The 54,932-nt window shown below is 58.6% G+C and carries 57 protein-coding genes and 4 tRNA genes (2 of these 61 running past the window's edge); 31 read left to right on the forward strand and 30 right to left on the reverse strand.

Annotated features, from left to right (window positions below; all coding sequences use genetic code 11):
* The 5 genes from V7650_RS03675 to V7650_RS03695 all read right to left on the reverse strand — a co-directional run.
* Positions 1-157, reverse strand: the 5' portion of a protein-coding gene (locus tag V7650_RS03675) for an AAA family ATPase (RefSeq protein ID WP_335654877.1). Its footprint begins 689 nt before the window's first position; only the first 157 of its 846 coding nucleotides appear in the window; it begins with the start codon at positions 155-157; its stop codon lies beyond the left edge, outside the window.
* 107 nt (positions 158-264) lie between these two features.
* Positions 265-936, reverse strand: coding sequence for a DUF6975 family protein (locus tag V7650_RS03680; RefSeq protein WP_442955251.1), 672 nt, complete (start codon positions 934-936; stop codon positions 265-267).
* 132 nt (positions 937-1,068) lie between these two features.
* Positions 1,069-3,078 carry an RNA polymerase sigma factor RpoD gene (rpoD, locus tag V7650_RS03685; RefSeq protein WP_335654879.1) on the reverse strand — a complete coding sequence of 670 codons (2,010 nt, stop codon included), beginning with the start codon at positions 3,076-3,078 and terminating at the stop codon, positions 1,069-1,071.
* A 29-nt stretch (positions 3,079-3,107) separates the two neighbouring features.
* A complete protein-coding gene (gene dnaG, locus V7650_RS03690; protein ID WP_335654880.1) occupies positions 3,108-4,970 on the reverse strand; it encodes a DNA primase in 1,863 nt (620 codons plus the stop codon).
* 4 nt (positions 4,971-4,974) lie between these two features.
* Positions 4,975-5,427, reverse strand: a complete 453-nt coding sequence (locus V7650_RS03695) for a GatB/YqeY domain-containing protein (RefSeq protein ID WP_335654881.1) — start codon at positions 5,425-5,427, stop codon at positions 4,975-4,977.
* A gap of 133 nt (positions 5,428-5,560) precedes the next feature.
* On the opposite strand from V7650_RS03695, the gene carA reads away from it, so the two are divergent.
* The 3 genes from carA to V7650_RS03710 are packed head-to-tail and all read left to right on the forward strand — an operon-like array spanning position 5,561 to position 7,484.
* Positions 5,561-6,754, forward strand: coding sequence for a glutamine-hydrolyzing carbamoyl-phosphate synthase small subunit (carA, locus tag V7650_RS03700; RefSeq protein WP_335654882.1), 1,194 nt, complete (start codon positions 5,561-5,563; stop codon positions 6,752-6,754).
* Entirely contained in the window at positions 6,751-7,110 is a 360-nt protein-coding gene (locus V7650_RS03705) for a hypothetical protein (protein WP_335654883.1), read from the forward strand. The genes carA and V7650_RS03705 overlap by 4 nt, the downstream gene beginning before the upstream one ends.
* Complete coding sequence (locus tag V7650_RS03710; protein WP_335654884.1) at positions 7,107-7,484, forward strand: ribonuclease E inhibitor RraB; 378 nt, start codon at positions 7,107-7,109, stop codon at positions 7,482-7,484. The genes V7650_RS03705 and V7650_RS03710 overlap by 4 nt, the downstream gene beginning before the upstream one ends.
* A gap of 105 nt (positions 7,485-7,589) precedes the next feature.
* On the opposite strand, the gene V7650_RS03715 is transcribed toward V7650_RS03710, so the two are convergent.
* Together V7650_RS03715 and V7650_RS03720 are read right to left on the reverse strand one after the other, a co-directional pair.
* A complete protein-coding gene (locus tag V7650_RS03715; protein ID WP_335654885.1) occupies positions 7,590-8,012 on the reverse strand; it encodes a PIN domain-containing protein in 423 nt (140 codons plus the stop codon).
* A complete protein-coding gene (locus V7650_RS03720; protein WP_335654886.1) occupies positions 7,996-8,181 on the reverse strand; it encodes a hypothetical protein in 186 nt (61 codons plus the stop codon). Before V7650_RS03720 ends, V7650_RS03715 begins: the two co-directional genes overlap by 17 nt.
* A 54-nt stretch (positions 8,182-8,235) precedes the next feature.
* Between V7650_RS03720 and carB the strand changes: the two genes are divergently transcribed.
* The 3 genes from carB to V7650_RS03735 all read left to right on the forward strand — a co-directional run bounded on the left by carB (position 8,236) and on the right by V7650_RS03735 (position 12,807).
* Positions 8,236-11,571 carry a carbamoyl-phosphate synthase large subunit gene (carB, locus tag V7650_RS03725; protein ID WP_335654887.1) on the forward strand — a complete coding sequence of 1,112 codons (3,336 nt, stop codon included), beginning with the start codon at positions 8,236-8,238 and terminating at the stop codon, positions 11,569-11,571.
* A 115-nt stretch (positions 11,572-11,686) separates the two neighbouring features.
* A complete protein-coding gene (greA, locus tag V7650_RS03730; RefSeq protein ID WP_335654888.1) occupies positions 11,687-12,160 on the forward strand; it encodes a transcription elongation factor GreA in 474 nt (157 codons plus the stop codon).
* A 5-nt stretch (positions 12,161-12,165) separates the two neighbouring features.
* Positions 12,166-12,807, forward strand: a complete 642-nt coding sequence (locus V7650_RS03735) for a rhomboid family intramembrane serine protease (RefSeq protein ID WP_335654889.1) — start codon at positions 12,166-12,168, stop codon at positions 12,805-12,807.
* 6 nt (positions 12,808-12,813) lie between these two features.
* Here the strand turns inward: V7650_RS03735 and V7650_RS03740 are convergent, their stop codons facing one another.
* From V7650_RS03740 to V7650_RS03760, 5 genes are read right to left on the reverse strand one after another with little or no spacing between them, the layout of a single operon-like run.
* Positions 12,814-13,050 carry a DUF4170 domain-containing protein gene (locus tag V7650_RS03740; RefSeq protein ID WP_335654890.1) on the reverse strand — a complete coding sequence of 79 codons (237 nt, stop codon included), beginning with the start codon at positions 13,048-13,050 and terminating at the stop codon, positions 12,814-12,816.
* Positions 13,047-13,586, reverse strand: coding sequence for a DUF883 family protein (locus tag V7650_RS03745; RefSeq protein WP_335654891.1), 540 nt, complete (start codon positions 13,584-13,586; stop codon positions 13,047-13,049). Before V7650_RS03745 ends, V7650_RS03740 begins: the two co-directional genes overlap by 4 nt.
* A gap of 3 nt (positions 13,587-13,589) precedes the next feature.
* Positions 13,590-13,910 carry a hypothetical protein gene (locus V7650_RS03750; protein WP_335654892.1) on the reverse strand — a complete coding sequence of 107 codons (321 nt, stop codon included), beginning with the start codon at positions 13,908-13,910 and terminating at the stop codon, positions 13,590-13,592.
* 2 nt (positions 13,911-13,912) lie between these two features.
* Positions 13,913-14,323, reverse strand: coding sequence for a phage holin family protein (locus tag V7650_RS03755; protein ID WP_335654893.1), 411 nt, complete (start codon positions 14,321-14,323; stop codon positions 13,913-13,915).
* Positions 14,324-14,358: 35 nt separating this feature from the next.
* Positions 14,359-14,895: a hypothetical protein gene (locus V7650_RS03760; protein ID WP_335654894.1), complete on the reverse strand. Its 537-nt coding sequence runs from the start codon at positions 14,893-14,895 to the stop codon at positions 14,359-14,361.
* Between the two features lie 204 nt (positions 14,896-15,099).
* Between V7650_RS03760 and eno the strand changes: the two genes are divergently transcribed.
* From eno to V7650_RS03780, 4 genes are all read left to right on the forward strand, one after another.
* Positions 15,100-16,374, forward strand: coding sequence for a phosphopyruvate hydratase (eno, locus tag V7650_RS03765; protein WP_335654895.1), 1,275 nt, complete (start codon positions 15,100-15,102; stop codon positions 16,372-16,374).
* Between the two features lie 99 nt (positions 16,375-16,473).
* Positions 16,474-16,785 (forward strand): FtsB family cell division protein, encoded by a 312-nt coding sequence (locus V7650_RS03770; RefSeq protein WP_335654896.1) that lies wholly within the window; start codon positions 16,474-16,476, stop codon positions 16,783-16,785.
* 79 nt (positions 16,786-16,864) lie between these two features.
* Positions 16,865-17,986, forward strand: coding sequence for a pyruvate dehydrogenase (acetyl-transferring) E1 component subunit alpha (gene pdhA / locus V7650_RS03775; RefSeq protein WP_442955252.1), 1,122 nt, complete (start codon positions 16,865-16,867; stop codon positions 17,984-17,986).
* Positions 17,986-19,404: a pyruvate dehydrogenase complex E1 component subunit beta gene (locus V7650_RS03780; RefSeq protein ID WP_335654898.1), complete on the forward strand. Its 1,419-nt coding sequence runs from the start codon at positions 17,986-17,988 to the stop codon at positions 19,402-19,404. Before pdhA ends, V7650_RS03780 begins: the two co-directional genes overlap by 1 nt.
* Positions 19,405-19,410: 6 nt before the next feature.
* On the opposite strand, the gene V7650_RS03785 is transcribed toward V7650_RS03780, so the two are convergent.
* Genes V7650_RS03785 through V7650_RS03795 form a run of 3 tightly spaced genes read right to left on the reverse strand, consistent with a single transcriptional unit; the run spans position 19,411 to position 22,774 of the window.
* Complete coding sequence (locus V7650_RS03785) at positions 19,411-20,115, reverse strand: TadE/TadG family type IV pilus assembly protein (protein ID WP_335654899.1); 705 nt, start codon at positions 20,113-20,115, stop codon at positions 19,411-19,413.
* A complete protein-coding gene (locus V7650_RS03790) occupies positions 20,106-20,714 on the reverse strand; it encodes a TadE/TadG family type IV pilus assembly protein (protein WP_335654900.1) in 609 nt (202 codons plus the stop codon). Before V7650_RS03790 ends, V7650_RS03785 begins: the two co-directional genes overlap by 10 nt.
* On the reverse strand, positions 20,714-22,774 hold the full coding sequence (locus tag V7650_RS03795; RefSeq protein WP_335654901.1) for a TadE/TadG family type IV pilus assembly protein: 2,061 nt from the start codon (positions 22,772-22,774) through the stop codon (positions 20,714-20,716). Before V7650_RS03795 ends, V7650_RS03790 begins: the two co-directional genes overlap by 1 nt.
* Before the next feature lie 130 nt (positions 22,775-22,904).
* Between V7650_RS03795 and V7650_RS03800 the strand changes: the two genes are divergently transcribed.
* Together V7650_RS03800 and V7650_RS03805 are read left to right on the forward strand one after the other, a co-directional pair.
* Complete coding sequence (locus tag V7650_RS03800) at positions 22,905-23,576, forward strand: squalene/phytoene synthase family protein (protein WP_335654902.1); 672 nt, start codon at positions 22,905-22,907, stop codon at positions 23,574-23,576.
* A 27-nt stretch (positions 23,577-23,603) separates the two neighbouring features.
* A complete protein-coding gene (locus tag V7650_RS03805; RefSeq protein ID WP_335654903.1) occupies positions 23,604-24,071 on the forward strand; it encodes a hypothetical protein in 468 nt (155 codons plus the stop codon).
* Between the two features lie 3 nt (positions 24,072-24,074).
* Here V7650_RS03805 and trmFO read toward each other — a convergent pair whose 3' ends face one another.
* Positions 24,075-25,427, reverse strand: a complete 1,353-nt coding sequence (gene trmFO / locus V7650_RS03810; protein ID WP_335654904.1) for a methylenetetrahydrofolate--tRNA-(uracil(54)-C(5))-methyltransferase (FADH(2)-oxidizing) TrmFO — start codon at positions 25,425-25,427, stop codon at positions 24,075-24,077.
* A 97-nt stretch (positions 25,428-25,524) separates the two neighbouring features.
* Here trmFO and V7650_RS03815 point away from each other — a divergent pair, with 97 nt between their 5' ends.
* Positions 25,525-26,205: a lysoplasmalogenase gene (locus V7650_RS03815; RefSeq protein WP_335654905.1), complete on the forward strand. Its 681-nt coding sequence runs from the start codon at positions 25,525-25,527 to the stop codon at positions 26,203-26,205.
* Here V7650_RS03815 and V7650_RS03820 read toward each other — a convergent pair.
* The 4 genes from V7650_RS03820 to yaaA form a co-directional block, all read right to left on the reverse strand.
* Positions 26,196-27,032 carry a TauD/TfdA dioxygenase family protein gene (locus V7650_RS03820; RefSeq protein WP_335654906.1) on the reverse strand — a complete coding sequence of 279 codons (837 nt, stop codon included), beginning with the start codon at positions 27,030-27,032 and terminating at the stop codon, positions 26,196-26,198. The genes V7650_RS03815 and V7650_RS03820 overlap by 10 nt on opposite strands.
* A gap of 116 nt (positions 27,033-27,148) precedes the next feature.
* Positions 27,149-29,845, reverse strand: a complete 2,697-nt coding sequence (gyrA, locus tag V7650_RS03825) for a DNA gyrase subunit A (RefSeq protein ID WP_442955257.1) — start codon at positions 29,843-29,845, stop codon at positions 27,149-27,151.
* A gap of 169 nt (positions 29,846-30,014) precedes the next feature.
* A complete protein-coding gene (locus V7650_RS03830; protein ID WP_335654908.1) occupies positions 30,015-30,710 on the reverse strand; it encodes an SDR family NAD(P)-dependent oxidoreductase in 696 nt (231 codons plus the stop codon).
* Between the two features lie 5 nt (positions 30,711-30,715).
* Complete coding sequence (yaaA, locus tag V7650_RS03835) at positions 30,716-31,474, reverse strand: peroxide stress protein YaaA (RefSeq protein WP_335654909.1); 759 nt, start codon at positions 31,472-31,474, stop codon at positions 30,716-30,718.
* Between the two features lie 188 nt (positions 31,475-31,662).
* Between yaaA and V7650_RS03840 the strand changes: the two genes are divergently transcribed.
* A complete protein-coding gene (locus tag V7650_RS03840; protein ID WP_335654910.1) occupies positions 31,663-32,964 on the forward strand; it encodes a hypothetical protein in 1,302 nt (433 codons plus the stop codon).
* 54 nt (positions 32,965-33,018) lie between these two features.
* On the opposite strand, the gene V7650_RS03845 is transcribed toward V7650_RS03840, so the two are convergent.
* Positions 33,019-33,492: an Lrp/AsnC family transcriptional regulator gene (locus V7650_RS03845; RefSeq protein WP_335654911.1), complete on the reverse strand. Its 474-nt coding sequence runs from the start codon at positions 33,490-33,492 to the stop codon at positions 33,019-33,021.
* A gap of 179 nt (positions 33,493-33,671) precedes the next feature.
* Here V7650_RS03845 and V7650_RS03850 point away from each other — a divergent pair, with 179 nt between their 5' ends.
* The 5 genes from V7650_RS03850 (at position 33,672) to V7650_RS03870 (ending at position 37,986) form a co-directional block, all read left to right on the forward strand.
* Positions 33,672-35,339: a sensor histidine kinase gene (locus V7650_RS03850; protein WP_335654912.1), complete on the forward strand. Its 1,668-nt coding sequence runs from the start codon at positions 33,672-33,674 to the stop codon at positions 35,337-35,339.
* Positions 35,340-35,490: 151 nt separating this feature from the next.
* A complete protein-coding gene (locus tag V7650_RS03855; protein ID WP_335654913.1) occupies positions 35,491-36,408 on the forward strand; it encodes a polysaccharide deacetylase family protein in 918 nt (305 codons plus the stop codon).
* A gap of 109 nt (positions 36,409-36,517) precedes the next feature.
* A tRNA-Ile gene (locus V7650_RS03860) sits at positions 36,518-36,594 on the forward strand.
* A gap of 103 nt (positions 36,595-36,697) precedes the next feature.
* Positions 36,698-36,774, forward strand: a tRNA-Pro gene (locus tag V7650_RS03865).
* 369 nt (positions 36,775-37,143) lie between these two features.
* Positions 37,144-37,986, forward strand: coding sequence for a Crp/Fnr family transcriptional regulator (locus V7650_RS03870; RefSeq protein WP_335654914.1), 843 nt, complete (start codon positions 37,144-37,146; stop codon positions 37,984-37,986).
* A gap of 21 nt (positions 37,987-38,007) precedes the next feature.
* On the opposite strand, the gene V7650_RS03875 is transcribed toward V7650_RS03870, so the two are convergent.
* Positions 38,008-39,090 (reverse strand): DNA topoisomerase IB, encoded by a 1,083-nt coding sequence (locus V7650_RS03875; RefSeq protein WP_335654915.1) that lies wholly within the window; start codon positions 39,088-39,090, stop codon positions 38,008-38,010.
* Complete coding sequence (locus V7650_RS03880) at positions 39,047-39,670, reverse strand: hypothetical protein (protein WP_335654916.1); 624 nt, start codon at positions 39,668-39,670, stop codon at positions 39,047-39,049. The genes V7650_RS03875 and V7650_RS03880 overlap by 44 nt, the downstream gene beginning before the upstream one ends.
* Before the next feature lie 208 nt (positions 39,671-39,878).
* On the opposite strand from V7650_RS03880, the gene V7650_RS03885 reads away from it, so the two are divergent.
* From V7650_RS03885 to ligD, 4 genes are read left to right on the forward strand one after another with little or no spacing between them, the layout of a single operon-like run.
* A complete protein-coding gene (locus V7650_RS03885; protein WP_335654917.1) occupies positions 39,879-40,154 on the forward strand; it encodes a hypothetical protein in 276 nt (91 codons plus the stop codon).
* A 33-nt stretch (positions 40,155-40,187) separates the two neighbouring features.
* A complete protein-coding gene (locus V7650_RS18185; RefSeq protein ID WP_442955253.1) occupies positions 40,188-40,478 on the forward strand; it encodes a DUF1328 domain-containing protein in 291 nt (96 codons plus the stop codon).
* 25 nt (positions 40,479-40,503) lie between these two features.
* Positions 40,504-41,319 (forward strand): non-homologous end joining protein Ku, encoded by an 816-nt coding sequence (gene ku, locus V7650_RS03895; RefSeq protein ID WP_335654918.1) that lies wholly within the window; start codon positions 40,504-40,506, stop codon positions 41,317-41,319.
* Between the two features lie 3 nt (positions 41,320-41,322).
* Positions 41,323-43,836 carry a DNA ligase D gene (gene ligD, locus V7650_RS03900; RefSeq protein ID WP_335654919.1) on the forward strand — a complete coding sequence of 838 codons (2,514 nt, stop codon included), beginning with the start codon at positions 41,323-41,325 and terminating at the stop codon, positions 43,834-43,836.
* A 50-nt stretch (positions 43,837-43,886) separates the two neighbouring features.
* Here the strand turns inward: ligD and V7650_RS03905 are convergent, their stop codons facing one another.
* Positions 43,887-44,474 (reverse strand): DUF4126 domain-containing protein, encoded by a 588-nt coding sequence (locus V7650_RS03905; RefSeq protein WP_335654920.1) that lies wholly within the window; start codon positions 44,472-44,474, stop codon positions 43,887-43,889.
* Positions 44,475-44,579: 105 nt separating this feature from the next.
* Between V7650_RS03905 and V7650_RS03910 the strand changes: the two genes are divergently transcribed.
* Positions 44,580-45,404 carry an NUDIX hydrolase gene (locus V7650_RS03910; RefSeq protein WP_335654921.1) on the forward strand — a complete coding sequence of 275 codons (825 nt, stop codon included), beginning with the start codon at positions 44,580-44,582 and terminating at the stop codon, positions 45,402-45,404.
* Between the two features lie 316 nt (positions 45,405-45,720).
* Here V7650_RS03910 and V7650_RS03915 read toward each other — a convergent pair.
* A tRNA-Arg gene (locus V7650_RS03915) sits at positions 45,721-45,797 on the reverse strand.
* A gap of 103 nt (positions 45,798-45,900) precedes the next feature.
* Between V7650_RS03915 and V7650_RS03920 the strand changes: the two genes are divergently transcribed.
* Positions 45,901-46,632, forward strand: coding sequence for a queuosine precursor transporter (locus V7650_RS03920; RefSeq protein ID WP_335654922.1), 732 nt, complete (start codon positions 45,901-45,903; stop codon positions 46,630-46,632).
* A gap of 1 nt (position 46,633) precedes the next feature.
* Here the strand turns inward: V7650_RS03920 and V7650_RS03925 are convergent, their stop codons facing one another.
* Entirely contained in the window at positions 46,634-47,071 is a 438-nt protein-coding gene (locus tag V7650_RS03925) for a hypothetical protein (RefSeq protein ID WP_335654923.1), read from the reverse strand.
* Between the two features lie 162 nt (positions 47,072-47,233).
* Here V7650_RS03925 and V7650_RS03930 point away from each other — a divergent pair, with 162 nt between their 5' ends.
* Both V7650_RS03930 and V7650_RS03935 read left to right on the forward strand, forming a co-directional pair.
* The gene (locus tag V7650_RS03930) at positions 47,234-47,785 is read left to right on the forward strand and encodes a peroxiredoxin (protein ID WP_335654924.1); all 552 of its coding nucleotides are present in this window, start codon (positions 47,234-47,236) and stop codon (positions 47,783-47,785) included.
* 77 nt (positions 47,786-47,862) lie between these two features.
* A complete protein-coding gene (locus V7650_RS03935) occupies positions 47,863-48,381 on the forward strand; it encodes a 2'-5' RNA ligase family protein (RefSeq protein WP_335654925.1) in 519 nt (172 codons plus the stop codon).
* Positions 48,382-48,677: 296 nt separating this feature from the next.
* On the opposite strand, the gene V7650_RS03940 is transcribed toward V7650_RS03935, so the two are convergent.
* Positions 48,678-49,913 carry an NAD(P)/FAD-dependent oxidoreductase gene (locus tag V7650_RS03940; protein ID WP_335654926.1) on the reverse strand — a complete coding sequence of 412 codons (1,236 nt, stop codon included), beginning with the start codon at positions 49,911-49,913 and terminating at the stop codon, positions 48,678-48,680.
* A gap of 177 nt (positions 49,914-50,090) precedes the next feature.
* On the opposite strand from V7650_RS03940, the gene V7650_RS03945 reads away from it, so the two are divergent.
* Positions 50,091-50,167, forward strand: a tRNA-Met gene (locus V7650_RS03945).
* A gap of 428 nt (positions 50,168-50,595) precedes the next feature.
* Here the strand turns inward: V7650_RS03945 and V7650_RS03950 are convergent.
* A complete protein-coding gene (locus V7650_RS03950) occupies positions 50,596-51,093 on the reverse strand; it encodes a hypothetical protein (protein ID WP_335654927.1) in 498 nt (165 codons plus the stop codon).
* A gap of 109 nt (positions 51,094-51,202) precedes the next feature.
* Here V7650_RS03950 and V7650_RS03955 point away from each other — a divergent pair, with 109 nt between their 5' ends.
* Both V7650_RS03955 and V7650_RS03960 read left to right on the forward strand, forming a co-directional pair.
* A complete protein-coding gene (locus tag V7650_RS03955; RefSeq protein ID WP_335654928.1) occupies positions 51,203-52,027 on the forward strand; it encodes a c-type cytochrome in 825 nt (274 codons plus the stop codon).
* Between the two features lie 199 nt (positions 52,028-52,226).
* Positions 52,227-52,808: a hypothetical protein gene (locus V7650_RS03960; RefSeq protein WP_335654929.1), complete on the forward strand. Its 582-nt coding sequence runs from the start codon at positions 52,227-52,229 to the stop codon at positions 52,806-52,808.
* Positions 52,809-53,086: 278 nt separating this feature from the next.
* On the opposite strand, the gene V7650_RS03965 is transcribed toward V7650_RS03960, so the two are convergent.
* Positions 53,087-53,572: a DUF2165 family protein gene (locus V7650_RS03965; protein ID WP_335654930.1), complete on the reverse strand. Its 486-nt coding sequence runs from the start codon at positions 53,570-53,572 to the stop codon at positions 53,087-53,089.
* Positions 53,573-53,879: 307 nt separating this feature from the next.
* Between V7650_RS03965 and V7650_RS03970 the strand changes: the two genes are divergently transcribed.
* Positions 53,880-54,353 (forward strand): hypothetical protein, encoded by a 474-nt coding sequence (locus tag V7650_RS03970; protein WP_335654931.1) that lies wholly within the window; start codon positions 53,880-53,882, stop codon positions 54,351-54,353.
* Between the two features lie 303 nt (positions 54,354-54,656).
* Here V7650_RS03970 and V7650_RS03975 read toward each other — a convergent pair whose 3' ends face one another.
* A protein-coding gene (locus V7650_RS03975) for a DinB family protein (RefSeq protein ID WP_335654932.1) crosses the window boundary here: on the reverse strand, positions 54,657-54,932 show its 3' portion. 270 nt of this gene lie beyond the right edge of the window; the window shows 276 of its 546 coding nt (coding positions 271-546); its start codon lies off the right edge, out of view; the stop codon is at positions 54,657-54,659.

Genomic DNA, 54,932 nt, shown 5'->3' on the forward strand with positions numbered 1-54,932 from the left:
GGGTTCCCATTGCCTTGGCGATTTCATAAGCGAGGACGGTCTTGCCGGTGCCTGGTTCGCCCTTGACCAAGAGGGGCCGCCTCAGGGTCATCGCGGCATTGACTGCAACCTTCAGATCATCGGTTGCAACATAGTCCTGGGTACCGTCAAAACGCATGATTTTCTATTCCTTGCCGTGAACGTCAAAGCAGAAGCGATAGGGAAAACTCCCATTCCAGGCAAGTTAATCATTTAGTTAAGTTCTGCGAACGTCGCAGCGACGGCTCAGCGCAACAGGCGGGTGCTGCGCCGGGATTCCAGAAGCTGCCAGAGACCGCGATGCTGATTCAGAAGCTGTTCGGCACCAAAATTGAGGGCCCGTTCGAGCGCTGGTGTAGTCGCCAGTTGGGCGTTGAGTTCGGCGGTCTTCCGGATATCCGGCAAGGTGGATGCGCGCGCTTCGACACCGACGCGTAGCGCGATGGGTTCGAGAATTTGCCGGATGCAATGCCAGTCGGCGACGAGCGCGATAGCGGCCCCGATGGCGCATCCGCTGCGATCGGATTGGGACAGCATTTCCAAGGCCTTGCGCTGCCCCAAAACGGCTGCGTTGCTCTGGTCGTCGGCGCTGACTCCGGAGATCGGGCCTGCTGCCACGGTCAGTTTGGTTAGAAAAGCGCGCTCGGCGGCGAAGCCGTTGGTGGCCTCCACCAGCCACTCGCGGGCCGCATTGTCTGTGGTTTTTGTCGCGGCGTGATCGATCAACCCCGGATGCCGTCCGTGCAATATGCACATGAAATGCGCAATATCGGCGATATCCGCGCCCGAGAGCACTGAGAAATCCTCGGCGATAAGCCGCACATAGGGCGCCATGTCGCTACCTTGGGTACGGCCATGTCCGGCGTACTCCCGTGCGGTCTCCAACTGTGCGTTCTGTCCTGGCATCGCGTATCCCATATCCCGAGCGTGGCCACAAAAATGCCTTAAGCATCTTTGTCCGCTCCCAATATAGGGGCCATACCTAAAGAGTCGGTTTACCGCCCGTTAGGGTTTTGCAAACCATAGCAGCGACGAGTCCCTGCCTGCCGGCTATTGGTCCAGAAAACTGCGCATCTTGCGGCTGCGGCTAGGGTGTTTCAGCTTTCGCAGCGCCTTGGCTTCGATCTGGCGAATACGCTCGCGCGTGACGCTGAACTGCTGTCCAACCTCTTCCAGTGTATGGTCGGTGTTCATGCCGATGCCGAAGCGCATGCGCAGAACGCGTTCCTCGCGCGGTGTCAGGCTGGCCAAAACGCGGGTGACCGTTTCCTTCAGATTGGCCTGGATCGCGGCGTCGACGGGAATGATCGCATTCTTGTCCTCGATGAAGTCGCCGAGATGCGAATCTTCCTCGTCGCCGATCGGCGTTTCGAGGCTGATCGGCTCCTTGGCGATCTTCATCACCTTGCGGACCTTTTCGAGCGGCATCGATAGGCGCTCGGCCATTTCCTCGGGCGTCGGTTCGCGGCCCTGTTCGTGCAGGAACTGTCTGCTGGTGCGGACCAGCTTGTTGATCGTCTCGATCATGTGCACCGGGATGCGGATCGTTCTTGCCTGATCCGCGATGCTGCGCGTGATTGCCTGACGGATCCACCAGGTGGCATAGGTGCTGAACTTGTAGCCGCGGCGATATTCGAACTTATCGACCGCTTTCATCAGGCCGATATTGCCTTCCTGGATCAGATCGAGGAATTGCAGGCCGCGATTGGTATATTTTTTGGCAATGGAAATGACGAGGCGCAGATTGGCTTCGACCATTTCCTTCTTGGCAATGCGGGCTTCGCGCTCGCCCTTTTGCACCATGTTCACGATCCGGCGGAATTCGACAAGCGAGGTACCGGTGGCATTTGCGATGTCGGAAATTTCCGCGCGGATGCGATCGACCGCGTCGGCTTCCTTCTCGACAAAGGCGGCCCATTTCTTGTCCGTCTTGGCCATGCTGGCCAGCCAGTTGTCGTCGAGTTCGTTGCCGACATAGCTTTCCAGGAAGGCCCGGCGAGGGACCTTGTGGCGTTCTGCCAAGCGCAGCATCTGTCCGCCCAGCGTGGTCAACCGGCGGTTGAACGAATAGAGCTGGTCGACCAGAAATTCGATCTTGTTGGCGTGAAATTGCACGCTTTCGACCAAGGCCGTCAGCTCTTCGCGCAAATCGTGATATTTCTTTTCCGAAGCCGCCGGAAAATCCTTGCCCGCGGCAAGCGATTCCAGCCGCGTTGTCTGCAGTTTCGAAAATTTCTTGAACACCGAGGTGATCAGGGCGAATTTTTCAAGCGCGCCGGGTTTCAGCGTTTCTTCCATCTGCGCCAGGGAAAGAGTGTTGTCTTCCTCTTCCTCTTCAACGACCCGCTTGGTACGCCGTTCGGTCAGCTCTGCCTCATCGTCATCCTCGCCATCTTCGGGCTCGGCATCTTCTACCTCGTCATCATCCTTGAACGAGGGACCTGCGGTCTTTTCGCTGATTTCTCCGTCGTCATCGTCGCCTTCTTCCAGATTTTCCGGAACCGGATCCTTGGAAAGCATGGCATCGAGATCAAGGATCTCGCGCAACTGCATCTCGCCATCGTTGAGCGCAGTCGACCATTCGATAATTGCGTTGAAGGTGGTCGGGCTTTCGCAAAGGCCCCAGATCATGGTGTCGCGGCCCGCTTCGATGCGCTTGGCAATGGCAATTTCGCCTTCGCGGCTCAGCAATTCAACGGCGCCCATTTCGCGCAAATACATGCGCACCGGATCGTCGGTCCGGTCTGCAGTCGCTTTCTTGGGAGCGGCCGCCGAGGATTTTTTCTCTTTATCCTTGCCGTCGATGGATTCGACTTCTTCGCCGCCCATTTCTTCGGCAGCTTCTTCGTCATTCTCGACGATCCGTACGCCCATTTCCGAGATCGCAGACATCACATCTTCAATCTGCTCGTTCTGGTCCTGAGGCAGTGCTTCGTTCAGCTCGTCAATCGTCAGATAGCCGCGCTTCTTGGCCTGTGCGATCAGCTTCTTGATCCCGCTGTCATTCAGATCGATCAACGGTTCGTCTTCGGCTTTGGAATTTTTTGCTTTACTTGCCAATGGCTCAGGCCCCTAATTTGAAACTATACTCAGTCGTCGATCTGGGTCAGGTCGACCAACCGCTCATGAAATAACTGCTTTGCCTTGCGAAGCCTCTGCTGCTCTGCATAACTTTCTTCCGTCAGATCGTCCTGCACTCGCCGCGTTGCCTCCGCCAAGGCTGCTTCCAGTCCCGGACGCGCTGTCACCACCTTGATCGCTTCCGCCAAATCGCGATGTGCCCGTTCGATCAAAAGCGAAGGGGCATCCTCTGGCAGTTTGCGGTTGAAAGTGAAATTCAGCGCATCGGCCCGTAACAGCCCTTTTGCGACATTATAACAATCTGTCTTCTCCAATATGGTAAGAAGGCCCTGCATATCAAGCGTTTCTTTACGCATGGCGACATTGATCAGTTCCCCCAGCAAGGACTGCAACGCCGAATCGGCAAGCTTGATGGCATTCAGCTCTTCGAAATGCCCAGAAATCCTGCAGGGATGACGGATCAGTCCGCCCAATATCGCTTTCGCGATCTGCAGGTCATAACCTTCGATCAGAAAACTCTTGGTATCGTCCATCGGGTGGTGGGAGACAAATTTTGACGGAAATTTTCGATTGGGAGTCTGGAAGCCACGACCATCTGGCCGCTCGTTCTTTCGGGCAAAGAATGCTGCCTGATAGCGTTCGTCAAAAGCTTGCCGATAGTGCTGTGCGATGTCCTGATCGGCAATGGCGCGAACATGATCGGCAAGTCGTTTCTTGAGACCTGCTTTTGCTTCCGGGGTGTTGAGCGGCTCTGCTTCCAATTCGACCTGCCAGATCTTGTCATCCAGCATCTGCGGCTTTGCGACCAGGCTACCAAAGGCATGGGCGCCCTCGGAACGAATCAGGTCATCCGGATCCTGGCCGGCGGGCAGTGAAATGAAGTTCAGGCTGTGCGCAGGGCGGAGAATCGGCAACGCGCGCAAAGCAGCGCGCATCGCCGCCTTCTGACCGGCGCTGTCGCCGTCAAAGCACAGGATCGGAGCCTCGACCATTTTCCAGATGCGCTCGATCTGATGCTCGGTCAGCGCCGTGCCGAGGGGCGCCACAACATCGGCGAAGCCGGCCTGCGCCAGCGCGATGGCATCCATATAGCCTTCGACGACCAATATTCGGCCGGTCTGGCGCGACGCGGGCGAGGCCTTGTCGAGATTGTAAAGCGTGCGCCCCTTGTCGAACAGCGGCGTATCGGGAGAATTGAGATATTTCGGCTCGCCATCGCCCAGAATCCGGCCGCCAAAGGCGATCACCCGACCGCGCGGATCGCGGATCGGGATCATCAGCCGCCCGCGAAACCGGTCATAGGGCTCCTTCTCATCGACCTTTATCAGCAGTCCGGCCTCGATCAGCTGGTCGAGGCCGTGCGCGGAGAGCGCTTGCTTGAGCCGTCCGCGTGAATCGGGGGCGAAGCCGAAGCCGAATTCGCGGATGGTTTGCTCCGATATGCCGCGGTTCTTGAGATAGTCCCGCGCCGCCGCACCTTCAATGCTGTTGAACTGCGCGACAAACCAGTCCTGGGCAGCCGCCATGACATCATGCAGCGTGGCGCGGCTTTCCTGCCGCTGTGCCGCCCGCGGATCGGGGGCAGGGACGTCCATCTGCGCTTCGGCGGCGAGATCCTTGACCGCATCCATGAAACCAAGGCCGCGCTGTTCGGTCATCCAGCTGATCGCATCGCCATGCGCGCCGCAACCGAAACAGTGGTAGAAGCCCTTTTCGTCGTTGATCGTGAAGCTGGGCGTCTTTTCGTTATGAAAGGGGCAGCAGGCCTTATATTCCCGTCCCGCCTTCTGGACCTTCACCGTTCGCCCGATCAGCGTCGACAGCGTCACACGCGATCGCAATTGTTCAAGCCATTGCGGGGAAAGGGTCATGGTTTCAGCTCAGTGCTGCCTTCACCATCGCGCTGGCCTTGCTCATGTCGATTTCGGTGCCGTGGCGCTGCTTGAGTTCGCCCATCACCCGGCCCATGTCCTTCATGCCGTCGGCACCGAGTTCGGCCTTGATGCCTTCGATCAGCGCCGCGGTCTCTGCGTCGCCCAGCTGGGCGGGGAGGAATTCCTCGATCACTGCAAGTTCCGCCTTCTCCGCCGCGGCCAGTTCGGTGCGGCCGCCGCTTTCGAACATGTCGATCGATTCGCGGCGCTGCTTGGCCATTTTCTGCAGCACATCAATCAGGATCGCATCATCGTCGCGCGAGTCATCCTTGTTCCGCAGTTCGATGTCCTTGTCCTTGAATTTCGCCAATATGCTGCGCGTGGCGGCGGTGCGATCCTTGTCACCGGCCTTCATGGCGGCAATTTGCGCGGCTTTCACGGTGTCGCGAATCATGGCGTTCCTCATATTTTTGGAGTAAGCGACCACCATAGCGGGAAGATAATTATTTTCATAGATTGTGGCGCCAGAAATCTGGTTCTAGGCCCCATGAAATTTTGCGCCTTAGACAGACCCGAAGGAACAGCCCATGACCCATGCCCATAATCCCGAAGCTCCACAGGGCGCGACCGGGATATTGGTATTGGCCGACGGGACGATCGTGTGGGGAAGGGGCTTTGGCGCGACCGGCGCCGCGGTCGGCGAAGTCTGCTTCAACACCGCGATGACCGGCTATCAGGAAGTGATGACCGATCCCAGCTATGCCGGGCAGATCGTCACCTTCACCTTTCCCCATATCGGCAATGTCGGCACCAATGACGAGGATGTCGAGGCCGACAGCCCGCACGCGCTGGGCTGCATCGTCCGCGAGGACATCACCGCGCCGAGCAATTTCCGCGACCAGAAGCCATTCGACCAGTGGATGGCGGAGCAGGGCCGGATCGGCATCAGCGGTGTCGACACAAGGGCGCTGACCCGGCGGATCCGCGAGGCGGGCGCGCCCAATGCAGTGATCGCGCATGACACCGACGGCAAGTTCGACGTCGACGAGCTGCTCGCCAGGGCGCGAGCCTGGGCCGGGCTCGAAGGCATGGATCTGGCGAAGGACGTGACCGGGCACGAGACCCGGCTCTGGGAGCAGGGCGGCGTCTGGCGGCTGGGCCATGGCTATGAACCATTGGAGACATTGGAGGCTTGCGCGACCCGTCCGCATATTGTCGCGGTCGACTATGGGGCGAAGCGGAATATCTTCAGAAATCTTGTGAAGGCTGGCGCAAAAGTCACTGTTGTTCCTGCTAAAACGTCATATGATGAAATCATGGCGTTGAAGCCGGCGGGCGTGTTTCTGTCGAACGGGCCGGGCGATCCGGCGGCGACCGGCGCATATGCGGTGCCGGTGATCAAGCAATTGCTGGACGCCGATATTCCGCTGTTCGGCATCTGCCTCGGCCACCAGATGCTGGCGCTGGCGGCAGGCGCCAAGACGGTCAAGATGCACCAAGGTCATCGCGGCGCCAACCATCCGGTGCAGCGGATCGGCGGCGGCTGGGACAAAACCGAGGGGCTGGTCGAGATTACCAGCATGAACCACGGCTTTGCGGTCGACGGCGACACGCTGCCCGACACGGTGCGCGAGACCCACAAGAGCCTGTTCGACGGCAGCAATTGCGGCATCGAGATCATCGGCAAGCGCGCCTTTGGCGTGCAATATCACCCCGAGGCCAGTCCGGGGCCGCAGGACAGTTTCTATCTGTTCAAGAAATTTGTCGGGGGCTTGCAATGACAATCGCACATGAGCGTTTAGAAATTGACTCGGGAAAGGTCAGGGAAGCCCAGACTCATGCTGATTTTTCAGAAAATGCATGGCTGACTTTTTACCTGGCAGGTCAGTCAAATGATCTGGATGCATTGAGTGTTGCATTGGAGAAATTTGGTGCGAGAAATCTCGAAGGATCAAAAGGGGGTTTTGTTAATGCAAAAATCCCGGTTTCATTGACGGAGAGCGACATTATTGATCGAGTGGATCAGGTCCGCAAACAAGCGGATCGCTTCAACATTTCGATCGATATAGTGGATTTGGATCCGACCGATGAAAGCCATTCCAAGAAATTTTATACTCTCTGGAAGGCTAGCCAATGAGCGGCCCTATCGATCCTGCCCATCTGGCCGAAGAATGGGCCATTGATGACGAAATCCTGCAGAATATGGCAGCGGGCGGCGATGTGTCGCATATTGTGCGCGAGATTAACGTGCAATTTGTCGGGGCGGTTGCCGATCTCAACAAGCTAAAGAATGACGCGGCAAAATGGGGCTTTCGTTCGGCTTTGGTCACCAATGAGGATGACGAGTGGGTGATCGAGCTGCAGATTGATCTGGACACGAAGCGCGACACGATCCGCGAGCTGACCCGCAAGTGCCTCGAGATCGAAAGCGAATATGATATCGACCATGATGGCTGGGGCTGTTTTGCCTGTAACGAGAATGGCGAGATTTCTGACGAGAACCCGGCGTGATCCTTACCGCAACCGCCATATCATCCCCTTTTGTCCTGGCTGCTGGCTCTGCTTCTTTCGGGGGCAATATTCAGTGAAGGCCGAGATCCAGAATGTTGTTCCGGGTCAATCTTCCCATGGATTGATGAGTCGGAGATCGGTTGTGTCGAAATCCCGGACGTTGCGCGTCGCCAGTGGAACGTCGAGCGTCAGGGCCTGCGCCGCGATCAGGCTGTCAAATTGGCGCGAGCCGACCCGTTGGTCTGCGATCAGCACTTGTGCCGCAAATTCGCCCCAGCGTTCGGCGGTTGCCAGATCGAATGGTACAATCCGGTCCTTGTGGTGCTGTTTCAGCCGTTCGAGCCAAGGCAGCAACATCGCACGCTTTGCTGCGCCTGGCGTGTTGCGGATACCGACGGTCAATTCTGCTACCACGATGGTCGAAAGCAACGTCTCGCTGCGGTGTCGCCACAACCAGTCCACAACACGGCCATCAGGTCCCGGTTTGGTCAGCTCGCTGAAAACATTGGTATCAACCAAAATCATCATATTGGAACGGAATTACCCGTTCGTGAAGGGCGCGCAGCGGAAAACGGATTTCAACGCCGGGCCGGGTCATCGCAATCAACTCGTGAACCCAATCCGCCCCGCCGGAAATTTGCGGCGAACCATCGTCGGCATCCTGCGGTTCCGTTTGCGCGACTTTTGGCCTATCCATGGCAGCATAACTCCATTTCCTGTTCATCCTATCACAAGATTGTTCTCCTGACCAATGCCCAAAAGAACTGACATAAAATCCATCCTGATCATCGGCGCCGGTCCGATCATTATCGGCCAGGCCTGCGAGTTTGATTATTCCGGCACACAGGCGTGCAAGGCGCTGAAGGAAGAGGGCTACCGGATCATCCTGGTCAATTCCAACCCGGCGACGATCATGACCGATCCGGAAATGGCGGATGCGACCTATATCGAGCCGATCACGCCGGAGATTGTCGAGAAGATCATCGAGAAGGAGCGTCCCGACGCGATCCTGCCAACAATGGGCGGGCAGACGGCGCTGAACACCGCGCTGACGCTGAACAAGCGCGGCGTGCTGGCGAAATATGGCGTGCAGATGATCGGTGCCGATGCCGAGGCGATCGACAAGGCCGAGGACCGCGAGAAGTTCAAGGCGGCGATGGACCGGATCGGGCTGGAAAGCCCGCGCAGCGCCGTGGCGCACAGCGAAGCACAGGCGATGGAGATTCTGGAAGAAATCGGCCTGCCGGCGATCATGCGGCCAAGCTTCACGATGGGCGGAACCGGCGGCGGCGTTGCCTATAACCGCGAGGAATTTGTCCATTATGTGCGGACCTCGCTGGAGGCCTCGCCGACCAACGAGGTGCTGATCGACGAAAGCCTGATCGGCTGGAAGGAATATGAGATGGAGGTCGTCCGCGACAAGGCGGACAATTGCATCATCATCTGTTCGATCGAAAATGTCGACCCGATGGGCGTGCACACCGGCGACAGCATCACCGTCGCGCCGGCGCTGACCCTGACCGACAAGGAATATCAGGTCATGCGCAACGCCAGCATCGCGGTGCTGCGCGAAATCGGCGTGGAAACCGGCGGTTCCAACGTTCAGTTCGCGGTCAATCCGAAGGACGGCCGGCTGGTCGTGATCGAGATGAACCCGCGGGTGTCGCGCTCGTCGGCGCTGGCGTCCAAGGCGACCGGTTTCCCGATTGCCAGCGTCGCCGCGAAGCTGGCGGTCGGCTATACGCTGGACGAGATCGACAATGACATCACCGGCGCCACCCCGGCCTCGTTCGAGCCGACGATCGACTATATCGTCACCAAGATCCCGCGCTTTGCCTTCGAGAAGTTCAAGGGCGCCGAGCCATTGCTGTCGACCGCGATGAAATCGGTCGGCGAGGTCATGGCGATCGGCCGCAACATTCATGAATCGATGCAGAAGGCGCTGCGCGGTCTGGAAACGGGCCTGGACGGCTTCAACCGCGTGCAGGCGCTGATCGGTGCGTCACGGGAAGATATTTCCGCCGAACTGGCTCGGGCCACGCCGGACCGGCTGCTGGTCGCAGCGCAGGCGATGCGGGAAGGGTTCAGCGACGCGGACATCCACGCCATTGCCGGCTTTGACCCCTGGTTCCTGGCGCGAATTCGCGAAATCATCGACGCGGAGCAAGCGGTTCTCGACAACGGCCTGCCGAACGACGCGCAGGCGCTGCGCAAGCTGAAATCCATGGGTTTCTCCGATGAGCGGCTGGCCAAGCTGGCGATCGATTCGGTGCATGTCGCCGGTGGCGCCGGGCGCGCGGTCGCGAGCGGCGGCGGACTGGTGCACGATGCGCTGGCGGCGATGGCCGGAGCGACGACCGAAGCGGACGTCAGGGCGCTGCGCCACAAGCTGGGTGTGCGGCCGGTGTTCAAGCGGATCGATACCTGCGCGGCGGAATTCGAAGCCAAGACCCCCTATATGTATTCGACCTATGAAGCGCCGATCTTCGGCGCTCCGGAATGCGAGGCGCAGCCGTCGGATCGCAAGAAGATCGTCATTCTCGGCGGCGGTCCGAACCGGATCGGGCAGGGCATCGAGTTCGACTATTGCTGCTGCCACGCCTGTTTCGCGCTGTCCGAAGCGGGTTACGAGACGATCATGGTCAACTGCAACCCGGAAACCGTGTCGACCGACTATGACACGTCCGACCGTCTCTATTTCGAACCGCTGACCGCCGAGGACGTGCTGGAAATCCTGCACGTCGAGCAGCAGTCGGGCGAACTGGTCGGGGTGGTCGTGCAATTTGGCGGACAGACGCCGCTGAAGCTGGCGCAGGCGCTGGAGGATGCGGGGATTCCGATTCTCGGCACATCGCCGGACGCGATTGATCTGGCCGAGGACCGCGAGCGCTTTGCCAAGCTGGTTCACAAGCTCAAACTGAAGCAACCGGAAAACGGCATGGCCCGGACCCGCGACGAGGCGGTCAAGATCGCCGAGCGGATCGGCTATCCGGTGCTGCTGCGGCCGAGCTTCGTGCTCGGTGGCCGGGCGATGGAGATCGTCGACGGGCCGGCGCAGCTGGAGGATTATATCAACACCGCGGTGCAGGTGTCGGGCGACAGTCCGGTGCTGGTCGACCAGTATCTGCGTGACGCGGTCGAGGTTGATGTTGACGCGATCTGCGACGGCGACCAGGTCGTGGTCTGCGGCGTATTGCAGCATATCGAGGAAGCCGGTGTGCATTCGGGCGACAGCGCCTGCACGATCCCGCCTTATAATCTGAGCGACGACATCATTGCCGAAATGGAACGGCAGACGGAAGCGCTGGCCTTTGGCCTGAAGGTGCGCGGCCTGATGAACATCCAGTTCGCGGTCAAGGATGGCGAGGTCTATCTGATCGAGGTCAATCCGCGGGCCAGCCGGACGGTGCCCTTTGTCGCCAAGGCGATCGGCGTGCCGATTGCCAAGATCGCCTCGCGCGTGATGGCCGGGGAAAAGCTGAAGGACCTGCCGGTGATCAACCGGCATATCGACTATATCGCGGTCAAGGAGGCGGTGTTCCCGTTTGCCCGGTTCCCCGGGATCGATCCGGTTCTGTCGCCGGAAATGAAATCGACCGGCGAGGTCATGGGCATCGACCAGAGCTTCGCGATCGCCTTTGCCAAGGCGCAACTGGGTGCGAGCAACCTGTTGCCGGACAGCGGCACGGTCTTCATCTCGGTCAAGGAAACCGACAAGAAGGTGATCGAACCGGCCGCGCGCCTTGCCGAAAAGCTCGGCTTTCGCTTGATTGCCACGTCCGGAACGGCGGACTATCTGGCGGAACGGGGCATTGCGGTCGAAAAGGTCAACAAGGTTGTCGAGGGACGGCCGCATATTGTCGACCGGATCAAGGACGGCGATATCAACCTGATCTTCAACACGACCGAAGGCTGGCAGTCGCTGAAGGATTCCAAATCGATCCGGGCCGCGGCGCTGGTTGGCAAGATTCCGATCTATACAACCGCGACCGCAAGCAATGCCGCGATGCTGGCGATTGAGGCGATGCGCGATCAGACTCTTGAAGTTCGTGCATTACAGTCCTATTATACAGCTTCGCAGACGTAATTTTCCGACATTTTGTCAAACTGCGGGCGGTCCTTGGAAAAGGGGCCGCCGGAAAACTGTTTTTGACGCCGCACGGCCGAAATCGGCGGCGCTTCAGTAAGGAAAGGCCAAGAATATGGCTGTTGAAAAAGTACCAATGCTCGCCGAGGGCCACGCCAAGATGGAAGCCGAACTCAAGGCTCTGAAGGCGGAGCGGCCGATCATCGTCGACGCGATCGAGACCGCGCGAGCGCATGGTGACCTTTCGGAAAATGCGGAATATCACGCCGCCAAGGAGCGCCAGGGCCAGGTCGAGGCGACGATCGGCGATCTCGAGGACAAGCTGTCCCGTGCGCAGGTCATTGATCCCAAGACCCTGTCCGGCGACAAGGCCGTGTTTGGCGCGACGCTGACCCTGCTCGACGAAAATGACAAGCCGTTCAAATATCAGCTGGTCGGACAGGCCGAAGCCGATGCCAAGGCCGGCAAGATCAGCTACAACTCGCCGATCGGCCGGGCGCTGATCGGCCGCAGCGTCGGCGACGAGATTGAAGTCACGGTGCCGTCCGGCGACAAATATTTCCTGCTCGAAAAAATCGAGTTCATCTAGAGCCCATGAACCTGCCGGCTGGAAAGCTCACCAACGGACTGATCATTACCAATGTCGTGATCTTTCTAGTGATCTGGATATTCGGCTGGGAACAGGAGGCGATCCTGCGCGGCGGCATGTTCCCGGTCCGGCTGAGCGGAGCGGTACCGGACCTGGCCGCGCATGGCTGGCTGGTGCCCGCATGGCTGACGCCGCTATCCTCGGCCTTCCTGCACAGCGGCTTGCTGCACATCGCGTTCAACATGCTGATGCTGCTGTTCTGCGGGCGGTTTGTCGAACAGGCGCTGGGGCCGAAACTGATGGCGATCCTCTACGGGGTTGGCGCCTATGCCGCGGCGCTGTCGCAATTTGCCGTCGACAGCGGCTCGGCAATTCCGATGGTCGGGGCGAGCGGCGCCATTTCCGCCGTTCTGGGCGCCTATGCGCTGCTGTTCGCGCGCAACCGCGTCGACGCGGTGGGGCCCATTCCCGGCCATGTCGTGCGGATCATCTGGCTGACGCTGGCGTGGATCGGTATCCAGCTGATGATCGGCGTCGCCACAAGCGGAAGCTTGCAGGGTATCGCGATCTTTGCGCATATCGGCGGTTTCGTCGCGGGCCTGCTGATGACCCGACCCTTGCTGGAACTGCGGTTTCGCAGCGCCTAGCCCGGTCTAGAGGTCTTCGGGCAGATCCGGCTCGAGCAGCTTGTGGAGATGGACGACAACATATTTCATCTCGGCATCGTCCACCGTCATCTGCGCCTTCGAGCGCCAGGCGTCCTCGGCCGTGTCATAGTCGGGATAGACGCCGACCAGATCCATGTTCTCGAGGCTGACAAATTCGACCCCGCGCGGGTCCTTGACCCGTCCGCCCATGACGAGGTGTATCTTGCTGCGCTGTTCGGTCATTTCTTGCCCTGATTTTCGTCTTTCACCGCATCCTGTGCTGCGGCCATGGCGGTCTTAGCAGCCTCGATCGCTTTCCCAAACAAATCTTTGAACTGTGCCCGCATTTTGTCATTGTCGAGACCCATTTCGCCGATCTGCTCGCGGCTGGCTTCCTTGGCAGCCTGATAGGCGGTGAGCAGAGTGCCGTTGATCCTGCGGCCGGCGCGACCGACATATCGGCCTTCGGTTCTGCTTTTCGGCAGCAGCATGCCGAACAATATGCCAAGCGCGGCGCCGCCGGCGACGATGGCCAGCGGGCTGTTGGAAATGGTCTCTTCGGACTTTGCGACCGCCTTGCGCGCGGCATCGCGTGTCGCGGCAACGCTGCCCGCCGCCTTTTCGCGCCCTTCGCCGAGAAGTGCCGCTGCCCGCGCCTTGCTGTCCGACATTTTCTCGCGGGCGGTGTGGGATCGCTCGGTGGCGGCCTGTGTGGCCGATTGGAGCCGCTCGCGGGAGGCGGCGCGGGCCTTGTCGATATTGTCGGTCAGTTTGTTCATCGTCTATTCCTCGGTTGGATGCGTCCCGGATTTCCTGCGATCGGCGATCAGCCTGGCAATTGGCCGCCGCATCGCGATCAGCGTCGCGGTTGCGGCCACGGTCGCACTCAGGGCGGGATTGGCCCGGATGCTTTGCACCGCGCCGGCTCCTGCCTTGCGCACGCCTTCGGCCGCCTTGTCTTTGGCTTCGGTCACCAGATTGGAGGGGCGCAGCCGCTCCTTCGTGGCGATCGTGTCGCGCTTCAGATTCTTGCGCGCCCGGTCGCGTTCCATGGCCAGATTGCGCAGGCTGAAGATATCGTCATTGTTGCTTGGCATCATCATTCTCATGCATCATGTTCGTCGAGCGGCAGTTTGCGCGCCCGCCTGGTCGCCATGCCCATCAGCACGGCGGCGATAAGCAGGGACGAGCCGGTCACGACGGCCGTGGCCGCGAGCGGTCCGAGATATTTCGCGAGGATCAGCAAGGTTCCCAAAATGAGGGCCACCAGGGCACCGGTTCCGAATATGATCGACATGCCGAACAGCAGCAAGACGCGCTTCGTGGCGACGAGGTTGACCGACAGCTTGGCGCGATAATATTCGGCCTCGGCAAGAGCGAGAATGCGCACATCCTCGATCAGCTCGGAAACCTGGGATGTCAGGGTCTTGGCGTCGGCGGATTGCCCCGCGGTTGCCGCGGAATCGTCGAGAAGGCTCTCTTCATCCAAATCCGGAATTTCCTTGTCCTGCAACATCCATCATCCGCCTGTCGGGTGGTACAACGCTACACTCATGCGTCGTTGTCATCCATCCCCGATTTGATCAGACGGGATAGCAGAAAACCGACCACGGCGGCAGCGCCGATCGCGACGGCCGGACTCTTGCGGACATAGCCGCGGGCGTCCTCGACCATTTCATCGATTTCCTTGGCGTTCAGCTTTTCCGCAAAGGAGGAGACCGCATCCGCCGCCGAACGGGCGTAATTGCCATATTTTTCGCCCACATTGTCGTCGATGGTGCGGGCGCTGTCCTCGATCATCTTGCTCAAATTCTCGATCGCATTGCCGGTGTGCTGCTTGCCCTGGTTTGCGGCGGAACGGGCCTTGGTCAGCGCGCGTTCCTTGAAATCGCCGCTGTTGGTGGTGTTCGTGGACGCCGCTCTGGTAGCGCCGCTTTTCAGAGGCGCGGCGCGCCGGGCTTTTGCCGTGCGGGTTTCGGATGTGTCCTTCGGGGAAGCTGTCTTCTTGGCTGGGGCCTTTTTCGCAGCCGGTTTCTTGGCCGGGGATTTTGTTGCTGTCTTGCCCGCTGGTTTCTTCTCTTCTGCCATGATCAACATTCCTTCCTGAATTGTCCCTTATAAACACCCGACAGACGGAAAGCGTTCCATTTGCGGTGATCTACCCTTGAAATGGTATCATATGCCATCGAATCAAGGGGTGTGGCGCGGATAAAAGCGGCGCAATGGATTGCCAGAAGACAGGCATGACGATAAGGCCGTGCGCATCATTTTTTCACTTCCGGAGCCATTTCCATGACCGCAATAATCGACCTCCATGCCCGCCAGATTCTGGACAGCCGGGGCAACCCGACGGTGGAGGTCGACATATTGCTGGAAGACGGCAGCTTCGGCCGCGCCGCGGTTCCTTCCGGGGCTTCGACGGGCGCCTATGAAGCGGTGGAATTGCGCGACGGCGACCAGGACAAATATCTCGGCAAGGGCGTGCTCAAGGCGATCGAAGCGGTCAACGGCGAGATCAAGGACGCGCTGACCGATCTGGATGCCGAGGACCAGGAAGAGCTGGATGCGGTGATGATCGCGCTGGACGGCACGGCCAACAAGAGCCGGCTGGGTGCCAACGCCATTCTCGGCGTCAGCCTGGCGGTAGCCAAGGCGGCTGCCGATGCCCGGGGCCTGCCGCTGTACCGCTATGTCGGCGGGGTGTCGGCGCATGTCCTGCCGGTGCCGATGATGAACATCATCAACGGCGGCGAGCATGCCGACAATCCGATCGATTTTCAGGAATTCATGGTGATGCCGGTCGGAGCGGACAGCCTGTCGGAAGCGGTTCGCTGGGGCTCGGAAATTTTTCACACGCTGAAAAAGGGCCTGTCGGAAAAGGGCCTTGCAACCGCCGTCGGCGATGAAGGCGGCTTTGCGCCCAATCTCGGGTCGACCCGCGAAGCGCTCGACTTCATCATGGCTTCGGTCGAGAAGGCCGGCTTCAAGGTGGGCGACGAGGTCGTCCTGGCGCTGGATTGCGCCGCCACCGAATTTTTCCGGGATGGGAAATATCATATTTCGGGCGAAGGCAAGGTGCTGAGCCCGGCGGAAATGTCCGACTATCTTGCCGGCCTGTGCCGCGACTATCCGATCAAGTCGATCGAGGACGGCATGTCGGAAGATGATTTCGAGGGCTGGAAGCTGATCACCGATGCGGTTGGCGACACCGTGCAGCTGGTCGGCGACGATCTGTTCGTCACCAATCCCGAACGGCTGTCGATGGGCATTGCGGACGGGCTGGCCAATTCGCTGCTGGTCAAGGTCAACCAGATCGGAACCCTTTCGGAAACGCTGGCAGCGGTGCGGATGGCGCATAATGCCTCTTATACTGCGGTGATGTCGCATCGCTCCGGAGAGACCGAAGATGCCACCATTGCCGATCTCGCCGTCGCCACCAATTGCGGTCAGATCAAGACCGGAAGCCTGGCGCGGTCGGACCGGCTGGCCAAATATAACCAGCTGATCCGGATCGAGGAAGAATTGGGCAGCGTCGCGCGCTATGCGGGGCGGTCCATATTCCGCTGACCCCGTTGCTCGCAATTGCGAGGCGGCTCGACGGGCTAAGTTCGAAATATTCGTGAAGTCACTTGCCAGCGAATCACTTTTCTGATTCAAGGCGAACATATGGCCCAGCGCGAAAAAATCACGGACCTTGCAAAGGCGGCTCTTGGCCCCGGATTCGCATTGATGTCTCTCTTGGCCATCGCAGGCTATGCGGTGCTTGGCCCCACCGGAGTTTTGGCCTGGGGCGACTATCAGGCGCAGCTGGAACTGCGGGGCGTGGAACTGGCCAAGCTGGAGAAAGAACGGGCCGCGCTGAAGAACCGGGTCGAGCTGCTCGACCCGAAGGGCGCTGATCCTGATCTGATCAGCGAATTGCTGCGCAAGAAGGTTAATGTCGTGCACCCCGACGAGATCATCGTACCACTGAAATAACATGTGATCGCTGGCGGGTCGGGTAAAAACCCCTTGGTTCGACGCGTCTAAGTGCTTGGGTAACGAAGCGGTTTTGGCTATGCTGCGTGTTCGTTGTAAAAAGGATTCCGCTCGCGTGGCAAAAGCTCCCCAGAAAACCGCCCCAGCCAAGAAACCGGCAGCGCCAAAGCGCGCGCCGGCCAAGTCCAAGCCGGCCGTGCATTCCACCGGTGGATTGAAGGCACCGATATACCGGGCAACCAAAGAAGAGATGCTGGAATTTTATGAGCAGATGCTGCTGATAAGGCGATTCGAGGAAAAGGCCGGGCAGCTTTACGGCCTCGGCCTGATCGGCGGATTTTGTCATCTCTATATTGGCCAAGAGGCGGTTGTCACCGGCCTGCAGTCGGCGATCAATCCCGGCAAGGACAGCGTCATCACCGGCTATCGCGATCATGGCCACATGCTGGCTTGCGGCATTGATCCGAACATCGTGATGGCGGAACTGACCGGTCGCGCCTCCGGTATCTCAAAGGGCAAGGGCGGCTCGATGCACATGTTCTCGGTCGAGCACGGCTTTTACGGCGGCCACGGGATCGTCGGCGCGCAGGTGTCGCTCGGGACGGGGCTCGCCTTCGCTCACAAGTACAAGGAAGATGGCGGCGTCTGTCTGGCCTATTTCGGTGATGGCGCGTCCAACCAGGGGCAGGTCTACGAAAGCTTCAACATGGCGGAGCTGTGGCAGTTGCCTGTCATTTTCATCATCGAGAACAATCAATATGCGATGGGCACGAGCGTCAACCGCTCTTCCGCCGAGGATCAGCTCTACCGGCGCGGCGAGAGTTTCCGCATCCCCGGCGTGCAGGTCGACGGGATGGATGTGCTGGCGGTTCGCGGTGCCGTCGAAGAGGTGCTGAAGGACGTGCGCGGCGGCGGCGGACCGGTGCTGATGGAACTCAAGACCTATCGCTATCGCGGCCATTCGATGTCTGATCCGGCCAAATATCGCAGCCGCGACGAGGTCCAGGACATGCGCGAGAAATCCGATCCGATCGAGCGGCTGAAAACGGCGCTGATGAAGAAGGGCGTGAAGGAAGAGGACCTGAAGGCGCTGGACAAGAAGGTCCGCAAGACGGTGACGGAAGCGGCGGACTTTGCCGAGGAATCGCCGGAACCCGAACTGTCCGAACTTTATACCAACGTCCTGGTGGAGCAATATTGATGGCAATCCAACTCAAGATGCCCGCGCTGTCGCCCACCATGGAAGTGGGCACCGTGGCCAAATGGCTGGTCAAGGAAGGCGATGAAGTTGCCTCCGGCGACATATTGGCCGAGATCGAAACGGACAAGGCGACGATGGAATTTGAAGCGGTGGACGAAGGCGTCATCACCAAAATTCTGGTCGAAGCGGGAACCGACGAGGTTGCGGTCGGCACCGTCATTGCCGAGATGGCCGGCGAAGATGAAGAGGCCGAGCCGGCGAAAGATGATGGCGATACGGATGCCGAGGCCGACGAGGATGGCGCACAGGAAGATGCGGCCGAAGAAAAGGACAAGGAAAAGACCACTCCGGAAATCATGCAGGACGCGCCCGCCGCGCCGGTTTCGAGAGCCAGTGATCCGTCCGTTCCGGATGGTACCGAAATGGTCTCGCTGTCGGTGCGTGAAGCCTTGCGCGATGCCATGGCAGAGGAAATGCGCAAGGACGAGAATGTCTTCGTCATGGGCGAGGAAGTCGCCGAATATCAGGGTGCATACAAGGTCACCCAGGGGCTGCTGGAGGAATTTGGCGGCAAGCGGGTGATCGATACGCCGATCACCGAGCATGGTTTTGCGGGTATCGGGGCTGGCGCGGCGATGGGCGGCCTGAAGCCGATTGTCGAATTCATGACCTTCAACTTTGCGATGCAGGCGATCGACCAGATCATCAATTCGGCGGCGAAGACCAATTACATGTCCGGTGGCCAGATGCGCTGCCCGATCGTGTTTCGCGGTCCCAACGGCGCGGCCTCGCGGGTGGGTGCGCAGCACAGCCAGAATTACGGCCCCTGGTATGCGTCGGTTCCGGGTCTGATCGTGATCGCCCCTTATGATGCCGCGGATGCCAAGGGGCTGCTGAAAGCAGCGATCCAGTCGCCGGACCCGGTCGTCTTTCTGGAAAACGAACTGCTCTACGGCCGGTCCTTTGATGTCCCCGAACTGGAGGATTATACGCTGCCGATCGGCAAGGCACGGATTGTCCGGGAAGGCGCCGATGTCACCATTGTCAGCTATTCGATCGGCGTCGGTCTTGCGCTGGAAGCGGCAGACCGTCTTGACGGCGAGGGCATAGAGGCCGAAGTCATTGACCTGCGGACACTGCGTCCGCTGGATACGGAAACGGTCCTGAAGAGCCTGGCGAAAACCCATCGCATGGTGGTCGCCGAGGAAGGCTGGCCGACCTGTTCGATTTCGAGCGAAATCATCGCGCTGTGCATGGAGCACGGCTTCGATGATCTGGACGCGCCGGTCACGCGGGTGACGAACGAGGACGTGCCCTTGCCTTATGCCGCGAATCTTGAAAAGGCAGCGCTGATCGACAGCGCACGGATTATCGAGGCGGTGAAGAAGGTCTGTTACATAGAGGACAGCGAAGGCTGACCGCCGCTAGCTTATTCCGCTATATGTGTTGCAGCTGGACACGGGGTCGCTGCCTGTCCGGTTATAGATTTGGCTGAGATCGCGCCGGTCGCGGACGTTGAAGGCGGCGCGGGTGGTGATGGTGCGCGTCTTCGTAAAGGTCCGCGCGATCAGGGGCTGATAGTCGTAGGAAATCTCCACGAAGATCACCGCCTGATTGGCGGGAGCCGTAACCCGGGCACCCACCGGGCCCATCCCGGTTACGGGACGGGACGGAGAATTCACGCCCGCCGTTCCATAGCTTGACACATGCGTCTTCTTGCCCTTGCAGCGCTGCCAGTTGATATATTGGCCGCCATCGCTGTGCCGTTCGAGACTGCTGATGATGACCCGGCCATGCTCGAATATGTCGACATAGTCACCGGCCTGCAGATCGGCGCCGATAAACAGGTCGTTGATGTCGCTTTCGTAGATTTTCTTTTGCGTCAGAAGGGCACCTTCGCCGATGCGGGCCGCATTGTCGGCAGCATGCATGGAAATCTGGTTCACCCGCATTCTGACCATCGCAATATTTGCGACTTCCGCGCCATACATGCCGACGCCGAGCAGCAGCGGCAGCGCATAGGCAAATTCGATGAGAGCCAGTCCGCTGGTATTGACGGCAATGGCCGCCAAGGTGCGCTTGAGAAAATGGCGTTTCTTTTTGCCGTCAGGATGTTTGATCAGGTACAATTTTTTACCCCTCCGCGTGGAGACTGCTCGCCGAACGGCTGGTTCCGGAGGACCGTACTGGCCTGGATGCTCTCGTTCTCCGGCAGTCCGATCAGGCCCGCCATCGGGAACATCCGAGGATAGCTGACCTCGACCGTGTACAGCACCGCATCCTTGGCGTTGCCCTGTCCGGTCGTGCCCCGGTCATCATCCCAGCTGTCATTACCGTTGAGATCGTCATAGGGTTCGCCGTTGTTGCATTCACCGTCATTGTTGGTGTCGGTAAAATCCTCGGGCTTCGAGACGTCCGAAAAATTGGTGTAATTCTGACGCTTGAAGTCAAAATTCGATATCGGCTCCGGTTGCAATATGGGCAGCATCAGGTTCTTGACCCGATCGTCAATAGCGCTGGCGTTGGCGGAGCCGTCGTCGAGGCTGGCATCGCGAGCCGCCTTTTGCACGGAACCCTGGAGAATGGCCGTCGCGTAGATGCGATGCCCGATATCCATCATGCCCATGATCAAAAGGATGAGCACAGGGGCAACAAAGGCGAATTCCACGAGCGCGGCGCCGCTGTCATCCCGTTTGAGATTGCGAAATCTGGCCAGAAGTCCCTGCATCAGTTCGTCAGTCTCAGTTGCGAGATGTCGTTGGCGATGGTGCGGAAATTCTCCAGTAGCTGTGCACTGTTGCTGGCATTGTAGAATTTGCCGGAGGTCGCACAATTTTGCAGGTTGGTAATCGCGCTGCTGCTGACGCCGTTGCCAAAGGATACCACCCACAGGGTGATGTTCTGGTTCTTGATCGCGCTGCACATCGCCAGGAATCGGCTGTTGACCTGCGATGAGAGATCGCTGTCCGAGGGTGCGCTGCTCGAAGAGGTCCTGCGGCGATCGTACCATTCTACGCCATAGGAGGTATATTGCAGATTGTCGGTGACGGTGTCGCCATCGGTCATGAAGATCAGGTGGCGGTCAATGGCTCCGCCATTGTCAGTCGCCGCATTCTCGGACGCGAATATGCCGGTGGGGGAGAGTAGTCGGGCTCCCCAGATCAGACCGATATCATGATAGGTGCTGCCGATGGCGTCCAACCCGTCCAGATAGCTGTCAAATTCACTTGGTGTGTCCCACCGTTGCAGCTTGCGCGCTTCTGATGCACAAAAATAGCTGAAGTATTTTGTCAGGTTGCTGGCGGTCGAAACCGTGGCGGTCGTCCGGTTGCCGCTCGAATTATAGCGGTCCCAGACCGCCTCGTTGAGCAGTGGGCCCCATTGCGTAGCGGGGTCAGCTGACGTTGCCAGCCGATCAATGTCAAGGTCGTAGGCGGCCGCCGGGATCGGGCTGAAATTATTGGTTCTGACGGTCTGCCGCTCTTCGATGCAGCCGTCCCAGGGAACCCCGGTATCGAGGCCCTGGTTCCCGATCGGCAAGTCGATCGAATTGTTCCAGTTCGATCCGCCGGCTTTCAGCGAACTGACGTCGAAGGTGATCGGCTTGTAGTCATAATGGGAAAAGACCTGTTGCTGTTCGTATACCGGCGAATTGACTTGCCGATATTCCCGCCGTTCGGTCAGCCCCCGTGTCCGGAGGCGGATGCGGCAACGGTCCTGCCAGGAACTATAATCAGTACTGTAATCATATCGCGTTCCGTCGACATTCGTATACCATCGGGTGATCTGATAATCTCCCGAGTTCCAGCTTGTTTCGCCGTAGCGCGACCCTTCGGATCCCGACATATCATCATAATCATCAGGCTGAAGATTGTTACAATCTGTACTGTTGCGTACATTATAATGGGTATCAACGGTCGAGGTGCCGCTCCAGCTACCATCATAATAATAGGTGGTTGCGTAGACGTAGGGCGTGCCCGGGGTGTAGTCGACGACCACATTTTCCAGCCGGGTAACGGCTTCGCGCGACTGATAGGTCCAGTTGTCCGCAATAAAATCATTCGGCAGGAGCTTTCCGACGTTCACGTTGGTGCTGTAGGGCACGAAGCCGAAGCGGAGATGAGCGGTGTTGGCGCTGCCCGCGGCGGGCGTCGAACCGCAATCTTCACCGCTGTTCCTTTTCGCCAGCGTTTCGTAGAAGCATTTTACCGCCGAGCGCAGGCCCTTGATGCGGGCGTTGGAGGCCTCGACATTGCCGTTGTTGCCGCAGTAGGACGAACCCGTATCGGGGCAATTCATCGATCCGGTGGTATCTAGGACGAACATCACATCGGTGTTGGGGATGCTCATCGAGGCGTCGCATTCGACGCTGATGCTTTTCGTGCCAAAGCCGAACATCTGCATCACGGCCATGTCCAGCTTGACCGTTGCGGTGCCCGAGACGGTGCCTGCATTTTCGCTAAAGGCATGGCTGCCGTTGTAGGAGCCGTAGGCATCGGTGTCGAAATTGGCGCGGAACATGTTGTTGGCTGCGGTATTGGCGGCGTTGCTGTTGGCCGTCCAGCTGCCGCTGGCCATTTGCCGACGCCCGGCCAGCGCACCGGCATCGCAGGCCTGCTGCAAGCGCGTCTGCACCAGATAGATCCGGCTGACATCCACGCCGCCGCCGATCATCGCGGAAAGCGGAACAAGTGCCATGCCGGCCATGGCCAGCGTGTTGCCGGCGGTATTGGCGCGCAAATCCTGCAAAAATGACTTTGCCGACTTCCCTTTTATTCTGCCAAGCATGCGCTCTGGCCCCCTGATAAACCCAATTTCAAGGGCCAGTTACGGGTAAAAGGGTTAGTGGCGGGGCAACAGCTTTGGTTAAGAGGAAGTTTACCTTGATTTTGCCCGCAAAACTGGCGACCGCACCGGCATGACAGATGGATTGCCAGAGCTGGAGCCGCTGCAGCATTTGATTGCCGCTTATGCGAGGCCTGCCGATCGGCCGCGCTATGCCCTGCTTTTCGCGATCGATCAGCGACTGGCCGATATTGTCCGCTCAACAACGGAAATATTGATAGGACAGATGCGGTTAACGTGGTGGCGGGACATCTTAACCAAGCCAGCGGCGGAACGGCCGGCCGGCGAACCGCTGGTCGCGCAGGTCAACGAACTTGAACAGGCGGGCCTCAGTCTCGAGCCCCTCGTCGATCTGGTGGACGGTTGGGAAGTGATGCTGGGCGATTTTCCCTGGCAACAGCGGGAGTTTGATCATTATGCGCAAAGCCGCGGTTGCGGAAGTTTTGCATTTGGCCTGTCGGGTGACCGCGAACTGGACGAGGGGCAGGCCGAATATGCCCGGGCGTGGGCGCTGTGGGACTTTGCCCGGCATTGTTCCGACAAGTCCATGCGCGATTCGGCGTTTGAGCGCTGCGCCACGATCGTGCGGGCACAGGCAGCCCCGAATTTTGACAGAAGCGGCCGACCGCTCGCAATCCTCTGCCGGCTGATGATCCGGGATGTTAGGAGAGGCGAACTGACTGCGGATCTTTATCGCCCGGCCAGCGCTGCGCGTATCATCTGGCACGGGATCACGGGACATTAGGCAGTCACTGATCCGCGGATTTTGCCTATGAAAAAATTTGCCGCTGGAGCCGCCGGGATATTGCTTCTGCTGACCGCAGGCCTGTTCCTGTGGATCGGCGCACAGGGGCAGGATGTGCCGATCCCCGTCGCGCCGCCCCCGCCAGAGCCCGCCGCGGCCGACAGTCTGCCGCAGGTCGATCCGGATCCGGACATCGTCGGTCCGGCCCCGCCGACACCGCCAAAGGCTTACAAGGCCTCCCGCGAGGAACTGCGCTTCAACCGCTATGACCGCAATCGCGACGAGATCGTGACCCGGCTGGAGATGATGAGCAGCCGCACGGGCTCCTTCCGGAAACTGGACAAGGACGGCAACAATCTGCTGACCTTCGAGGAATGGGCGGTGGCGACCAGCGAGAAATTTGCCGGAGCCGACGGCGACAGGAATGGCCAGCTGACCCGTACCGAATTTCGCACCACCCGGCCGAAGCGGACGGCACCGCGCTGCAAATGCTAGAACTCAGGCGAGCTGCAGGCCCTTGGCCGAAAGGGGATGGAGCCATCCGGCAAAATCCGCGCGGGCGCGGGCGGTATAGGCTTCCTTGCGTTCCTTCTTCTTGACGCGTTGCTCGAAGGGCGGGAACAGGCCGAAATTGACGTTCATCGGCTGATAGTCGCGGGCATCGGCGCCGCCGGTGATATGCGACAGCAGCGCGCCGAATGCCGTGGTTTGCGGGGGCAGGGTGAAGGGCTCGCCGCGCAGTTCCGCCGCGACCATCCGGCCGACCATCAGGCCGACCGCAGAACTTTCGACATAGCCTTCACAGCCGGTGATCTGGCCGGCAAAGCGGATATGCGGTGCCTTTTTCAGACGCAGCTCCCGGTCGAGCAATTTCGGGGCGTTGATGAAGGTGTTGCGATGGAGTCCGCCCATGCGCGCGAATTCGGCCTTTTCGAGGCCGGGAATGGTTTTCAGAAGATCGGCCTGCGCGCCATATTTCAGCTTGGTCTGGAAGCCGACCATGTTCCACAAGGTGCCGAGCGCATTGTCCTGCCGCAGCTGGACCACGGCATAGGCGCTTTCGCCGGTATGGGCGTTGGTCAGGCCGACCGGCTTCATCGGACCGAAGCGCAGGGTTTCGGGGCCGCGCGAGGCCATCACCTCGATCGGCATGCAGCCTTCGAAATAGGGCGTGTCCTTTTCCCACTGCTTGAAGTCGGTCTTCTCGCCTTCGAGCAGGCCCTGGATGAAGGCTTCATACTGGTCGCGGGTCATCGGGCAGTTGATATAGTCCTTGCCGTCGCCTTCCGGTCCGACCTTGTCCCAGCGCGACTGCATCCAGGCGATGTCCATGTTGATGCTGTCCTTGTAGACGATCGGCGCAATCGCGTCGAAAAAGGCCAGCGAATCCTCGCCGGTGGCGGCGCCGATGCTTTCGGCGAGAGTCATCGCCGTGAGGGGACCGGTGGCGACGATCGTCAGTCCGCTTTCCGGCAGCTGGTCGACCCGTTCACGGACGAGCTCGATATTGGGATGTTCGCTGAGTCGCTTCGTCACCGCTGCCGAAAAATGGTCGCGGTCGACCGCCAGCGCCGATCCGGCCGGGAGGCGATTCTTGTCGCCTTCGCCGATGATGATGGAATTGAGGTCGCGCATTTCCTGGTGGAGCAGCCCAACGGCATTTTTCTCGGCGTCGTCGGAGCGGAAGCTGTTCGAGCAGACCAGCTCGGCCAAGCCGTCGGTCTGGTGGGCGGGAGTCATTTCTCCGCTGCCGCGCATTTCGGAAAGGCGCACCTTTACGCCCTGTTCCGCCAGTTGCCAGGCCGCTTCCGATCCGGCGAGTCCGCCGCCTATGATATGTACATCTGTCATGGGCGCCTTAGTGTTGTGGTAAGACCTCAATGTCAATCTGGCAGTCGCGCCGGTTGCATGATACAGGCGATTCGGTACAGGGGACCATGATATTCCGATGAAAAGCGCCTTTGCCGAATCCCGGCCGTTTCTGATGCTCAGCCTGTTGTTCGGGATCAGCTATTTCTTTGTCAACGACAGCAATATCCCGGGCACGTACCTGATCGCCTGGAAAGGCGCCGGCGTCGGTTTTCTCGTGATTTATGCGCTGGTCCGGCTGCACCGGATCGACGGCAAGATTGTCGGCGCGATCATGGCGCTCGGGGCGATCGGCGACATGGCCCTGGAAATCGACATGATCGCCGGGGCCGCAGCGTTCATGCTCGGCCATGTGCTGGCGATCCTTTTCTATTCCCGCTTTCGCCGCCACAAGCTGGGGTTCAGCCAGAAAATTTTCGCAATCATATTGGTTCCGCTGGCGGTGCTGATCGCCTGGGCGTTGCCCTCCGACCGGACCCAGGCCGTGATGATCGGATTCTATTGCCTGTCGGTGGCGCTGATGGCGGCCATGGCATGGACCAGCCGGTTTTCGCGCTACCAGGTCGGCGCGGGGGCGATCCTGTTCCTGGTGTCGGACCTGCTGATCTTTGCCCGTATGGGTCCGCTGGAAACCAGCGTTATTCCGGATCTGCTGGTCTGGCCGCTATATTATTTCGGCCAGTTCATGATCGCGACCGGCATCGTCCGGACGTTGCGCCACGAAATGGCTGCGGACAGCGCCGACCCGGTTCACGTCTGATAGGCGGCAATCGTCGTCCGGTGGAGCAGCCGGTCGTGGCCATCATAGCCACCGGTCGCGCGGTGCAGCACCGAACGATTGTCCCACATCACCAGCATGTCCGGCTGCCACCGGTGGCGATAGACAAACTCCTCACGGCTCTGCCAGGCGTATAGCTGCTGGAGCAGGGGCAGGGCCTCGGCCGGCTCCATGCCTTCAAAGCCGATGATATAGCCGAGACAGCTGAACAGCCCTAGGCGGCCGGTCTCCGGATGTTCGCGTACCAACGGATGGGTCTGAGTGGCGCGTGCGGATTCATCGGGGCGGATCGCCATGCTGCGGCCCTCGTCCTTCTCGCCATAGGCTCCGTCCGGGGCGTAGGCCATCCGGGCGCTGTGGATCGCGGTCAGGCCCTCAATTTGTTCGCGCATTTCTGTCGGCATGGCGTCCAGCGCCTTGTGCTGGTCGGCGAACAGCGTGTCGCCGCCGACCGGCGGGATGGTGATGCCGAACAGGCAGGTGCCGGCGGGAGGCTGTGCCTGAAAGCTCCAGTCGCTGTGCCAGTTTTCGGCAAATAAAGGGGATTTCTCGTTGGCATCGCGGCGGATCGCGGCGATATGCGTGCGGCCCTCGATCGGATCGAAGAACGGATCAAGGCCGAAGCCGCCGAAATATTGAGTGAACCGCTCGAGATCATCGTCGGTCATCGCCTGGTCCGCGAAGGACAGCACATGATGCTCGAGCCAGGCGGAGCGGATCGCGGAAACACTTTCTTCAGAAAGCGGCCTGGTGAGGTCAACGCCGGTCACCTCTGCTCCGCAAGCTTGCGGCGATGGCGTGACTTTCATTGGTTTTCCCCTCGATATCATTCCGTTCGTGCTGAGCTTGTCGAAGCACTATCAACTCATGTGCAGCTTATGCTCTTGAGATGTCCTTCGACAGGCTCAGGACGAACGGTGTTAGGCTAATTGTTGGTATCGTCTGACTCCTCCGGCTCATCCGGCACCGCAACATCGCCATCAGAAAGGCCCTGTTCGACCATTTCCTCGACCACCGCTTCTTCCGCCTCGTTTTCCGGTTCCTCTTCCTCGTCAATCTTTGCAGCGCCGACGACCTGTTCGCCCTTGGCGACATCGAACAGGCGGACACCGGAGCTGTTGCGGCCGATGACCCGCATGTCCGCGACCTTCATGCGGATCAGCTTGGCCTGGTCGGTGACCAGCATGACCTGCTCGTCGTCGGTGGCGCGGAAGCTGGCGACAACGGTGCCGTTGCGCTTGATATTGTCGATATTGAGAATGCCCTGGCCGCCGCGTCCGGACTGGCGATATTCATAGGCGCTGGACCGCTTGCCATAGCCGTTGGCACAGACGGTGAGGATGAAGTCCTCGGTTTCACTGAATTCGGCCATCCGTTCGGGGGACAGTTCGGGTGCGTTCTCGTTGTCCTTCCAGGGAGCAGCTTTGAGATATTGGTCGCGTTCCTCGGTCGAGGCTTCGAAGCCGCGGAGTACCGAGAGGGAAATGACCTCGTCGTCGCCCTTGAGCGAAATGCCGCGAACACCGGTCGAGGTGCGGCTCTGGAAGGAACGGACGGCGTCGCCGGCAAAGCGGATCGCCTTGCCGTTCTTTGTCGCCAGCAGGACGTCGTCATTGTCGGTGAGCAGTTCGACGCCGATCAAGCGGTCATCGCTGCCCTCGTCGAATTTCATCGCGAACTTGCCGTTCGACGGCACGTTGGTGAAGCTGTCCATGCTGTTGCGCCGGACGCCGCCTCGGGCGGTGGCGAACATGACGTGCAGATCGGCCCATTCCCGTTCGTCTTCCGGCAGCGGCAGCACGGTGGAAATCGTCTCGCCGTCGGCCAGCGGGAGCAGGTTGACCATCGGGCGACCCTTGGTCTGCGGCCCGCCTTCGGGCAGCTTCCAGACCTTGAGACGATAGACCTTGCCATGGGTGGAGAAGAACAGGACCGGCGTGTGGGTGGAGGTCACGAACAGTTCGGTGATTGCATCCTCGTCCTTGGTCGCCATGCCGGCGCGGCCCTTGCCGCCGCGGCGCTGGGCGCGGAAGGTGTCAAGCGGGGTGCGTTTGATATAGCCGGCGTGAGTGACGGTGACGACCATTTCGGACCGTTCCATCAGGTCTTCGTCTTCGAGGCCGTCCCAGGCGGCGGTAATTTCGGAGAGGCGCGGCGTCGCAAATTCGTCGCGCACTTCCTCGAGTTCTTCGCGCATCACTTCGTAGAGCTTGGCGCGGTCGGCCAGGATCGCGAGATATTCCTCGATCGCCGCGGCCAGTTCCTTCAGCTCGTCGGCGATCTCCTCGCGGCCGAGCGCCGTCAGCTTCTGCAGCCGCAGGTCGAGAATCGCCTTCACCTGGACGGCGGACAGCTTGTAGCTGTCGCCCTCGATGTCGGTTTCCATTGCTTCGACCAGCCGGATGTAGGGGGCGATTTCGGCGATCGGCCATTCGCGCCGCAGCAGGGATTCGCGGGCTTCTGCAGGCGTCGACGAGGCCCGGATGATGCGGACAACTTCGTCCATATTGGTGACCGCAACCACCAGGCCGAGCAAGATATGCGCCCGTTCGCGTGCCTTGTTGAGCTCGAATTTGGTGCGGCGGGTGATCACCTCCTCGCGGAACTTGACGAAGGCTTCGATGATGTCGCGGAGGTTCAGGACCTCCGGGCGGCCACCGCGGATGGCCAGCATATTGGCAGGAAAGCTCGACTGGGCCGGGGTGAAGCGCCAGATCTGGTTGAGCACGACATCGGCGGTAGCGTCGCGTTTCAGCTCTATGACGACGCGGACACCGGCGCGGCTGGATTCGTCGCGAATGTCGGAAACGCCCTCGATCCGCTTGTCCTTCGCGGCTTCGGCGATCTTCTCGACCAGGCCGGACTTGCCGACCTGAAACGGAATCGAGGTGAGCACGATCGAGCGCTTGTCGCCGCGGCCTTCCTCGATGACATGGCGGGCCCGCATCATGATCGAGCCGCGGCCGTCCTTGTAGGCGGCGCGGGCACCGGACTGGCCGAGGATCAGCGGCGCGGTGGGAAAGTCCGGTCCGGGAACGATCTCGATCAGTTCGTCGATGGTGATGCCGGGATCTTCGATATAAGCCAGGCTTGCGTTGATCACCTCGCCGAGATTGTGCGGCGGGATGTTGGTGGCCATGCCGACCGCGATGCCGCCGGCACCGTTGACCAGCAGGTTGGGGAAGCGGGCGGGCAGGACATTGGGTTCCTGGCGGCTGCCGTCATAATTGGGGATGAAATCGACCGTGTCCTTGTCGAGATCGTTGAGCAGGAAATTGGACACCTTGTTGAGGCGCGCCTCGGTGTAGCGCATCGATGCCGGCATGTCCGGATCCATCGAGCCGAAATTGCCCTGGCCGTCGATCAGCGGGACCCGCATCGACCAGTCCTGGGTCATGCGGGCGAGGGCCATGTAGATCGCGCTGTCGCCATGCGGGTGATAGTTGCCCATCACGTCGCCGACGATCTTGGCGCATTTGCGATAGGGACGGCCAGCGACCATGCCGCCTTCCTGGGCGGCGAACAGGATGCGGCGATGAACCGGCTTCAGGCCGTCGCGCACGTCGGGCAATGCCCGGCTGACGATGACCGACATGGCATAGTCCATGTAGCTGGTTTTCATCTCGTCGACGATGTCGATCGGTTCGATATTGGACGGCGACGGTGGAGAGGTTTGTTCGTTCACAAACGGGCCTTTTTCATGGGTTTTTTCTTGTCGTTTCTTCTAGGGGAAGGGGCCGGCAAAAGCCAGCCTTTCGGGCCAGTTTTACATTATTATTACAGCGCCGGAATCAGGGCTGGATTTCGGTTCCGTCCCAGGCGAAAATCCTGCCGCTCTGCGCGGGTTCCAGCCGCTCGAGCACATCCAGCAGTTGGCGCGCCGCGCGACTGGAATCAAACAGCTTTCCGGGCGGAACATTAGTCTGGAATGGCTCGCTCAGGGCCGTGTCTACGGTGCCCGGGTGGAGCGCAAGAATGACCGACCGGTCATTCTTGCGCGACCACTCGATCGCCAGATTGCGGATCATCATGTTGAGCGCCGCCTTGGACGCGCGATAGCCGTACCAGCCGCCCAGCCGGTTGTCGGAAATGCTGCCGACACGGGCCGACAGAACGACGAATCTGCTGATATCGGAACGGTTCATGAGCGGGAGAAAATGCTTGGCGATCAGCGTCGGGCCGACCGCGTTGACCTGATAATTTTGCAGGAGCCAGTCGGCATCCAGCTGGCGCATGCTTTTTTCCGGACCGCTGCTGTCATCGTGCAGCAGGCCGGTCGCGACAAATAGCAGCGAAGGCGATATGGCATTGGCTCTGGTCCAGTCCGCCGCTTCCCGGATGCTGGCTTCCGATGTCAGGTCGATGGATACCGGGCTGATGCCGGAACGGGAAAAGCGGATGATATTGTCAAAGCGCTTGTCCGCTTCCAATGCGTCGGCCACCGCCGATCCGATGCCGCCAGTTGCGCCGAAGATGACAGCGGACATGCCCGTCATGAACGAAGGAAGTGCAGGCTGCTATCCGTGCTGCCTACGCTGTCGAACCGGTAGCCGTCATAATCGAAGCCTTTCAGCATTTCCGGATCGGTCAGATGGTTCTCGCAGATATAGCGCGCCATCATGCCGCGTGCGCGCTTGGCCTCGAAGCTGATGAATTTCGGCCCGTCGGGGCCGTCCTTGCGGAAATCGACCTCGATGATCCGGGCGGGTAGCTTTGCCACATGCGGTTTGACCGAGGCCCAATATTCGTTGCTCGCGAGATTGACCAGAACATCGCTGCCGGTCTGCTCGAGATCTGCTGCCAGCGCCCTGGCGATCTTGTCCTTCCAGAAATCGGTCAGCCTGCTGTAGCGCGGCGCCCATTTCGTCCCCATTTCCAGGCGGTGCGGGCGGATCGGGTCGAGCGGCCGGAGCAGGCCGTAGAGACCCGACAGGATGCGCAGATGATCCTGGGCGAAGGTCATCGCTTCCTTATCGATGCTTTGCGCCTCGAAACCGGTATAGACATCGCCATTATAGGCATAGATCGCCGGCCGTTCCGGCTGGTCGAAAAATTCGGCGTAGCGCCCCCGGTTGAGAGCGATCAGATTGTCTGACACAGGCATGATTGCCTTCAGTTTCCTGACGGTGAGATTTCCAATCGCCTTGGCGAGCCGCTCGGTCTCGTCGGGAAACCGGCTTTCGGATGGCCGGAGTTCGGGGACGGGGGAATCGAAATCCAGCGATTTGGCGGGAGAAATTACTGCAAGCACGCGATTTTTACCTCATTATACTGCGGGGAATGGCCGATGGGGCAGCCGCACCGCGACCGTTCAACCTCTATTCAGCGGATTATCTCTAGAAAAGAGATCAAAGCTTGGTAATAGGGCCAAGAGTGTGTGGTGCAACCATATTCCGGGAAACCTGTTTTCCCCTTATAATAATCATCCGGAGGATATTCATGCGTTTTTTATCTCACCTTTCGATGGCTGTCGCGCTGGCGGCCGCAGGCACGTTTGCGGTAACCGCTTTGCCGCAGGACGCTCATGCAGCGAAGAAGAAGAAAGAAAAGGAATCCGAAGTCAAGATCAGCAAGGAAGTGCGGCCGAAAGTGGCTGCCATCCAGGCTGCCATGGCGACGGAGACACCGGCCACCGCCAAGCCGCTGGTTGAGTCCCTGCTCACCGAGACCCTGGCGCCCGATGATCTGTTCGTGGCCGGTCAACTTGCCATCCAGCTCGGCGGAACCCTTAAGGACACAGCGCTGCAGGAAAAGGGCATTCTCGCCTCGCTCCGCAGCGGACGGACCGGCGCAGAGCAGCTGCCCGGGTTCAACTTTTTCGCCGGCAATTTCGCCTATGGCGACGAGCGCTGGGCCGATGCGGCCCAATATTTCCAGACAGCCTATGACCTGGGCTATCGCGCGAACAATATCGAGCCCCTGCTGGCCGAGACCTATTTCAAGCGGAACATGTATGCCGAAGGCTTGGCAAAGTGGGACGAGATCATGAAAAATGCCAATGCGTCGTCGACCAAGGCGCCGGAATCCTGGTATCGTCTGGCGCGCGATCGCGCCCTGGCGAGCAAGGACAAGAATCTATACGCTGCCTGGTCGACGAAATGGGCTGGGGCCTACCCGTCGGGCGACTCCTGGGGGGACGCCGTGGCGGCGAACCGTGTTACCTCGCAAGCCGACAGCACCCAAAATCTTGAAGTGTTGCGTTTCATGAAGGCGACGGATTCGCTCAAGACCACGCGCGACTACAAGGAATATGCCGAAGAGGCGCAGCGGAAGAACCTGTTCGGCGAAGTCGTTGCTGTTCTCGAGGACGGCAAGAAAAAGGGCGTCATTAGCGAACCCAGTCCGCTGGTTTCCGAAATACTGAAGCCGGCCCAGAGCCAGGTTTCTTCTGACAAGGCTTCCTTGCCGGCACAGCCATCGGCGGTCAAAGGCTCCGGAAGCAGCTCGGTGATGATGAATTTCGCCGACGTTTGGTTGGGGTACAAGGGCTACGACAAGGCCGTGGCCTTCTACGAGGCAGGTTTGGCCAAGCCGGGAGCGGACATGGATCGCGGTTATATCGGAATCGGCACAGCGCACGCCTATGCGGGTGACATGGCCCAAGCGAAGCAGGCCTTTGCGAAAGTTTCGGGCGTACGCGCGCCGCTCGCTTCGATGTGGACGACATGGATCGATCAGCAGTCTGCACCGGCAACCGCTACAGCAGAGCCTGCGGCGACCACGGAAGAGCCTGCCACCTGATCAGGAACGGACGTACAATTGAAAATGCAGGAAGGGCGCCATCGGCGCCCTTTCTTATTCCTGAATAGGCACACCCGGCAAATGCTTGGCCGACCGGATCGTGAGCGATGTCTTCACGCTGGCGACATTGGGGGCGGCGGTCAGCTGGCTCGTCAAGAAGCTTTGAAATTGCTGAAGGTCCCTGGCGACGACCTTGAGGATAAAATCGATTTCGCCGTTAAGCATATAGCATTCGCGGACTTCGGGTAATTTTTGCACATGCTCTTCGAAGGCCTGCAGATCCGCCTCGGCCTGGCTCTTCAGGCTGACCATGGCGAAAACCGTGATGGTATATCCCATTTTCGCCGGATTGATGGCAGCATGATAGGAGTTGATCACCCCTTCATCTTCGAGCGCCCGCATCCGCCGGAGGCAGGGTGGAGCAGTCAATCCCACGCTGTTGGCGAGTTCGACGTTGGTAATCCGCCCGTCATCCTGCAAGCGCTGCAGGATTTTCAGGTCGATTTCGTCTAGGTTGGTATCAGCCATGGCAATGTAATATCCGTTCGCGAATCATTATATCGTTATAATATAATAAGTCGGCCAAGCAATGCTATCTCCTTTGTCCCACATTGTGACGAGACATTTTCCCCGCTTTCAGTTGTCACCGGAAAGGGTTATCACCCGATTAACAATTGGATAGACCAATTATTCTCGGGACCTGAATATTGCGCTTCGATGACCGTCTGACAACCGTGCTCAAGGGGAGCCTGCCAGAAGGCAAGGGCGCAGCCACGCAATGGCGGCAGGTCGTCGATCTGTTGGCGCAAAAACCCGGCGACCTCGGCAACCACGACGTGCAGGCCGGTCTCATGCGCCTGCGGGATCTGCACGACCGGGTGCCCGAAACAGAGCGGGTGGCGGCGGTCCAGTCGCTGAATGGACGGCTGCGGTCCGCACCTTTGCTCGTATATCTGACCGCTGATACGGATGCGGTCTGCGATGCGGCAATATCCGCCGCAGACTTAAGCGCGGACATCTGTGCCGATGCGTTCCCGAGATTATCGCCTCGGGCGCAAAATAGGTTACAGGCGAAGGGGTTTGCCCTTCCGGATACCGAGGAGGCCGAGCCGATGCCGAAAATCGGCTCGCGCGCATTGCCTTCCGAACCGCCAGATACAGCGGAACCGTCGATCGAGCTCCCGGCCGAACAGCCCGCCTCGTCCGAAGAAACTGTGGCAGAATCCCAGATCAGCGCGCTGGTCGAAAAGATCGCGGACTATCAGAAAAATCGCCCGGCAGACACCAGACGGGAAGCCAGCCGCGAGGACGGCGACCGGAGCTTCTTTGTCGAATCGCTAGAGACCATTCGCTTCGAAACCGACGAAACCGGCACGGTCAACTGGACCGAAGGACCACCAAGGGGGGCAATAGTGGGTGTGTCTATAGCCCAGCCCGCCTTTGATGATGGTCCAGGCCCTGACGCTTATGGCGCAGCGGCCTTTCGCCAGCGGATGCCGATGGAAAATGCGCGGATGCGGCTTTGCGGCGCCGCCATTGTCGCCGGTGCATGGCGGATGAGCGCGATTCCCTATTTCAGCGAGGAGACGGGACGGTTCGAGGGGTATCGCGGCATCATGCGCCGCCCCAACATGGCCGAGGATGCCGCCCACAGTGGCATCGACGTTCAGCGCCGCGAGCAGCTGCAGCAACTGATCCATGAGCTGCGCACGCCCTTGAACGCGGTGATCGGTTTCAGCGAGATTATCGAGCAACAGCTGTTTGGCCCGGCTTCCTATGAATATCGCTCCTTGGCGCGCAATATCATGGACGAGGCGCGCCGGTTGCTGGCGGGTTTCGAGGATCTCGACATTGCCGTGAAGGTTGATTCGGGTCAGCTGCCGGAATCGAACGGGACAACCAAGGCCGACTGGCTGTTCGAGCGGATGATGCAGCGGTTGCAGGGCCTGACTCAGAGCAACGTGGTGGAGTTGAACATCAGCAAGGCGGAGCCGGTTCGGCCATTCGCACTCGACGGCGAATCCGTCGAACGGATCTTTGCCCGGCTGCTGTCGGCGGCGATTATTTCCTGCGAGAAGGGCGAGACGCTGAAGGGCGAATTGCGTACCCGCATAGGGGTGCAGCCCGCCAACCGCTTTATATTGTCCCGGCCATCACGGACGAAGGGCATTGATGAAACTGTCCTGCTCGATCCATCCCAGGGAATTGACGGAGAAGGGGGCGAATCGTCATTGCTAGGACTTGGTTTCTCGCTCCGCCTGGTGCGAAATCTGGCCCAGGCTGCCGGCGGTTCGCTGACGATAAGCCCCGAAAACATTGCCTTGACCCTTCCTGCGGCCGCGACTAGCAAAATCGTCATCCGGGAATCGGAATAGGCGATCGGTTCCGGGGCCCGGTCTTCGGGAGAATGCCCGGACAACGGAGGCTACCGAGATTTCTGCACAACACTCCAAGCCGATTCAATCGCCAAGACCCGAACGCAAGGTTCGCTGGCCGGAACGGTTCGGCAAGCGGTTCCTGCTGTCGGTGGACACCGAAGAGGAATTTGACTGGAACGCGCCTTTCCAGCGCAGCGGTCACACGACCATTTCTGTTCACAAACTGGTACGGTTTCAGCAGTTCGTCGAGAAATACGGAATAAGCCCGGCCTATTTTGTCGACTATTCTATTATCGACAATGACGAGGCTGCTGCGTTTCTGCGTTCCGTTGCCGAAAACGGCACCGCCGAAGTCGGGGTTCATCTTCATCCCTGGATCAATCCGCCATTTGATGAACAGGTCAATGTCTACAACAGTTTCGCGGGAAACCTGCCCAGAGAACTGGAAGAGGCAAAGCTGGTGGGGTTGCGGGATGCGATCCGCGAGAAAACTGGCTTCAATCCAACGATCTACCGCGCCGGCCGATACGGGATCGGGCCGCATACGATCGATATTCTCCGCAAGCACGGGTTCGTGATGGACAGCAGCATCCGCCCGCGGTTTGACTATAGCGGGCAAGGGGGGCCGGATTTTCTAGCGCTGGATTCCGAGCCGTTCTGGTGGGATGACGACAAGGCGCTGGTCGAAATACCCCTGACCACGGTCTATTCCGGCCTTCTTCGGAAGCAACCGGGGCTGCCGGCTCGAATCATGAACAGGTCACCCTTGGCGAATGCGCTGTTGTCCCGAAGCAAGATGCTCGAACGCATCCCGCTGACCCCGGAAGGGGTGTCCGCGCGCGAGACGAAGGAGGCGATCGATGTGGCGCTGGACGACGATTTGCGCTTGCTGGTTTTTTCTTTCCACTCTCCCTCGCTGGCTGCCGGTCATACGCCCTACGTCCAGACGAAGGACGATCTCGACCATTTTTACGATTGGTGGCGCGAGGTTCTGGACCATCTGGCGGTCCGCAACGTGAAGCCGATCGCTGTGCCCGAATTGGTGGCCGCAACGAAAGGCGGATAGCCGATCTTGCGCCCAGCCGGTGAAAATTGATGATCGTTCTTGCCAAAGCGCAACGGCTTCCGCTATCGGACCATCGTAATGAGATCTGCCTGAACAAAGCTGCTCATGCGGGCCTGTAGCTCAGTTGGTTAGAGCTGGCCGCTCATAACGGCTAGGTCGGGGGTTCGAGTCCCTCCGGGCCCACCATTTTCTTCCAGCACAAGAAATATCCTGTCTTTTCGCGGCAGTGAAAAGAAGCATGAAAAACCCTTTGCTTTTAGCATAAGCACAGCCTAGGGGAGGCGCGCGTCGGGGAGTGGCGCAGCCTGGTAGCGCACCTGTTTTGGGTACAGGGGGTCGCAAGTTCGAATCTTGTCTCCCCGACCATTTTACATTTTCGGTTTTTCTACGGATACCGGAAGGGACCTCGCAAACATATTGTGACCCATCCCACTACGGACGGAGCGCCGTCCACTGGCCGCGCATCAAATGTCTAAAGGGACCGTAATGCGGGCCCTGCGAAACTCGACGTTTACCTCCGTGATGGCCTGATCAAGCGCTTTGCTTTTTTCTCTCGCGCGATCATCCGATCCTTCGCGATGACGCGATGAAGTGGCTTCTCGCCTGCCGTCATCGGTAATGCATGACGATCGACAAGCGCGTCCTCGCCCCGTCAAAAATGTTGCCATTCTGCGAAAAACTGACTGAATTTGAACAAAAATTTTCAAAATTAACATTAAGCAATTGTGGCAGGGAGTGAATGTAGTAGCTGAATATTCCTGTTCGATTTTATGGTTCACCCACTGTGTTCCGGACTGTCAATTCCCTCTTGAGACGAAGAGAGCTTTAGCCCCAATGAGCAGCAGCTGCCTTGCAGAACATTTTGGAAATTATATTGCGCTGACCGATGGCGAAACGGCGGTGCTCGAAGATATTGAAAGCACCCCAGAGAATTTGAGCGTCGATACGATAATCACGGATCAGGATGAACGGACCAATGATCTTTTTATTGTCCGGAGCGGACACTTGATATCCTATCGCTATTACGGCAATGGCGAGCGCCAGATCATACAGATTTACTTTCCCGGAGACATTATTGGCACCGCCTCGCTCGCTACCGGCAATGCGACATCGGTGGTGCGGGCAATCACGGATGTCAGCCTGTGCCGTTTGCCCAGGGAGCGGCTGGGGGTGATCTTTCAGGAGCAGCCGCGTCTGGCCGCGCTCCTGTTTGCGCTGAGCGGCCTCAACAACCTTGATCTCGTCGATCGCCTATGTGCCAACGGGCATACGAACGGAAAAGGGAGGCTGGCACATCTGTTTCTGTCGCTCCTTACCCGCGTCAGGCTGGGCAGTGACCAGAACAAGATGGCGATCCTCTTGCCCCTTACCCAGATCGATTATTCGGACGTGGCAGGGCTTTCCCATATTCATGTCAATCGCCTGATAAAGGAAATGACGGCCAGCGGATTGATCAGCGTGACTCGAAACCGGGTCGAAATTAATGACGAGACCGGTCTGAGCGAACTGACGCAGTTCGAAAACCGGTTCGAGCGAATCGATTCCAGCTGGTTTCCTGTCGCTTCGGATGCGGCCTAGCCAATATTCGTCGCCAACCGGCTATTCAACCGTCAAAGGCTTGCCTGGCTTCTGACCGGCGGCCCATGACATCAAGCCGGCAAAACGGTTTTCGGCGATGCGCAGGCCATTTATTCGCGCGTTGGCTTTATCCAGAATCAGGGCCCGCTCGTCTGCCGCAAGTTCGGTCAGGGCGAGCACTTCCGGATGAATATAGCTTTTCCGACATATGGCGGGCGTGTTGCGCAGAACCTTCGCGCCCGCTTCACACGCTATTTTGATCGTCGGCTTCTCGCTCTGTCGGATCGCTTCCATCGCGGCGACACTTCCGTGCCATGTGCGAAACATCTTGGCGCTCACGCTATCCAAACCGGAAACCTGTTTGAGCCACTCGTTCACATCGCCGCTGTTGAGCGAATGCACTTCGCCGTCGATACCGATGTACTGGAACAGCCGTTTCCCCGGAAGATCGTCGATGACTTCGAGTATTTTTTGCAGGCGCGTATCCCTGAGGCTGCATTGGACACGCTTGCCGCCCTTGGCCCGATACCGCAGCCTCAACTGGCCGTCTTCGTACCGGACGTTTTTCATATCGAGCGTGGTGGCTCCCTTGCTTGCCTTGGACCTGCCGCCGATGCGAATGGCGGTGCCATCAATGAGCCGCACCAGAGCGGCTATGGCGACTTCCTTGCCGAAGATATTGGCTTTGCCCCTGGTGTTGAGCAAAGCCCCGACCCTGCGCCTGATCCGGGGCAATACCCGAGCAAATTCCGCGAGCTGATCAAATTTCTGCTGATCCCGGAACATTCGCCAATCATCATGATAGCGATATTGCTTCCGTGAGGCACTGTCCATTCCTGTGGCCTGGATGTGACCATTGGCTCGCGCGCAGATCCAGACGTCGGTATAGGCGGGCGGCAGGCCCAACCTGATTACGCGCGCCCGTTCGGCGCCGTCGGTCAGCACCGTTTTGTCGGGGAGAATATACTGAAATCCCTTGCCGCGCCTGACCCGCGAGATGCCCGGTTCCTGGTCAGACACATATATCAGTTTGGCGATGGTGGGGCGAACCGCCTGCTTGCTAGGCAACGTCAAAATAATCTTCCTCGTGCAGCCATTCCGCATAGCTCGCAACCAGCGGCCTCTGCTCGGGGCAGGGCAGTTCGCCGAGTTTTCTCACGGCGGCATCCAGTCGTTCCGGCAACCCGTCCGGATCACCGAACGCCTCGAGACAGAAACTGGTCCAGATTTGCTGCCCGCGTTCCGGTTGGACTTCGCTCAATTCGATCTGGCAACCGGACGACCCGGTTTCTCCATCGGAGAGGATCTGGCCCTGTTTGTCCAGATACGCCAGCCAGCGGGTCTTGGCGATCGTTAGCTGTGGGCCCGGGTCCAGGGACGATCTGCCAAGAACATGTTTCACCCAGATTTCGCATCGTTCCTCACCGGCGAATGGCGCTGCCATCGACTGCTGTTGAACGAGCGACTTTATCTCGATTTTGCCCCCGTCCCGTCGTTTCAGATTGAGAGATCCGGTGTCGGTGGGAAGGTAGATATCAGCCCGCTCGCTTGCTTGAGCGAGCGGAATGCCCTTTTCTTCGAGCCATGCACGCAGGATGGCGGTCTGCCGGTTTGGCCACCAGAAGCGGAGTTCTGCGGTCAGCGATTGCGCGGCGCGACTAGTTTCCGACAATGGAGCCGCCATCGCCGTGAAGCGCCTGTTGCAACCGGCCGCTTGCGGCATCGCTCACGGGAAACCGCGATTGATTTTCTTCGATACTCATCAACTATATCCTCTTCTCTGCGTAAACGCCGGAGTGCGGCGCAGGTTGCGCGGCTGCGAAAATCAATCGGCGGCAGGAACCGGCGGCTCTTCCGGGGGTTGATCGTCGAGCACCAAGGAGGAGCTTGCGATGACCAAGGAACGTGAAACGGAAAATGACGAAGAGGGCAAGCCCGGCTATTTGGCTTATGACACACCGGTGGATATCATCCGGGATGATACGCTGGATCAGGAGCAAAAAAGAACGCTGCTCGAAAGCTGGAAGATGGACCTAGATAGCCGCCTCTATGCCGAATCCGAAGGAATGAGCAGCTCTGAGCCGATCTCTGCTTCGCAGGAAGCGCATCTGGCCGAGCAGGAAAGTCTGCTCAGCCAGATCATCGAATTGCTGGATCCGCCACAATAGGTCGGGGGAGGGTCGCGCGAGAAGGAAATTCGTGTGATCACCGAAGAGCAGCAGGCGAAATACTTTCGCGCCGGCTGTTTCTTCTTCGCCCAGAGAATCGCCTCGCAACCAATTTCGATGCAGGGCGTTCAGTCAAATATCTCGCTAAGGAGTTTATCCATGTTACGTTACGCTATCATTTTCCTTGTCATCGCCATCATCGCTGCCGCTCTTGGCTTTGGCGGAATCGCCGGGGCTTCGGCCGGGATTGCCAAGATCGTCTTCTACATATTCCTGGCGTTGCTTGCGGTCAGTCTGGTTTCACATCTTTTGCGCAAGACGTGACGCGCGCGGTTCGGGTAGCTGACTGATGGCCTCCCGGGCTTACTGGAAGGGGCAGTTGAGGATCGCGCTGGTATCCATTCCAGTCGAGATATACGCGGCGACAAAAAGCGGCGCGCAGATATCGTTCCGACAGATTCATGAACCTTCCGGCAAGCGCATAAAATACGAAAAGACGGTGCCTGGCATCGGCCCGGTTGACCGCGACGAAATCATCAAGGGGTTTGAATATGAAAAGGACAGCTATGTCCTTCTCGACCAGGATGAGATCGACGCGGTCAAGCTGGAAAGCAAGAAAACCTTGCTGCTGACCCAGTTCGTCGATGCTACCGACATCGACGTTTTATATTATGAAAAGCCCTACTACGTGGTGCCGGCCGATGAACTGGCCGAAGAAGCCTATGTGGTGCTTCGGGACGCCCTCAGAAAAACGAAGAAGGTGGGCGTCGGGCAGCTTGCCGTCCGGGGACAGGAGCATGTCGTGAGCCTGAAGCCGTGCGGCAACGGAATGGTGTTGGAAACACTCCGTTATGCGGACGAGGTCAAAAAGGCCCATGGCTATTTCGAGGGTCTCGGAGACATCAAGCCGGACAAGGAACTCCAGACTCTTGCCGAAAAGCTGATCGAGGACAAGACCGCCGCGTTCGATCCCGGGGAATATCACGACCGTTACGTTGACGCCCTGAAGGCGCTGATTGCCAAGAAGCGCAAGTCCGGCGGCAAGAAAATACTGGAGGATGTCGAAGAGGGGGCAGAAGCGGGCGGCAACGTCATTGACCTCATGGCTGCTCTCAAGAAATCCGTCGACGGTGACGGTGCTGGCAAGAAGCGCAAATCGAAATGATCGATGGCCAAGAAATCCGATCTCCTCGAACAATATAATCAGAAGCGTGATTTCACCAAGACGCGCGAGCCCGCCGGGACGGTTGCCGCGGGACAGGGAAATCGCTTCCTCGTCCAGAAGCATGCCGCGACGAGGTTGCACTATGATTTGCGGCTGGAACAGGGCGGCGTGCTCAAAAGCTGGGCGGTGACCAAGGGACCGAGCCTCGATCCTGATGACAAGCGGCTGGCCGTCCGCACTGAAGACCACCCGATGTCCTATGCGCAATTCGAAGGGTCGATCCCCAAGGGCGAATATGGCGGGGGTACTGTCATGCTGTGGGATTCCGGCATCTGGTATCCAGTCGAAGGCAAGAGCGCCAGCGATCTCGAACAAGGCCATCTGCATTTCATCCTCGAAGGCGAGCGGATGAGGGGAGAATGGCTGCTCGTTCGAATGAAAGGAAAGGCCAAGGAAAAACGGGAGAACTGGCTGCTCCGCAAGATTGAAGATGATCATGCAGGGGGCAGCGATGATCTGGTGGTGCGCGCCCTGACAAGCGTGAAAACCGGGCGAACGATGGCGCAGATTGCCGCAGACGACGAGAGCGCTTCCTTGCCCCTAGACGAGACGGGGCAGCTGTCTCAGGCGATCCTAGCCCAGGAGGACAGGAAGGAGCCGAAAACGAGCAAAGCCACTCGCAGGAAAAAGCCCCGCTCCTTTTCCGCGCCCCGGTTTCGCAAGCCCCAGCTGGCCACCCTTGTCGGCGATGTCCCGACCGGCAATGACTGGCTCCACGAGATCAAATATGATGGCTATCGATGCCTTCTGGCTGTCGCCGGTTCCGATGCACGCATATACACCCGCTCCGGCAAGGACTGGAGTGAGCGGTTTCCGGAAATCCTGGAAGCTGCCGGCAGGCTCGATCTGTCGTCGGCGCTGATTGACGGGGAAATCGTCAAGCTCGATGGCAGTGGCAATCCGAACTTTTCGGAATTGCAGACCGCCCTGAAGCACGACACCGGCGGGGTCACACTCTTTGCCTTCGATCTGCTCGAAAGCGACGGCGAAGATCTCGCCGCCCTCACGACGATCGAGCGCAAGGACCGGCTCGCGAGCCTTGTGGCGGGCGGCGGCAGCACGATCCGGATGGCCGACCATATTTTCGGTGCTGGCGAGAAACTATACGAGGCGATGTGCAAGGCGGGGCAGGAAGGCATTATATCCAAGCGCGCCGATTCGCCCTATCGGGGCAGGCGTACGCGTAACTGGCTGAAGATCAAATGTACCCGACGGCAGGAGTTCGTGATCATCGGATGGCGAAGCTCAGACAAGGCCGGGAGGCCGTTCGCATCGTTGTTGCTCGGGCAGAATGAAGGAGGGCAACTGGTCTACAAGGGCCGCGTGGGCACCGGCTTTGGCGACGAGATGTTGGAGGAACTGGCGGGCAAGATGGATCGTCTTGCACGCAAGACAGCGCCCGCCGATGTGCCCAAGGCCGAAAGTCGCGATGCCAACTGGGTTACGCCGACGCTGGTGGCGGAAATTGCCTTTTCCGAGTTCACCGGCGAGGGCCGGGTGCGCCACGGCAGTTTTGTGGGGCTGCGCAGCGACAAGCCAGCGAGCGAGGTGCGACCGGAGCGGTCGATGCCCCACCAATCCAGCAGAAAGGACAAGTCCGGCATCAAAATCTCAAGCCGCGATCGGGTGATATTTCCCGATGCCGGCGCCACCAAGGGGGACCTCGCCGACTATTACGAGAATGTCGGCGCGCTGATGTTGCCATGGATCGCGCATCGTCCCGTTAGCCTTGTGCGTTGCCCGCAGGGCCGCGCCAAGAAATGCTTCTTCCAGAAACACGACGCCGGCAGCTTTGGCGACCAGGTGAAAAATGTGCCGATCACGGAAAAGGACGGGGGAGCCGAGGATTATCTCTACATCGAGAGCATCGGTGGTCTATTGGCGTGCGTCCAGATGGGAACCATAGAATTTCATGATTGGGGTTCCCAGATTGCTGCACTGGAGCGGCCGGACCGCATGGTGTTTGACCTTGATCCCGACGAGGAGATCGATTTTGCCGCAGTGCGAAAGGCGGCGAGTGATATCGGGCAAGCGCTGGCCGATATTGGCCTGGCAAGCTTCCCGATGCTCTCCGGCGGGAAGGGCATTCATGTTGTGGTTCCGCTGGAACCCGAGGCTGAATGGCCGGAAGTCAAGGATTTCGCGCGACGATTCTCGACCGCTCTCGCGCAGACAGAGCCGGACCGGTTCACGGCGACGATGTCCAAGGACAAGCGCAAGGGAAAAATTTTTATCGACTGGCTGCGAAACCAGCGCGGTGCGACGTCGGTGGTTCCCTATTCCGCTCGAGCCCGGGAGGGGGCCCCGGTCGCCGCGCCCGTCAGCTGGGACAAGCTCGGTGAATTTGACAAGGGCGGTTATTTCACGATTGCCGATGCGGCGACATTGATCGAACGATCAAACCAGAAAGATCTCAGGCAATGGGGCAAGGTGAAGCAAAAACTGCCGGACCTGTGAATTGGCCGGTTGGCCAGCATTTGGGTTGGCTTGCCCTCCCAGTAACAGCGCTAGCTGCCGCGCGCGACGATCTTTCGCCAGAGCCGATAGCCCTTGTACAGCAGAACAAGGCTCAGCAGCAGCAGGCCGAGCGCGATGATCAGGGCGGCGACCGGATTGGCGAAGGCCAGAAACAGCAGTCCCCCCGTTGCAACATCTTCGCCGGTGGAAACCAGCGCGTTGCTGACCGGTTCCGGGCTGGTGTTCACGAGGGCGCGCGCACCAGTCTTTGCACCATGGCTGATCAACGCTGCGCCGCCGCCGAGCAGAAAAACAATGACCTGCCAGGCGGGATCGCCGGCATCGACCACGGCAAGCGCCAGCAGCGCGCCGCCCAGCGGCCGGATCGCGGTGTGGAGCGTATCCCACAGGCTATCGAGCCAGAGAATCTTGTCCGCAAAAAATTCGGCGATAGCCCCTAGTGCACTGATTCCCAGCACCCACGGATTGGCGAGACTATCCAGCGCCTGAAGATTTTCCGGCAGGCTGATCCAGTCCAGCCGCATGGCGAGCCCGGTGACGAATATCGTCAAATACAGACGCCAGCCCGATATCAGGCTGATACTCCCCGCCAGACCCAGTAGCTCAACAATGCCCATGCGAGAAGTCTGCCATGGGTGCAATGTTTTGGCAAACGACTTCCGGCGATGGTCGTCGGCTCAAAAGACTTTGCAATGATGTCCGTTTGCTGTTCATATGAAAATATGATCGAACAGGAACCCAACCGCCAACCGCCCGTGCTCGACGCAATTACCGGCGAGCCCATGCCAAAGCCGATACCGGCGTCGACGCTCGTAATCTTTCGCGACCAGCCTGGCAGCACGGCGCCCGACCTGCTCATGGTCGAACGGTCTGCAAAGATGGTCTTTGCGGCAGGCGCCGCGGTGTTTCCCGGCGGCCGGATCGATGATGCGGATTTCGACTATGCCAGGACGCTGGGGCATGACGATGTTGAGGAATATGGCGCGCGCATAGCGGCCGTGCGGGAATCGATCGAGGAAACCGGGATTGCGGTGGCGGTCGAGGGCGATCTGAACGCCCGCCGCGTTTCCGAAGCACGGCAAGCGCTGCACCAGGGCATCAATCTCGCCGACATCTGCAACCAGTTCGACTGGCAACTGGAGCTTGAGAAGCTGATACCCTTCTCCCGCTGGTGCCCGCCGTTCGCGGAAAAGCGCGTGTTCGACACCCGCTTCTACATGATCTCGCATGATGACCACCAGGCGCAGGCGACGGTCGACGAGACCGAGAATTACAACCTGTTCTGGGGCAATGCGCAGTCGGTCCTTGATCGCGCCGAGGCGGGGGAGGTGAAGATCATCTTCCCGACCAAGCGCAACCTCGAGCGCCTGGCCCAGTTCACGTCGTTCGACGAGGCCGTCGCGCATGTGCAGCAACATCCCTGCGTGATGGTATCGCCGAATATCGAGAAGCGCGCTGATGGCGTGCATCTCTGCATCCCGGAGGGCATCGGCTATCCCATAACATCGGAGCCGATGGACGCGGTCCAGAGGGGGTTCGGAAAATAGAAAACAGTGGCGCGCATGGCGGGATAGGAACCTGACAACAGCGGACGTTTTTATTTTCCGTGACCTTTGTGCCTGCGACGCAGATTTCCGACCTTTTCCAGCGACCAGCCAAGGGCCGAGTGTGACCTTTCATTTTTCGTTACCCGCTCGAATGAGACAGGCAGCCGCTCGCCCCGCCGTCTTATTCAAAATATCAAAGAGCCTGTCCTGACCGCGGCAAGGACCGTGCGAGACAATAAGCCATGGCTGCTGGTGTAGGACAGCATTTTTTCGCCGATGGATTGGGTGATTGTCGCGGCTGTCGCAAACAGGAAAATGGTGCGCCCGGCAGGACTCGAACCTGCTGCCTCAAGATTAGAAGTCTCGCGCTCTATCCAGATGAGCTACGGGCGCATGATTGCATGGGCTTTAGCGGTCTTTTGACCGGCTGCAAACCGTGATATGTGCCGTGCGCCATAATTGTTGAAATGTTTTGCGCGCCGGCTAAGGTCGGACAATGACCGATAGCCCGATCCAGCGGACAACCGCTTCCAGCCAGGCCGGGCACAGGTTCCGCTATTATGATTTCGTGATGGCCGCCTTTGTCACGATATTGCTGCTGTCCAATGTCATCGGCGCCGCCAAGCCCACCTTCATAATGATCAGCGGCGAGCAGTGGATTTACGGAGCCGGCATATTATTCTTCCCCCTCGGCTATGTGATCGGCGACGTGCTGACCGAGGTCTATGGCTACGCGCGCGCCCGACGCGTCATCTGGGCGGGCTTTGCGGCATTGCTGTTCATGGCGCTGATGAGCTGGGTGGTGGTGTCGCTGCCACCGGCGGACGGCTGGGAAGGGCAGGCGGCCTATGAGAGCGTGTTCGGTCAGGTGCCCCGTATCGTCGCAGCGTCAATCGTTGCCTTCTGGGCTGGCGAATTCGTCAACAGCTATGTCATGGCGCGGATGAAGGTCTGGACGAAGGGCAAAGCACTGTGGAGCCGTACCATCGGGTCGACGGTCGTCGGGCAGGGGGTGGACAGCCTGATCTTCTATCCACTCGCCTTTCTCGGCGTCTGGGAAAGCTCTGCGGTAATCACGGTCATGGTGACCAACTGGCTCCTGAAAGTGCTCTGGGAAGTGGTGCTGACGCCGGTGACCTATGCGGTGGTTGGCTGGCTGAAACGGCGGGAAGGGATTGACGTCTACGACGACGACACCGATTTCACGCCGTTCAGCACATCGACCTGACCTATCGCAAAACGCCCATCTTTTCGGTCTGCTGTGCAATCAGCAGCCACACGACCGCGAAAATCACGATCAGTCCCGGCATCAGCCAGCCCGCGGCCGCCATTTGTTCCGTATAGCCGTCGAGGATGAAATAGCCGCTGAACTGGACGATCACGGCGAGCAACGAGACCAGAAACAGTCGTACTGCGATCCGCTTTTTCAACAACCAGCACACCGATGCCACAAAACCGGAAAAAACGGCGATCGCGAAGGCAGCCGTGAACCATATCGGTTGCGCAGCCAGCAGATCCTGCTGCATTTCCGGCAGCGCGGCGAAATCTTCTGCGCTCATCATCACCTGACCAAAATAGGCCGATAGTCCGATCCCGTTCCACAGCAGGGCAATCACCCCGACAATCCAGAACCAGATGGGCGGTTTTGCCTGATCCATCATCTTCATTCTCCCTCTCCGTTTCGGCTAATTTTGAGGTCGGAACGGGCTGGTTGCAAGCGAAACCGGACGTTGATCGATTCCGACGATCAGTCTGTTGTAAAAAAGCAATTGGATCGATCATGCTGTTGCTGGCAACCGGCCGTCAACCATAACCAAAAGGAGCCAAATATGATTGGTAGAAATATCCCCCATGTTACCCTGAAAACCCGCGTACGGGACGAATCCGTCGATGGCGAGAATCCGTTCCGCTGGCAGGATGTCAACACCAAGGAGCTGTTCGCCGGCAAGCGCATTGCCGTATTCTCGCTGCCGGGAGCCTTCACCCCGACCTGCTCCAACGAGCAGTGCCCGGCATTCGAGCGTCTCTATGACGAGTTCAAGGCGCGCGGTGTTGACGAGGTCTATTGCATCTCGGTCAACGACGCGTTCGTCATGTACCAGTGGGGCAAGTCGCTGGGCCTGGAAAAGATCAAGCTGCTGCCGGACGGATCGGGCGACTTTACGCGCCGGATGGGCATGCTGATCAAGAAAAACCATCTCGGTTTCGGCGACCGCAGCTGGCGCTATTCGATGATTGCCGATGACGGCGTTGTCAGCGCCTGGTTCGAAGAGCCGGGTATCAACGACGAGGGTGTCGACAATGATCCCTATGTCGAATCGACCCCCGAAAATCTGCTGAACTGGCTGGACGAAAACGAAGCCGCCCGCAAAGCCGCCTAGAAAATCCCTGTCCCCCCCGAGGAAACCGCGAGCAAGAAATTGCTCGCGGTTTTTTTCTTGCGCGATAGAGTGGCGCGATGGAGCGCCTCAACAAACCCATCATCATGACGGCGCAAATGGGCAAGGCGGATTTTGCCTGGGCCGACGCTTTGCGGAGGCGCTATTTCCCGCCGGAACGGAACCAGATCAGTGCCCATGTCACCCTGTTCCACCATCTGCCGCCGCAGGCGCTGGACGAGATCAGGGCGGCGGTGGTCGTGCTCACGGCAGAGCTGCCGAAGCCGGCCGCGACGCTATCGGGCCTGATCCATCTCGGGCGCGGCGTCGCCTACCAGTTGCACGCTCCGGATTTGCTCGAGTTGAGGATGGACCTCGCGGACCGTTTTGCCGGTTTGCTGACCGCCCAGGATCAACAGAAGCCGCGGCTGCATGTCACGGTTCAGAACAAGGTCGTTCCGGCCGAGGCGAAGCGGCTGCTCGACGAACTCAACAGCACGTTCGAGCCGCGTCCCTTCACCATCCATGGCATCGGACTGCATTATTATCTCGACGGGCCCTGGCAGGACATCGGCGTCTGGCCATTCCGGGGGCGCTAGATGCTGTTTCCGCGGGTTGGCTATCCAGAACCGGAACGGCAGGGGCCTTGGTTTTCCCTTCTCCCGCGAGGGAGAAGGATACAGAGCCTTATGAGCGCAGCGAATTAGGCGGCGTTGGATGAGGGTGTTCTGTCCTCTGAAGCGCAGTACACCCTCATCCAGCTACGACTAGGCAGCAAGCTGCCAAGTCTCCTCATCCTTCTCCCTCACGGGAGAAGGGAGCGGGATTGGCGTCAGAGCTTGCTAGCGCGAACCCCATCGGGCGTGCCAACGCTTCCAGCTCAGTAAAAGCGGCGCTAGTGGATGCCGACTTCCTTGATCGGAATCTCGGTGTTGACCAGTTCGTCCTTGTCCAGATTGAGTCCCTCGACGACCGCCTTGCGGCCCTGGACATAATCCTTGGTGGCGTTGACGCAGTCCAGCGCCACAACCTTGCCATCGCGATAATAGATGACCGAGAATTTGCGGGAAGCGGGATCGCCGCGCACGACATAGCTGTCATGGCCGGTCGACAGGCCGACGGTTTGCAGCTTCAGATCATATTGGTTCGACCAGAACCAGGGGACCGCGTCATATTCGGCATCTTCGCCCAATATGTCCATTGCAGCGACCTTCGCCTGATCATTGGCATTTTGCACTGACTCGAGCCGGATCATCGCGCCTTCGGCAAAGGCATTGCTGTGGGCAGCACAATCGCCAATCGCATAGACATCTTCCAGGCTGGTGCGGCAATGCTGGTCGACGTCGACGCCGTTGCCCGTCGCTGCGCCTGCCGCCACCAGCGGTCCGGTTTCCGGAATAATCCCGATCCCGACCACGAACATGTCCGCTTCCAGCCGGCGACCGTCGCCCAGCAAGACGGCGGATGCGATGCCGTCTTCACCGGTTTCGAAACCGGCGACGGTGGCGTCCAGCTCGATGGTCACGCCGTGGCTCCGGTGCTCGGCCTCAAAAAAGCGGGAGAGCGCTTCGCCGGCCACCCGGGACAGCACCCGGTCGAGTGATTCGACGACGGTAATCTGCTTGCCCAGCTTGGTCAGCACGGCTGCCGCTTCCAGCCCGATATAGCCGCCGCCGACGACGACCACCTTGTTGACCGCGGGCAGGGCGGCCATGATCTTGTCGACATCGGCCCGCGAGCGGACGGCATGGATATTGCGCGCCTGGCTGCCCGGGCAATCGAGCATGCGGGGTGATCCGCCGGTCGCCCAGATCAGCTTGCCATAGCCGATTTCGTCGTCGGAGGCCAAGGTCACGGTCTTGCCGACCGGATCCAGTTTCGACACCCGGCGTCCGGTCAGCAGATCGATCTCGCGCTCGACCCAGAAGCTTTCCGGGCGCAGCAGGATGCGGTCAAACGGCTTTTCCCCGGCAAGATATTCCTTGGACAAGGGTGGCCGCTCATAGGGCGGGTATTTCTCGTTTCCCACCAGCCCGATCGTGCCTTCGAACTTCTTCTGGCGCAACGCGATCGCTGCCTGTGCACCGGCGTGGCCGGCGCCTACAATCAAGATGTCATAAAATGCGTTCATATCCGTCCCTTGGTGCCTGATACCGGCTTGGAAAGCGCTGTTAGCGCGGATCGCATCGGCCGTGCAAGGTTTAGCGTATTTTCTCGCTAGAGCTTGTTGACCGGACCCGGCGCTGTGACTATAGCGCCGCGGTCCAGACAGTGTTTCGAGCGGTCAAGTTGATCGCCGGAACCGGTTGGCGGAGTAGCTCAGGTGGTTAGAGCAGTGGAATCATAATCCATGTGTCGGGGGTTCGAGTCCCTCCTCCGCTACCAAATAATTGCTAATAAAAACAATGGTTTGATAGGATATGGGGTTAGGGTGGTCTTGCATCCCATGTTGCAATCGTGTTGCATCATGTTTCGCTGATTTCCGTCGTTTTCTGTTTAGTGTCGGCAGGTCCATGCAACATGGATGCAACATGGCGCATCAATCGTGGCTGGTCTGAGCAATGCATGTCCCATTCCCCTGATACCATGCCCACTGAGGGTCCTCAGCCTAATCGACCAATTTCATATTCATTCACGTCAACCTCACATCGTGCCGACCCAGCATCGTCAAGTTGGTGGGGAGCTAGAGTCCGCTTCGGGAACGGTCCCTATCACGCTGCTTTTGGCATAGCACAGCACGACGTAGCGGGTCCGCTTGCGGTGGACGACCGTGAGGCGCGAAAGACCGATTTTGGGTGGTAAGCGGTCATCGATTAACTCGGGCGCGGCATCTTCGTAACATGTTTACGAAAGTTGATCGCTGTCCCGGAAAATGCGCTAGTCAGAACGAAAGCGATTGGCAGATTTGGTTCGGCATCGGTCACGACTTTCGCATAGAAGCCTCGAGATTTTAGAAACTCTGCTGCGGCATTTGCGGCTCTTTCCGGATTGTCACTGACCAGTCCGATGCAGGAAGTCGCCCCCTCGAGCTTGTCTAAGACATCTTGAGGCGAAAAGTTTATGATAGTGCCATCCCACAAGATCGAACGCTGAATGCCACTGCTGTCCATCTGAAAGCGCTCACGCACTCCATGCGTAGCAAGCAATGCCACGAGGATATCTTTAGCCTCGGGCGAGGTGGCGGCGAAAATATGCGAGCCCTGATCTGGAAAAGGCAACGGGTTGCGCCCGTTTGCTGCAAGTATGCTCCATGCAATGAAAATTGCAGTAAAAATAGAGGCAATGACGATCAACCAAACCGGGATAAACATAGACCCTCGCCCTTTTTTAATATTATACCAGAATGCCAAAATGGTGGCAATTGAGTCGTTTGCCGACGTAGGAGCTCTACGCCCTAGTTTGCAGATTGCACGGCAGGAGATGGATGAGATGCACATCAACTGGCTGTTCGTGGTTGTCGTCCTTTTCAGTACGTCTTGCACGGATCAGCGCGAGCAAAACCCTGTCGAAGACACCGCCCAGTTTGAACGGGTGTCTGCCGACTTGGTCGCCCACGGCGAACGGGTTGCAGATGTTCTGGGTTGCACTGGTTGCCATGGTTCGAACCTGATAGGAGAGGATTGGAGCGAACCAGGATTCGTCAATCTATGGACCGCCAATCTGACGCGATCTGTTCCGCGCTATACGGATGCGGAGCTTGCAAAGATCATCCGGAGCGGAGCGCGCGCTGATCGCGAGTTATGGGAGATGCCATCCCAAATTTTCGCCCAGCTGTCCAAGGAGGACATGTCCGCCGTCATCGCCTTCTTGCGCAGTAAAACTGCCGAGGGCCCAGTGCATGATGAGCCAGTATTCGAGGAAGCTGCTCGGCTAGAAATTGCTTCTGGCACATACACGTCCTCAAGAGCCGAAGTGGCAGAAAAAGCGGCTATCTGGCCGCCAGACGCGGGTAAAGCGCACGCGCTCGGTCGGTATATTGTGAGGGCTACTTGCGCGGAATGTCATGGGCTGAATCTGAGAGGAGGACAGCCTTACCCAGAAGCAACCATGCGTCCCGACCTGAGGATAGTAGCCGCCTACGACATTGATCAATTCCGCCACCTGCTGCGCGACGGCAAGGCAATCGGTGAACGGGATGTCAGCTTAATGAGCGAAGTTGCCCTTGGCCGATACAAGCACTTTTCTGATGCCGAAATAGCGGCTGTTCATGGATACCTTCGTCGGGTTGCTCAGCTCGAGCCGTGATTTCCGCATTTTTGGGGCGAAAGCCGACCAGCCGCATGTATTTTCCATCTGATCAGCTTTTATGTCTGCAAGTGGGTGGGGAGCGGTCTTCTGTGGTGCCCTTGACTGGATCGCATTAAATCCATGTATTGCCAATCTTGGACAACTTGCGTGGGCCACTGAGTTATGCGACAATCCTAGTTCTTGGGAGAATAGCATTATGCGTCACCTTGTTCTATCAATCGCCTTGGCCGGAATGGCTGCGCCTGCACTCGCAGACGATGAGCCCGGCGAATACATTATTCCCGGCGACCTGTGTCAACAGCTAGCGATGGATACGGCGAAGCCGTTGGCCGGCAAATGGACCGCTACGAACAAGAACGGGGGAGGGACAGTCGGATCGCGAAACATCGGAATAATGGATGAAGATCAAGAGCCCGCGGAGTTTGAGTACGCCGGCAACGGTGTTCTCATCATGTTAGGGGACAATGATCAAGGGCCCCAGCGCATGGAATTAGCTCCCCAATCCGTAGCGGAAAACTTGCCGAACGATTTCAAGGTGCCTCACCAAGGCGATATCGTGGAAGTGGATGTGAATGACCTTTTGCCATGCGAATGGGGGAAAATGCCAGGCTTCGTTGGCGACCTCGATTTCGATTTGAATGGAATGGGTACCATGAACATGAAAGTCATTGTAAATTTCCCGAGTATGCAAATGGGTTTCGGCCTCTTACATTTCACTGGTGATATGATGGGTCGCGAGATCGCCGTAATTCGGCATTTTACGCTCACGCGCGACTGATTTTCGGTTGCCGATTCATTAAATGGATTGAGTACGTATCAGTTGGAGGCTCGACCTCAATCAATCAGTTGGTATCAGGCGGTCTCGCCGGAGTGAACTCGGTGGCAATTCGTGATCGTCTAGTTTCTTAAAGAACCGCGCACTATAATGTATCACCATTACAATGCGAAGTCCGCGAATGGGTCGCTTACCGACTGGCTTCTTTTATTTCAACAAGGTCGCGGCTTTACGTGGCAAACTCGCTGGCAAGCGGCCATTGCGAGACCACGTTGTTTATTTTAATCGTCAGTCAAACAGACGAATAGCATGGTGATGGCCGAAGCCATGGCATACATGAATGCCCCTTGCATCGAGCCTGTGCCGACCTGCGTTTGCCACATCTGGAAGAAGGCTGCGCCAAACGTCATGAAAAAACCAAACCAGACTAAAAGCGCCAACCCAGCAGCTATGACGCCGGCATGTTTCGCTGAATGGAACTCTTCGTTTGTTCCTTTTCGGACCTTGAATAGATCCAATCCACCTTTGATCCCAAAAAACGCCACAGCAAGTTCTCCAGTCAGGACAAGGCCTAACGCTGCCCATGCGAACACTGGATCGTTCAATTTGGGGAATATCGTATTGGCATAAACCTCATGGTCTGCTCCACCCATCACGTATACCAGAGCTCCATGTGCTGCTGAAAGATTGGCAACGTTTTGCAGCGCATAGAAAAGGGCATGAAGACCGATAAACAACACCAGTGTCGCCTTGACCAAACGCAGCATACCTCATCCCCCTGTAAGCCCGCATAAAGATAATGAGCGAAGCTGGCTAAGTCAAATCGCGCTACATCAGAACGACCGGATTTGGGGCGGAAGCGGAACGACAACTTTTGTGTCCGCAATGACCGCTGAATTTTATAGCGGACCTCAAGCCTCTCCAGCGTAGCCGCATGGACAGATTGAAGCGTAGGTGATAGTCTTCCTATGTCCTGTTTTGGACGATCGTTCGGGTCGCGCCGAACCACTCCGGTTCCAAGGTATGATCGCACATATTGATGCGCGATACCTATTGTTAAACTAGGGGGCTTTTATGAAATTAAAGATTTTAGCCGCAACTGTGATGATTGCGATGGCAATGAGTGCGCCGATTGTGGCGCAGGCTCAGACACCGTCATGGACCACAGAACAAATGGCGGTTTGGAAAGTCGTATCTGACTCATATGTTGATGAAGTTGCCAAAAATGGCAAATGGCCCGATGCATATGTTCATGATAACGTTGTGAGTTGGTCCGCTGAGTCTCCCATACCAAAAGGGAAAGCTTCCATGGAGAAATGGGCTCGCTTCAACGATAGCCAAAGTGAGACGCTGCAATACGAGATACACCCCGTCGCGATCGCGGTTACCGGTGATACCGCAGTTGTCCATTATACGGGCATGTTCGTTTCCCAGCGCGGCACCGATAAGCCAGAGACAGAAGTGAATGGAACAATCGAAACGCTAGTGCGCAGTGGAGGTCAGTGGAAGTTTCTGTCCCTCACCGGTTTTGATATGAAAAAGAAATGAAATGATCTGCACCCCGATTAAGCAGAATGATCGGGGTGCCAATTATCGATTGCGGTACATTATATATCCAAAATCCGATTTTGCGCTAAAAGCAGACAGCCTAACGGCCCAGTCCGAACGACCACAACTGGGGCGGTAGCTGACCAGTTGCATTTATTATTCATCTGATCAGTTCCAATGAACGAAACTGGGTGAAAGGGGAGCGTCTTATCGCAGTCGTACCCGACAAAACGACACTTCAGCGAAAGAGGGTTGGCGGCAATGTCACTTTTGTGAAAGCGCGATCTAGAGTTGCTGGAGATATTATGACACCGCATATAGGAATCTCATGGATCCGATCTCAGCGGCGTTCTTCATCAACTCGACATTGAGCCACGCTGCGATACTATCCGGAGAACTATTGGGGATAGGCCAACTATTCTCGCGACGGACTTGAAGAGCGGACTCGTCGTAGCTTTGAAGCAGCGTGCGCCAGCGATCATGCAGGTTTTGAATAACCAAGCGGACGTTTTCGGCATCCCCTGGCCAAGGTACATCGCTGGCCTCGATTGCAACGTTACCCTCCAGATGCGCAATCGC

This window comes from Parasphingorhabdus sp. (assembly GCF_036964565.1).
In the GTDB taxonomy this organism is placed as follows: domain Bacteria; phylum Pseudomonadota; class Alphaproteobacteria; order Sphingomonadales; family Sphingomonadaceae; genus Parasphingorhabdus.

What these genes read in the sequence shown, in the direction of transcription:
- V7650_RS03875 (WP_335654915.1), bottom strand. Translation starts at nt 39,090, where the DNA reads ATGCGGAATGGCTGCACGAGGAAGATTATTTTGACGTTGCCTAGCAAG.
- V7650_RS03930 (WP_335654924.1), top strand. Translation starts at nt 47,234, where the DNA reads ATGATTGGTAGAAATATCCCCCATGTTACCCTGAAAACCCGCGTACGG.
- V7650_RS03760 (WP_335654894.1), bottom strand. Translation starts at nt 14,895, where the DNA reads ATGGCAGAAGAGAAGAAACCAGCGGGCAAGACAGCAACAAAATCCCCG.
- V7650_RS03910 (WP_335654921.1), top strand. Translation starts at nt 44,580, where the DNA reads ATGATCGAACAGGAACCCAACCGCCAACCGCCCGTGCTCGACGCAATT.
- V7650_RS03960 (WP_335654929.1), top strand. Translation starts at nt 52,227, where the DNA reads ATGCGTCACCTTGTTCTATCAATCGCCTTGGCCGGAATGGCTGCGCCT.
- V7650_RS03970 (WP_335654931.1), top strand. Translation starts at nt 53,880, where the DNA reads ATGAAATTAAAGATTTTAGCCGCAACTGTGATGATTGCGATGGCAATG.
- eno (WP_335654895.1), top strand. Translation starts at nt 15,100, where the DNA reads ATGACCGCAATAATCGACCTCCATGCCCGCCAGATTCTGGACAGCCGG.
- V7650_RS03735 (WP_335654889.1), top strand. Translation starts at nt 12,166, where the DNA reads ATGAACCTGCCGGCTGGAAAGCTCACCAACGGACTGATCATTACCAAT.
- V7650_RS03840 (WP_335654910.1), top strand. Translation starts at nt 31,663, where the DNA reads ATGCGTTTTTTATCTCACCTTTCGATGGCTGTCGCGCTGGCGGCCGCA.
- V7650_RS03820 (WP_335654906.1), bottom strand. Translation starts at nt 27,032, where the DNA reads ATGAAAGTCACGCCATCGCCGCAAGCTTGCGGAGCAGAGGTGACCGGC.
- V7650_RS03680 (WP_442955251.1), bottom strand. Translation starts at nt 936, where the DNA reads ATGGGATACGCGATGCCAGGACAGAACGCACAGTTGGAGACCGCACGG.
- V7650_RS03935 (WP_335654925.1), top strand. Translation starts at nt 47,863, where the DNA reads ATGGAGCGCCTCAACAAACCCATCATCATGACGGCGCAAATGGGCAAG.
- V7650_RS03740 (WP_335654890.1), bottom strand. Translation starts at nt 13,050, where the DNA reads ATGACCGAACAGCGCAGCAAGATACACCTCGTCATGGGCGGACGGGTC.
- V7650_RS03950 (WP_335654927.1), bottom strand. Translation starts at nt 51,093, where the DNA reads ATGTTTATCCCGGTTTGGTTGATCGTCATTGCCTCTATTTTTACTGCA.
- V7650_RS03750 (WP_335654892.1), bottom strand. Translation starts at nt 13,910, where the DNA reads ATGATGATGCCAAGCAACAATGACGATATCTTCAGCCTGCGCAATCTG.
- ku (WP_335654918.1), top strand. Translation starts at nt 40,504, where the DNA reads ATGGCCTCCCGGGCTTACTGGAAGGGGCAGTTGAGGATCGCGCTGGTA.
- pdhA (WP_442955252.1), top strand. Translation starts at nt 16,865, where the DNA reads ATGCTGCGTGTTCGTTGTAAAAAGGATTCCGCTCGCGTGGCAAAAGCT.
- V7650_RS03780 (WP_335654898.1), top strand. Translation starts at nt 17,986, where the DNA reads ATGGCAATCCAACTCAAGATGCCCGCGCTGTCGCCCACCATGGAAGTG.
- V7650_RS03790 (WP_335654900.1), bottom strand. Translation starts at nt 20,714, where the DNA reads ATGCAGGGACTTCTGGCCAGATTTCGCAATCTCAAACGGGATGACAGC.
- V7650_RS03940 (WP_335654926.1), bottom strand. Translation starts at nt 49,913, where the DNA reads ATGAACGCATTTTATGACATCTTGATTGTAGGCGCCGGCCACGCCGGT.
- V7650_RS03705 (WP_335654883.1), top strand. Translation starts at nt 6,751, where the DNA reads ATGACAATCGCACATGAGCGTTTAGAAATTGACTCGGGAAAGGTCAGG.
- V7650_RS03795 (WP_335654901.1), bottom strand. Translation starts at nt 22,774, where the DNA reads ATGCTTGGCAGAATAAAAGGGAAGTCGGCAAAGTCATTTTTGCAGGAT.
- ligD (WP_335654919.1), top strand. Translation starts at nt 41,323, where the DNA reads ATGGCCAAGAAATCCGATCTCCTCGAACAATATAATCAGAAGCGTGAT.
- V7650_RS03965 (WP_335654930.1), bottom strand. Translation starts at nt 53,572, where the DNA reads ATGCTGCGTTTGGTCAAGGCGACACTGGTGTTGTTTATCGGTCTTCAT.
- V7650_RS03880 (WP_335654916.1), bottom strand. Translation starts at nt 39,670, where the DNA reads ATGGCGGCTCCATTGTCGGAAACTAGTCGCGCCGCGCAATCGCTGACC.
- V7650_RS03720 (WP_335654886.1), bottom strand. Translation starts at nt 8,181, where the DNA reads ATGGATAGGCCAAAAGTCGCGCAAACGGAACCGCAGGATGCCGACGAT.
- V7650_RS03695 (WP_335654881.1), bottom strand. Translation starts at nt 5,427, where the DNA reads ATGATTCGCGACACCGTGAAAGCCGCGCAAATTGCCGCCATGAAGGCC.
- dnaG (WP_335654880.1), bottom strand. Translation starts at nt 4,970, where the DNA reads ATGACCCTTTCCCCGCAATGGCTTGAACAATTGCGATCGCGTGTGACG.
- V7650_RS03745 (WP_335654891.1), bottom strand. Translation starts at nt 13,586, where the DNA reads ATGAACAAACTGACCGACAATATCGACAAGGCCCGCGCCGCCTCCCGC.
- V7650_RS03885 (WP_335654917.1), top strand. Translation starts at nt 39,879, where the DNA reads ATGACCAAGGAACGTGAAACGGAAAATGACGAAGAGGGCAAGCCCGGC.
- V7650_RS03955 (WP_335654928.1), top strand. Translation starts at nt 51,203, where the DNA reads ATGGATGAGATGCACATCAACTGGCTGTTCGTGGTTGTCGTCCTTTTC.
- V7650_RS03905 (WP_335654920.1), bottom strand. Translation starts at nt 44,474, where the DNA reads ATGGGCATTGTTGAGCTACTGGGTCTGGCGGGGAGTATCAGCCTGATA.
- V7650_RS03925 (WP_335654923.1), bottom strand. Translation starts at nt 47,071, where the DNA reads ATGAAGATGATGGATCAGGCAAAACCGCCCATCTGGTTCTGGATTGTC.
- carB (WP_335654887.1), top strand. Translation starts at nt 8,236, where the DNA reads ATGCCCAAAAGAACTGACATAAAATCCATCCTGATCATCGGCGCCGGT.
- V7650_RS03805 (WP_335654903.1), top strand. Translation starts at nt 23,604, where the DNA reads ATGAAAAAATTTGCCGCTGGAGCCGCCGGGATATTGCTTCTGCTGACC.
- V7650_RS03830 (WP_335654908.1), bottom strand. Translation starts at nt 30,710, where the DNA reads ATGTCCGCTGTCATCTTCGGCGCAACTGGCGGCATCGGATCGGCGGTG.
- V7650_RS03845 (WP_335654911.1), bottom strand. Translation starts at nt 33,492, where the DNA reads ATGGCTGATACCAACCTAGACGAAATCGACCTGAAAATCCTGCAGCGC.
- V7650_RS03815 (WP_335654905.1), top strand. Translation starts at nt 25,525, where the DNA reads ATGAAAAGCGCCTTTGCCGAATCCCGGCCGTTTCTGATGCTCAGCCTG.
- V7650_RS03920 (WP_335654922.1), top strand. Translation starts at nt 45,901, where the DNA reads ATGACCGATAGCCCGATCCAGCGGACAACCGCTTCCAGCCAGGCCGGG.
- V7650_RS03715 (WP_335654885.1), bottom strand. Translation starts at nt 8,012, where the DNA reads ATGATGATTTTGGTTGATACCAATGTTTTCAGCGAGCTGACCAAACCG.
- greA (WP_335654888.1), top strand. Translation starts at nt 11,687, where the DNA reads ATGGCTGTTGAAAAAGTACCAATGCTCGCCGAGGGCCACGCCAAGATG.
- V7650_RS03770 (WP_335654896.1), top strand. Translation starts at nt 16,474, where the DNA reads ATGGCCCAGCGCGAAAAAATCACGGACCTTGCAAAGGCGGCTCTTGGC.
- carA (WP_335654882.1), top strand. Translation starts at nt 5,561, where the DNA reads ATGACCCATGCCCATAATCCCGAAGCTCCACAGGGCGCGACCGGGATA.
- V7650_RS03800 (WP_335654902.1), top strand. Translation starts at nt 22,905, where the DNA reads ATGACAGATGGATTGCCAGAGCTGGAGCCGCTGCAGCATTTGATTGCC.
- gyrA (WP_442955257.1), bottom strand. Translation starts at nt 29,845, where the DNA reads ATGAAAACCAGCTACATGGACTATGCCATGTCGGTCATCGTCAGCCGG.
- trmFO (WP_335654904.1), bottom strand. Translation starts at nt 25,427, where the DNA reads ATGACAGATGTACATATCATAGGCGGCGGACTCGCCGGATCGGAAGCG.
- V7650_RS03755 (WP_335654893.1), bottom strand. Translation starts at nt 14,323, where the DNA reads ATGTTGCAGGACAAGGAAATTCCGGATTTGGATGAAGAGAGCCTTCTC.
- V7650_RS03710 (WP_335654884.1), top strand. Translation starts at nt 7,107, where the DNA reads ATGAGCGGCCCTATCGATCCTGCCCATCTGGCCGAAGAATGGGCCATT.